Consider the following 55,352-nt stretch of genomic DNA (forward strand, 5'->3'; position numbering starts at 1 on the left):
GACGCTGGAATATGAAAAAACGGCCAATATCGTGCTGATCCCGATGTTGAGCGGGTACCGGGACGAGAAGACGATGAACCTGCGCATCGAGAATAATTACAGCCGGTGGTATGCGGAGCATGACATTACGCTCGACTCGGAACCCCGCAGCGCCATGTCATTTCGCAAAGTGATTTTACTCAATCAGATTGAGAGCATCTCGCTGTTCGATCCCGCCAGCGCCAGCGCGCTGTCGCTGGCACAGCATGACTCGCTTTCTAAAGAGGCATCCCCATAATCCTGAGTATGCTCTGCTGTGAGGCGGTTTCGAAAAGGACGCTCTTAACGCAGAGCATGCCCTGCTTCTGGTAGAACCGGTACGCTCCCGCGTTCTGCTCAAGCACCTCCAGCCAGAGATAGTCTTTCCCCCTGCTCCGGGCCATGTCTGTGATGTTGTTGAACATCACCTGACCATAGTTCTTGCCGGTTGCGGCGGGATCAAGGTAGAGCTTATTGAGGAGAACACCCTTCTTGTCCGTTTCTGGAAGAATGGCTTCCCAGGTCACTTTCATGAATCCCACTGGCCGATCGGTCTCTGCAACATACCAGGAAACAGCGTTATCTTTCAGGCTCTGTTCAACTACAGAACGCGCGTACTCTCCGTGCAGAAAATCCTTCATCTCTGCCTCTGACACCCACAGATGCTGAAAATGGGCGGGATAGATGCGATATCCCAGCTCGCTTAACAGCGTTGAATCGGCCCCGGTGGCCTGTCGAATTCGAAGAGACATGGAGGGTATCCTTACTAACCGCTTTAGGTGTGATGCCGTGCGAAACGAGAAAGACAAAAACAGTTACATTCTTGCCGCATATATTATTGCGGTGAACGACGTTAAGTACAGCCCGCGTGTTATGGATCTCGCCCGACACACCAAAACGGGTGGGTGAAAACCCTCACCAGATCGCGCTAGTCTGCCAGTGTTGAATGGATGACCAGGACTAGCGATTAGAACGTATGGAAATTATTTTGATGCGGCATGGAGAACCCCATTATAGGGGGGCGCCAAGGGTCTCGTGCAGGGAAATGACCGAATGGATCGACAGCTATAACCTCTCTTCGACGGGCAGCGACAGGCCGCCTGAAAGGGCTCAAATTCAGGCGTACCGCGCGCTCACGTTTCTCAGCAGCCCTCTCCCGCGAGCCCTTTCATCGTTGAAAACGCTGGGGTGTGAACCGGGCTTAATTGATGAGGTTTTTCGGGAAGCAGAGCTGCCGGTGTTCCGTATTCCAGGGTTACGACTATCGCCTTTTTACTGGGCAGCGCTGTTTCGCGTTCTTTGGCTCTGCGGCCTGTCTGGCGAGGCAGAGTGCGTGAGCGTCGCAAAAGAACGTGCCGTTAAGGCGGCAGAAATCCTGGTGAATGTCGCGAAGGACTCTGACGGCCCCGTCTTGCTCATGGGGCACGGAATGATCAATCGGTTTATTGCGAAGGAACTGATCGCATCAGGCTGGAAAGAACAGACTTCCCCGGGTACCGGTTACTGGGGAGCGGGGGTTTACAGCCTTGCGTAAGGGCACATACTGACACCGAGGATTTTTTCATCCTCGGTGCCTGGGTCATAGCGTCTGGCCAAGAATAACGCGATCGAACAGACGGTCTCCCAGCCAGAGACGCATGCGGATGAGCATCTTTGCATACTTGCCGGCTGCATAGCGTGTATGCGGATGAGGGCTTTTAACGGCGCGGGCAACCACGTCCGCAATCACCTTCGGGTCGCTGCCTCTGCCATTCCCATATGCATTTTTGACCGATTTAGCCACCTTCTCCACGAGGCGAGCGTAAGGGCCATTTGCTGAACGTTTAACTATATTGCCGCTGACCACATCACCAAAGCCTGTCTCGATTAAACCCGGTTCAACAATCACAACCTTAATGCCAAATTCAGCCACTTCAAGACGCAGACAGTCAGACCATCCCTCAAGCGCATGTTTCGTTGCGTGATACCAGGCTCCCAGAAGGGTGTAAATCTTACCCCCCATAGAGGTGATATTAATAATGTAACCGCTGCGTCTGGCACGCATGGCCGGGATCAGCAGTTGCGTAAGGCGGGCCGCACCAAACACGTTAACCTCAAACTGATAGCGAGCTTCTTCAATACCGATCTCTTCTACCGGTCCATAGAGCCCAAAACCCGCGTTGTTGACCAGTACGTCAACCCCACCTGTCTGCGACATGATGGTATTCACTGCAGCCAAAATGTCTTCATCACGTGAGATATCCATCCGCAGAGGGTACGCGCCAAGCTGGGCGAGATCGTGCATTTTCTCAACGCTACGGGCAGCAGCGTAAACCTGATAGCCATCCTGAATGAGACGACGGGCGATGGCTTTGCCCATACCTGACGATGCACCGGTGACCAGCGCAGTTTTTTTGTCCTGAGTAAACATAGATACCTCGGTGAGTAGACTGTGGCTAGTTTGCTCTCCTTCGACCTCATGTTAACTAGCGTATCGCGCCATGTGACTCGCAAACTGCGCCATCAGAGCGATACATACGCACGTGTTTACTCAAGACGCATGGCTGTCCTGGCCGCTTCAGGAGTCTGGCCCGTCCAGGTCATAAATGCGCGATAGAATGAGTTAGGATCTTCGAAACCCAGCAAAAACGCGATCTCATACCCGGAAAGACGCGTATTGCGAAGATAATGGCGGGCCAGGTGTTCACGACACGCGTTGACAAGGTTGCGAAAGTTTTCCCCTTCCTGCTCAAGCCTGCGCTGCAGCGTGCGTTTGCTCATTCCCAGACGCTCCGCCGCTTTTTCAATAGTCGCTTCGTTACCGGGAATAAGCTCCAGGAGTACCGCTCGTACACGATCGGCGGTTGAAGCCCGTTCATTTAACTGACCGAGACGACGCTGCAGTTCCGGTTCAAACACCTGCCACATCCCCTCATTGACCGTTAAAAAGGGTCGAAGCGCATCGGCTGCGGAAAAGCTGATGGCGGGCTGTTCTCCGTATTGCACGTCAGTACCAAAGAAACGCGAAAAGTGGCTGTTCTGAACCGATGACGGTAGCGCAGAAACGCAGATCCGTAAGGGGTTAACCGGCTCGCGAGTTCCCAGACGCAGAAGCTTGAGCAGGAAGCCCAGCTCTGCCACCTGGAGAAACGGCGGAATAGTTGTCGCAAAAAGCCAACACGGTGAGACGGTAAGGTTGCCGTTTTGGTCGACCGTTGTCTCCAGAACCATGGGAGCAATAAGCTGTTTATATCTGGCCAGACGCTGGACAGCCTGCATCATATTGCTGCTACACAGTGCGGCAAAAAGGGGCGGATCAAACACATCCGCAGAGATCAACTCAATGAGCGGGACGGGAAAGGCAGGATCGTTCGTTTCAGCCTCCAGCGCGTTCCAGAAGCGAATGTATTCACTCGTATCGAGTCCGCGCGCTTTTTGCAAAAAGAGATCGTCAGGTAATCCTGCCCTGCGGAGAATGCGTTCTGGCTCAAGCCCCGCGTCTTTCAGCAGCGTTTTCCAGCTTATATCGAGAGCGAAAGTACGGTTAGAAGCCATTTACTCATTCCCAGTTGAAGGTTATGCAACGCTTAGCGTTATTGTTCATCGACGGATGAACGGGCGCTATGCAGTATGGTTGGCTGGCAGGTCACCGGGAAATTCAGTGAGTTAGCAATAAAGCAGAGCTCATGCGCGCGGTGATGAAGTGCCACAGCGCGATCGATATCATCCCCTGGGCGAAGCGTGATTTGAGGCTTCAGGACAATAGAGGTGAAACACCCCTTTTCTCCTTCGCGCATCGTTCCTTCCGCCCGGTCAATATAGGTATAAACGCTTATCCCCGCTTCCGCGCAAAGATGCAAATACCATAATTTGTGACAGGCAGAGGCTGACGCGACAAGAAGATCTTCAGGATTCCAGCATGATGCATCCCCCAGAAATGCAGGGTCTGATGAACCTGAAATCGGAGATTTATCACCCGCCGTGATGTCATAAAGACGATCGTAGGCTTTATAGGATTCCGTCCCCCGACCTTTGTTCCCTTTCCACTCGACCTTAACCTGATAATGATGCTCACGATGGCTCATCTTGATGCTCCCGATAATGATATCCGATGGATTTTGCTGGCGATATTTGTTCGCAATCACCTGTCTCGACGTAAGCTATCAGATGGTATACCATTATTCCATCTTTTCAGGAGAAACAGTATGCAACTTAACGCCCTTTCGACCCCGGACGTGCTCGCCAGTGAATTAAGAAAGATGATAAACAGCGGTCGTCTGCGTGATGGAGAGAGGCTTGTTGAAAGGGATCTTGCCAGTCATTTTTCTGTCAGCCGAATCCCAATGAGAGAAGCAATCAGGCAGCTTGAACGCGATGGGCTGGTGGAAATTTTCAGGAACCGCGGCGCTGTTGTCAGAACGCTTTCTGTTGATGATCTGGATGAGATTTACTCCCTGCGTGCCTTACTGGAAGGGGAAGCCGTCTTTCAAAGCGTGAAAAACCTGAGCTCTGATACGCTGGCGAGGGCCGAACTGACGCATACGCTTCTCGCCAGAACGACTGAATTTGACATGCAGGGCACACTTAACCGGGAGTTCCACGATCTTGTCTACAGTGGGTGCAAAAACCAACGCCTGCTGAGGCTGATTAATGATACCCGCAATCAGATAGAGCGGTATGAATACCTTCAGCGAAAGCTCCTTTCAGCAACACCGGTTTTTCAGGATGACCATGCAGGTATCCTTACAGCCTGCAGGGAACGGGATGCCGGGAATGCACGAGCTGAAGTCGTGCGACATATTCTTAGTGCCGGAGAAATGCTTAAAACGTTTATCAGCCATCGCGACGAGGGTTAAGGGGAAATCCCGTTAACCCGGCTAATGCCCGCTTCAACGGAGTGATGACATCATCCGTCTCCATGCCCATTTGCGCATGAATAATGGCACCGTCAATGAGCAGCATGATTTCATTGACGACGCGCTCATCCGCGATCTTCGTCAGCGACGCAATAATATTCTTTGTTTCGATTTTATGATCGCGGCATATCTCTTTTATTTCGCTTTCAATATCTTCCGATTTTGCCTCAGCGCTGGCATTAATAAATGCGCAGCCGTGGAACTCAGGCGAAATAAACCATTCGTAAAGCGTTGCCGATATAGCATCAGAAGGTATTTCACCTTCATCAAGATGTCGACGCAGCGTGGATTCAAACCAGCCAATCCATATTTCGTGCCGATAGTGCAAATAGGCGAGAATAAGTAAACTTTTACTCGGAAAATGACGATAAAACGTCACCTTCGTCACTTTAGCCTCTTTAATAAGCGTATCCACGCCTGTCGCCCTGAAGCCTGTGGAATAAAACAGATCGTGCGCCGTAAGTAATATCTTATTTCTGACGCTGATTTTGGTATCGTTGCCTGCAGATTCTGTTTTCACTTTTTGGTAGCCTCAAAACGGATGTTGACAGCGTTATTTTACAGGCATAGATTACCGCATGTAGACAGACCTGTCTACATAATATAACACTGAGGTAATCGCCATGAACACACGTCCTCCTTTACCGCCCTTCACGCGTGAAAGCGCCATCGAAAAAGTCAGGCTGGCAGAAGATGGCTGGAACAGCCGCGACCCGGCGAAGGTCGCGCTGGCCTATACGCTGGATACCCAATGGCGCAACCGCGCGGAGTTCGCCACTAACCGTGAAGAAGCCCGGGCGTTTCTGGAGCGGAAATGGAAAAAAGAGCTGGACTATCGTCTGATTAAAGAGCTCTGGGCATTTACGGATAACCGCATCGCGGTGCGCTATGCCTATGAATGGCATGATGATTCCGGCAACTGGTTCCGCTCGTATGGCAATGAAAACTGGGAGTTTGAGCCGGAAGGGTTGATGAAGCGACGCTTTGCCTGCGTAAACGATATGCCGATAAAAGAATCCGAGCGGCTGTTCCACTGGCCGCTGGGCAGACGCCCGGACGATCACCCTTCGCTGAGCGATCTTGGCTTATAGGATTTTCGCATCACTCCGGGCCGTCCCGGAGTGGTGAATTTACAATGCGCCCAGCTGTTTCATCAGCGTCAGGTTGTCCTCAATATGCCAGTTAGCCGCAATCTTGCCGTCAGCGATCTCATAAATATCCGTGGCGATAAAATCTATTTTCTGCCCCTTTCCCTTCAGCTTGCCAAATGTCCCGGTGAAGGTGCCGTGAAAATGTAAATGCGAGACCACGCGATTGCCTGAAATAATCATTTGCTCAACGTCGCAGCGTAAATCAGGCACGGCTGTACGAAACGCACGGGAGGCTAAAATAGCGCCTTCGGGACCTTGCTTACGACCTTCCGGAGGCGTTTTATCGATGAAATTCACCGCCAGCGCATCACGCGCCAGGGACTCTTCTCCCGTATTCCAGAACGTTGCATATTCTCTGGCAACGGCTTCATTCGCCCTTAATTGCGCCTGGGGCAGGCTCTTATCAACAATAAGCTGTTTCGGTGGAAGCCATTCCAGCTGCGCCGAAAATGCGGTGCCGGACAGACCGGCAAGAATAAGCATCGCCACAGCTGGACGAAAACACGTCGTATATTTCATGATATTTCTCAATAGAGTATTACATTACCCGCAGTCGATTTCCTGCGGTTCAAATCCGCGAGGGTCAGTTAATTAACGCCCCGCCCTCAATATCAATGATCGACCCCGTGACAAAGGGATTATCAATGGCGAAAAGATACCCTTGCGCGATGTCCTCCGCCCTTCCCCAGGCTTTGGCTGGCAGGGTTTCCGCCGCACCGGCGAGCATTTTTTCCCGCGCGGCGGAGTCCATGCCCGCGTACGCTTCCGTGTCGGTCAGCCCCGGACTCACGACGTTGACGCGCAGCGGTGAAAGCTCTTTCGCCAGCGCTTTTGTCGCGGCCTCAATCGCGGCATTCATCGTCGTTTTAACAATGGCGCCCGCCACGGTGCGACGCGCCACGAACCCGCTGGTGAACGTCAGCGTACCGCGGGGAGCAATGTTCCCGCTGAGATAGCGGGCGACATTGATGCTTCCCCAGAATTTTGTATCAAAGGCCAGCCTTGCAGCGCGGAGATCAAGCCCGGAAAGAAGCCCTCCCGGAGCCTGTGAACCTGCGGTAACGACGATATTATTGACCTCACCCAGCGTTTCACCGAGCGCGACAAGCTCTGCCTCACGGCTGATATCCAGCACGAGGGTGTGAACAGAGGCGGCGTGGGTGCTCAGCCGTTGCCGCGCAGCGTTCAGCTTCGCGCCGTCGCGGCCCGCAAGAATAATTTCCTCGCCTCGCCCGGCAAGCAGGCTGCCCACGGCGAAACCGATGCCGGACGCGCCGCCGATAATTAAGGTTTTACGGGTCATAACGTTTCCTCCTGCAGGATGTAAATGGGGTAATCGGTATAGCCCGTCGCGGTGCCGCCAAACAGCGTGGCGGGGTCGCGCACCTGGGCCAGAGGCAGCTGGTGCGCCAGCCGGTGCGGTAAATCCGGGTTGGCAATAAACGGTCGTCCGAAGGCAATCAAATCGGCATAGCCGGCAGCAAGGATCTTTTCCGCTTTTTCAAGGTCATAGTTACCCGCAACGATAAGGGTTCCGCTAAACGTCTCGCGAAGCGATCGACGGAACTGTTCAGGTACCTGCGGCGCATCGTCCCAATCGGCTTCCGCCAGGTGGATGAAAGCAATGCCTTTTTGCTCACACCAGGCCGCGAGCGCGAGTATGGCTTCCGTCACCTGCGGATCGTTCATCCCGCGCTGGGTAATAAACGGGGAAAGGCGAATGCCCGTACGCTCGCGGCCAATGGCCTCAGCAATGGCGCTTAACACCTCCTGAGCAAAGCGGATCCGGTTCGCCAGCGTGCCGCCGTACTCATCCGTGCGTTTATTGGATGTCTGACGCAGAAACTGGTCGATCAGATAGCCGTTTCCGCCGTGGATCTCCACGCCATCAAACCCGGCCTGGACGGCATTCAGTGCCGCCTGACGATAGTCCGCAACGATGCTGTGAATCTCCTTGCGCGAGAGCGTTCTCGGCTGCGGGCAGTCAACCATCTGGCCTTCCCCCTGTTCATTCACCACCCACACCTGCGCGTCCGGCGCCAGTGCTGACGGCGCAACGGGCTGACCATCCTGATGAAAACGGGCGTGCGACATTCGCCCCACGTGCCAGAGCTGAGAGAAAATAACCCCGCCCGCCTGATGCACGGCACCCGTCGTGAGCTGCCATCCTGAAACCTGCTCCGGCGAATGGATGCCGGGTGTCCATGAGTATCCCTGGCCCTGAGGCGAGATCTGCGTGGCTTCCGTGATGATTAATCCGGCGCCGGCCCGCTGCCGGTAATACTCTTCCATCAGCGGGGAGGGAATATTGCCCGGTTGAAGGGAGCGTGCGCGGGTCATCGGCGCCATGACGATACGGTTTTTCAGGTCTTGCTGCCCCAGCCTGTAGCGTTCAAAAAGTGAGGTACGTTGCATGTTTTCATCCCTTATGGTTTGGACGAAATCACTTTACAGACGGCATCTTGTTTTGATAATTACGCTAAAAGCAGATGCACTTTTCGGAAAACATGAATAATGGGCAAACTCGAAGACATGGCATTACTGGTTGAAGTGGCCGAGGCTGGCGGTCTTTCTGCCGCAGGACGACGCCTGTCGCTTTCCCCCGCCACCATGACGGCCAGGCTGAAGGCGATTGAGGAGCGTTACCAGACCCGTCTGTTTCACCGCTCAACGCGGTCCATCACGCTGACCCGCGCCGGGGAAGAGTTTTACCATGCCGCGCTTCGCGTGCTGGAGGAGATGCATCACGCCGAGTCGTTACTGACGCAAAAAGAAGGCGTGCTCAGCGGCAACATTCGCCTTTCTGCCCCCTCGGACTTTGGCAGACAGTATCTTAGCCCCGCCGTCGTGGAATTCTCCCGACGCCATCCTGACGTTAAATTTTTCATCTCGTTAAAAGAACACGTTGAGGACCTGGTCGCTAACCGGCTGGATATGAGCGTGCGTTTCGGCAACCTGCCGGACAGCAGCCTTGTCGTCAGAAACATCCGCCCGAACCATCGGGTACTGGTCGCCTCCGGGGGGTACCTTAACGAACGCGGCATCCCCGCCACGTTTGCAGATTTGGCTCAGCATCGGTGCCTGGCACTTGAGTCTCAGGGTGTGGTGATGAACGAATGGCGCTTTGAAACCAATGGCGAAGAAAGCATTGTACGCGTAGAGCCTGCCATGGTGTGCGACGACGGAGCATTGCTTCGCCAGTGGGCGCTCAGCGGGGCTGGCATCGCGGGGAAATCGTGGTGGGATGTAAAAGACGATGTTGATACAGGCAGACTCACGGTACTGTTTGCCGACAGCTTCACCGGTTTTAGTCGGTACGATCGCAAAGATGTCGGGCTGCAGTTTGTTTACCCGCAGCGCAAGCTGCAGCCGCTTCAGGTCACTGCGTTTAGCCAGTTTTTTCTCGACTGGCTAAAAAAACAATAACGCAATAAACAGTGATACACTCGCCCGATACAACTCATTATCCCGTCTTAACGGCTTATGACTACAAATATTGCTTTTTTCGACTTCGATGGAACGATAACGTTTTCCGACACCTTCACCCCGTTTATTTATCGCTCTGTTGATGAAAAAACGCTACGGCGTGGAAAGCTGCGCCTTCTTCCCTACATCCTCGCCTATAAAATCGGTGCGTTGTCGGGGTCGGTTTTACGAAAAAAAGTGGTAAGAATAGCGTTAGCTGGCAAATCAGAAGCTGAATTAAAAAAGGCCGGGCTTTTCTACAGTAAAACCGAAATTCCTGCCCTGTTGCGGGAGGATGCCATGAAGAAAATCAGCTGGCATAAGTCTCAAGGGGATACGGTGGTAGTGGTCTCAGCCTCGCTTGATTTATACCTTAAACCGTGGTGCGAGCAGAATGGTCTGGAACTCTTATGCAGTGAAGTGGCATTTTCAGGTGGAAAAGCAACCGGAAAATACAAAAAGGGTGATTGCAGCGCCCGTTTAAAAAAAACGAAGATAATTGATCATTATGATTTATCTTCCTACAACGTCATCTATGCCTATGGCGATACGAAGGAAGATTTAGACATGCTCTCGCTTGCCTCGAAAAAATTTTATCAGTGGAAAGAGATGGCCTGACCCCGCCATGACATATTAATAAAACATCAAAATAAGAGATAGCGCGCATTTCGGTGACAACCTCAGGACTACTCTGGGAGCGGTTTTCAGGAGGTACAAAACATGAAAAAGCTTCTGATATGTTGTTTGTTTGGTAATACCGCAAACTCTCTCGCCAAAAAGATGCAGTCTCTGGCAGAACGTGAAGGCTATCCGCTGATGATTAGCGCTGTTGGGCTGGATAACTTCGCCAGTGTTGCTCCCGCTTTCGATGGTTTTCTCGTCGCACCGCACATTCAGTACAAACTCGATGAGATAAAAGAGACGGTGGGTAATACGCATTCAATCGCCATTATTGAGAGCCTGCCCTATGCGTCTCTGGACGCGAAGAGGGTGTTGAATTTCGTGAAGGAACAGATGCCTGAACTGGCTGCGTGATAGATAAGGCCGCATCGGTTTTGCGGCCTCCGCTCAAAACTCGTCGATACAAGGTTGACCAACCTTATTAATCGCATTGATTATCCTGGCTCTGAGTTCAATTAGCGCCGCGTCTTTCTCTTCCAGCTGCTGCAGCTTGCGGCGCAGGGACGCTTGTTTTTGCTCAGCGGTAAATTTGTCGTCAATCCAGACAGCTAAAACCTCTGAGATTTCGGCTAAGGTAAAACCCAGCATTTTGGCATGCTTGATCATGTTTAAACGCTGTAAATCAACGGCGGAATAGACTTTGTAGTTATTGCTGCGATTAGGTTGCGGGATATTCTCTAATAGCCCTTGCCGCTCATAGTAACGCACCGTCTCTTTCGATAATCCCGTTTTCGCACACAGTTCACCAATTCGCATCGCGCCGCCCTCACCTTGTAAAAATCACGCTTGACCGTGTACCTAAGTGCACGGTTTATCCTGTGCGGCATACATTAGGGAAACGGGATTAAAAATATGAATTCTTTTGATTATACAGGAAAAACAGCGCTGGTTACCGGAGCGTCTTCGGGCATAGGTCGTGATTTTGCCAGGCAGCTCGCGGCCCGCGGCGTGGCCTTGATCCTGATCGCCCGCTCCGAACCAAAGCTGCAGGCGCTTGCCGCAGAGTTAGTCAGAAAGCATGGCGTATCCATCACGATTATTGTGCAGGATTTAGTGAAACCGGAAGCCATTCCCCACATTGTGGAACGGCTTGAAACCTTAAGGCGTTTCCCCGACATTCTGATCAACTGCGCCGGGTTCGCCACCTATGGGCCATTCGAAAAGCTCTCTATCGACAGGCAGCGTGATGAGATAAACGTGAACTGCCTGGCCCCTGTGGAGCTGACGCACGCCATGCTGCCGGGAATGCTCCAGAAAGGCTCGGGGATGATTATTAACGTGGCCTCAACGGCCGCGATGCAGCCGGATCCCTATATGGCGATTTATGGCGCAACCAAAGCCTTCCTGCTCTCGTTTTCGAATGCGCTGTGGGGTGAGTATCGCTCAAAGGGCATCCGCGTTCTGGCGCTTTGCCCCGGCGCAACGGATACGGCCTTTTTTGATGTGGTGAATGCGGAGGAAGCCTCGGTAGGTAAAAGAATGCCCGCAGACAAGGTGGTCGCCCTGGCGCTAAAGGCCGTGGAGAGTAACCGTAGCACCCTGATTACCGGATGCGGTAACTGGCTTCTGGGGCAGCTACACCGGTTCGTGACGCGAAAGCATCTGGTGCTCATCGTTGAAAAAATATTGCGTCCACGCTCGGCTTAAGCAAAAACGGCTCTGTTCAGTGCAAGGGAGTTGCGCTGAAATCCTCGCTTATCGCAGACAGATAGATGCCATAGTGCACGAAAAACAGTGATACACTTACCCCACCTGGTTGATCGTCCCGTCTGAAGGGCGCATCATGAATGACGGTAACCAAAGTACGAAATGGTCACTCGTTGTTAATCGTAGCCTGTCACGCTAAGCTTAAATAATGACTAAAAATATGAACCCCCCATCAGCACGTGGTCCACTTGACCACGCTGTCAGAGAGCAAATCGTCGAAGCCGCTTTTGAGCACTTCGGTCACTACGGCTATGAAAAAACCACCGTCGCCGAGCTGGCTAAATCCATCGGTTTTTCTAAGTCCTACATTTATAAGTTTTTCGATTCCAAACAGGCTATCGGCGAGGTGATCTGCGCTAACCGCCTGGAGTTGATCATGGCGGCGGTGCTTTCCGCCATCAAGGATGCGCCGTCAGCAAGCGAAAAATTACGCCGTCTTTTCAAAGCGCTCACCGAAGCGGGAAGCGAGCTGTTTTTCCACGACCGTAAGCTGTACGACATTGCCGCCGTCGCCGCACGCGAGCAGTGGCCGTCGACAGAACGGTATGCAGAAAGCCTGATGAAGCTAATTGAGAGCATCATTATCGAAGGCAGGCAGGCCGGAGAGTTTGAGAGAAAAACGCCGCTGGATGAGGTCACACAGGCTATCCACATGGTGATGTGTCCTTTTATCAATCCCATCCAGCTACAGTACAACCTCGAAATGGCCCCCACCGCGGCGGTGCTTCTCTCTTCACTGATTTTAAGAAGCCTGGCCCCCTAAATTGTGACCATTGACATTTTTGGTCACTAGTCAGAGAATGCGGATACCGTCCTGTTACGTCAAAAAGGTTTCCCATGCTCAGGCTCACTTCAGCCCGCGTTGCCGTTTGTCTCCTGCCGTTTGCCCTGGTGGCATGCGGCGATATTTCCGCGAGTGACGATCCGCGCACAAAGCCACCGCTCGTCAGATCCGCTTCCGTTGAGCTTGCGAACAATACCGCCCGCGCCTTCACGGGCGTTGTGGTCGCAAGAACGCAAAGCGATTTGGGTTTCAGGGTTCAGGGAAAAATCCTTGAGCGACTGGTTGATACGGGGCAGACCGTCAAACAGGGCCAGCCCTTACTGCGCCTGGATCCCGTTGACCTGAAATTACAGGCTCAGGCGCAGCAGCGCGCGGTAGATGCTGCCCAGGCGCGCGCGCGAAAAGCCTCCAGCGATGAAGCGCGCTATCGCGGCCTTGTGGCATCCGGCGCCGTATCTGCCTCGGAGTATGACCAGATCAAGGCGGCGGCCGATACGGCCAGAGCCGATCTCAGCGCCGCCCGGGCACAGGCCAACGTGGCGCAAAACGCCACGGGCTATGCCGTACTGCTGGCGGATTCAGACGGCGTGGTCATGGAGACGCTCGCCGAGCCGGGTCAGGTCGTCAGTGCCGGACAGGTGGTGATCAGGCTCGCCAGAGCGGGACAACGCGAAGCGCTCGTGCAGCTTCCGGAAACGCTGCGCCCTGCCGTCGGCAGCGAGGCGCAGGCCACCCTTTATGGCAAAGAAGAAAACCCGGTCACCGCAACGCTGCGCCTGCTGTCTGACTCTGCCGATGCCGCGACCCGCACTTATGAAGCCCGCTACGTGCTGGATGGCCTGCTGGCAAACGCGCCGCTGGGGGCGACCGTCACGCTGAACATTCAGGACAATAAAGCGGAAGGTCAGGTCATGCAGGTTCCGCTGGCTTCACTCTATGATGCAGGAAAAGGTCCCGGCGTCTGGCGTATTTCCGCCCAGCCGGCAAAAGTCGCATGGACGCCCGTCAAGGTACTGAGCGTGGGTGAAGATGCGGTGCAGGTCACGGGCGGCGTGAAGCCCGGTGAGAAAATTGTTGCGTTAGGCGCCCATCTTCTGCACGAAGGTGAGGTCGTCAGGCTTGCCAAACAACGCAACGCCGCCCTGGCGGAGAACACACCATGAGCGGAAGCCGCTTCAACCTGTCAGCGCTGGCCGTCCGCGAACGTTCCATCACGCTGTTTCTGATCGTTCTGGTCACCATTGCCGGAATTTACGCCTTCTTTGGGCTCGGTCGCGCGGAAGATCCACCCTTCACGGTAAAGCAAATGACGGTGATAACCGTCTGGCCTGGCGCCACCGCGCAGGAGATCCAGGATCAGGTCGCCGAACCGCTGGAAAAGCGCCTGCAGGAGCTCAAATGGTACGACCGTACCGAAACCTATACCCGTCCCGGCATGGCGTTTATCACGTTGTCATTGCAGGACAAGACCCCGCCTGCCGAAGTGCAGGAGGAGTTCTATCAGGCGCGTAAGAAGCTTGGAGATGAATCTCAACGTCTTCCGGCGGGCGTCATCGGCCCGATGATCAATGACGAATTCTCGGATGTCACCTTTGCCCTCTTTGCCCTGAAAGCGAAAGGCGAACCGCAGCGGCAGCTGGTACGTGATGCCGAAGGCCTGCGCCAGCAGCTTCTGCACGTTCCCGGCGTGAAAAAAGTGAACATTATCGGCGAACAGGCCGAGCGGATTTATATCTCCTTCTCCCATGACCGTCTGGCGACGATAGGGCTCTCACCCCAGGATATTTTCAATGCGCTCAACAGCCAGAACGCGTTGACCGCGGCGGGTTCCATTGAGACCCGAGGCGCGCAAATTTTTATCCGCCTGGACGGCGCGTTCGATGAACTGCAGAAAATCCGCGATACGCCTTTTGTTGCTCAGGGCAAAACGCTCAAGCTGTCCGACGTGGCAACGGTTGAGCGAGGCTACGAAGATCCCCCGACGATGCTGATACGTAATCAGCATGAACCCGCCCTTCTGCTGGGCATCGTGATGCGCGAAGGCTGGAACGGTCTGGCGCTGGGTAAAGCGCTGGATACGGAAACGGCAAAAATCAATGATAGCCTGCCGCTTGGCATGTCCCTGACCAAAGTCACCGACCAGTCCGTGAATATTCGCTCGTCGGTCGATGAGTTTATGATCAAATTCTTCGTCGCCCTGCTTGTGGTCATGGTGGTGTGTTTTGTCAGCATGGGCTGGCGCGTGGGGGTGGTGGTTGCGGCGGCGGTCCCGCTGACGCTGGCGGTCGTCTTCGTGGTGATGGAAGCCGCGGGAATAAACTTTGACCGCGTGACATTGGGCTCCCTGATCCTCGCCCTCGGCCTGCTGGTTGACGATGCGATTATCGCTATCGAAATGATGGTGGTAAAAATGGAGGAAGGTTACGACAGAATCAAAGCCTCGGCCTTCGCCTGGAGCCATACCGCCGCGCCCATGCTGGCCGGAACCCTGGTGACGGCCATTGGCTTTATGCCGAATGGTTTTGCCCAGTCGACCGCCGGGGAATACACCAGCAATATGTTCTGGATTGTCGGCCTCGCCCTGATTGCATCGTGGTTTGTCGCGGTGGTGTTCACGCCCTATCTTGGGGTGAAGATCCTGCCGGCGATCCCCAAAGTAGAAGGCGGTCATGCCGCCATCTATAACACGCCTCGCTATAACCGTTTTCGCCAGCTGCTTGGCCGCGTTATCGCCAGGAAATGGCGGGTGGCCGGCGCTGTGGTCGCCATATTCATCCTGGCCGTGCTCGGCATGGGGCTGGTAAAAAAACAATTTTTCCCGACCTCCGATCGCCCGGAAGTGCTGGTTGAAGTGCAGATGCCCTACGGCACCTCGATAGCGCAAACCAGCTCCGCAACGGCAAAAATAGAAGCGTGGCTGGGCCAGCAGCCTGAAGCCAGAATTGTTACCGCCTATATTGGTCAGGGTTCGCCCCGCTTTTATCTGGCGATGGCGCCTGAACTGCCCGATCCGTCTTTTGCGAAAATCGTGATCCTGACGGACAGCGAGACGTCACGCGAGGCGCTCAAGCTCCGGCTGAGAGAAGCGGTCGCCAACGGCCTTGCGCCTGAAGCGCGCGTGCGGGTGACCCAGCTGGTGTTTGGCCCTTACTCGCCCTTCCCGGTTGCCTGGCGCGTGACGGGTCCGGATGTCGAACAGGTGCATGACATCGCTGATAAGGTGAAAGCCGTGCTCCAGGCAAGCCCGATGATGAGAACCGTCAACACCGACTGGGGGTCACGCGTTCCCGTATTGCATTTCACCCTCGATCAAAACCGCCTGCAGGCGACCGGCTTAACCTCCAGTGCCGTTGCCGAGCAGCTTCAGTTCCTGCTGTCAGGTGTGCCCGTCACCTCCGTGCGGGAAGATATTCGCTCGGTAGAGGTGATTGGCCGCGCGGCGGGAGATATCCGTCTTGACCCGGCAAAAATCGAGGGCTTTACCCTTGTCGGCAATGCGGGACAGCGCGTTCCGCTGTCTCAAATCGGCAAGATTGAGATTGGTATGGAAGATCCGATCCTGCGTCGTCGCGATCGCACCCCGACGATAACCGTGCGGGGAGATATCGCTAACAATCTTCAACCACCGGATGTGTCGGTCGCCATCATGAAGCAGCTCCAGCCGATTGTTAATGCGCTGCCGGCCGGATACCGTATCGACATGGCGGGTTCGATTGAGGAATCGGGCAAAGCCACGCAGGCCATGTTGCCGCTGTTCCCGATCATGATTGCCCTGACGCTGCTGATCATCATTTTGCAGGTGCGCTCAATCTCAGCGATGGTGATGGTGTTCTTAACCGCTCCGCTGGGGCTGATTGGCGTGGTGCCTGTACTGTTGATTTTCAATCAGCCGTTTGGCATCAACGCGCTGGTCGGTTTGATCGCCCTTTCCGGCATTCTAATGCGCAATACGCTGATCCTGATCGGTCAAATCGATCATAACAAGAAGGACGGTCTCGAGCCGTTCCAGGCTGTGGTTGAAGCGACGGTCCAGCGCGCGCGCCCGGTCCTGCTGACCGCCATGGCGGCCGTGCTGGCGTTCATTCCCCTGACGCATTCGGTGTTCTGGGGCACGCTGGCCTGGACGCTGATCGGCGGGACGCTGGGCGGGACGATCATCACGCTCGTCTTCCTGCCCGCGATGTATGCGATATGGTTCCGGATCCGCCCTGTGGAACAACGCGTGCAGCGCCCCGCAGAAAGCGTGTAAACTACCATGAGTAGATAACAGTTTTGAGGAAAGTATGGTTGTTAAGCGCTTAAGAAAAGAGGACCGCCGCGTGCAGTTGCTGGAAGTTGCGCGCGGAATCGTTCGCCAGCAAGGCACGGAGGCATTGACGCTTGGCTACCTGGCCGAGCGGGCCAACGTCACCAAGCCTATCCCCTATGACCACTTTGGCGATCGTGAAGGGTTGCTGATGGCGCTGTACCAGGATTACAGCGATCGGCAGCTGGCGAAATTCCGTGAGACGCTGGCGGTCGACAGCAAAACGCTGGAAAAGACGATCCGCTTTTTCAGTGCCGCCTATATCGACTGCGCCATTACTGCCGGGCCCGAAACCGGGCCAATCGCGGCTGCGCTGTCCGGTTCCCACGCGTTGCAGACGTTTCGTGAGGCATGCGTGGCCGAATGTGCCGACTGCCTGCGTACCGCGCTTTCCCCTTTTATCGTCTTAAAAGGCGTTCAGGGGGAAGCGGTACTGACGGCCATCATTGGCGCGGCGGACGCGCTCAGCACCGCGGCGGGCAACGGTGTACTCGCCCGAAATATTGCGGAAGATATGCTCAGCGGCGCCATGACCGGCGTGCTGGAGACCTACGCGAATAGCACAAAATGATCGTCGGGGGCGGATTGACTCCTAAGTTACCAATAGTAATATAGGTATCACTTCTCCCCCATTCTGAGGTCGCTATGTCTGCTATATCAGCCATTAATAACGCACTGATCGTGACGGCTCACCCTGTCGACAATTCATTATCCCATTCGCTGGCAACCCATATTGCCGGAAAATTACGCGAGCAAGGTACGCAGGTTGAAATCACCGATCTGCATGCTGAAGGGTTTAATCCGGCCATGTCTCGCGCCGACCTTGATTTGTATCATGGCGATCCGAGCGCCCTTCCCGACGATATTCTGCGCGAGCAGCAGCGCGTCGAGCGAGCGGATATGTTGGTGTTTGTCTTCCCCGTGTACTGGTGGTCGGTCCCCGCGCTGTTGAAAGGCTGGTTCGATCGCGTATTAACCCTGAACTGGGCGTATAAGGTGGCCGACGACGGACGGATTGTGGGCAACTTACGGGATGTTCCCGTCCGCCTGATTGCCACTGGCGGCAGCGATCTCACCGGATTTGATAAACACGGCTATTCGACGGCGATTCAGACGCAGATTGTCGAAGGCGTATTTGGCTTCTGCGGGTTGAAGAACGTTAAGCTCGATATCCTTTACCAGGCAGATACGGCGACGCCTGAGCAGGTTGAGGAATTCCTGCAAGGGCTCGGCAGTATTCAATAATATCATCCCGGCGCAATGCTAACGTTGCACCTACTGATGTTGGTGTATTGAAGAGAATCTCTCACCAGCGCTATAACTGTACGCGATAGTTACGCTAACAGCGAAATAAACAAAGGTCATTGCATGTATCAGTCAGTTCAGCCAACAACCACGCTCACCACCACCGGAACCTTCGGCGGCGTGAGTGTATCTGTAGCAAACGACTGACAAACAGAACCTCAATCCCCGCCACTCTGGACGGGGAAATATCTCTCCGTTCACCACCCTCTGAATGGAGAAATAAAATGGTTTCGTCTGACAATGCACTCCTGGTTATCGACATGCAGCAGGGCCTCTTCCGGGGCCCGGTTTCCCCCTGTTCCGCCGATGCCGTTCTGGAAAATATCCGTTTGTTAATCACCCACGCGCGACGCGCGCAGGTGCCCATCTTTTTTGCCCGCCATATTGGACCAGACGACTCCCCGCTCTCAGAGAAGGGTCCGTTAACACAGCTGATACCCGAGCTGGACGTGAAGGAGCAGGATGTTGTTTTCACCAAGCGCTATCCCAGCTGTTTTAGGGATACGGTATTGCTACGAGAACTTAATCAGCGAGGTGTCAAACAGCTGGTCATTGCCGGGATGAAAACTGAGTTTTGCGTTGATACGACCTGTCGGGCCGCACCGGAGCTGGGTTTCAGGACGGTATTGATTTCTGATGCGCATACCACAATGGATAATGACTATTTATCCGCCAGCGACATTATTGCCCATCACAACAGCACCCTGGCAGGTCCGTTCGTGACGCTGTCGACTGCCCGCGACTGGCATTTTAGTAGGGCGAGTTGAGTTGGCGGGTTCGTCTCTCTCTCTTCCCCGGTGCGCCTTTGCGCGCCGGGGACATGAGTGCACAATTACAGGGTAAAACCACCGTCACCCACCTGCGCCTGAGCGTACCATTTCATCAGCTCCGCGCTACCGGGTGCGTTCTCAGCCGGTGACCATGGGGCGGTATCGTGCTCAGGAACGGGCTGGTAGCCACCGTGTTTTACCTCAAAAATAACGCCGCCCTTATCCAGCGACAGCACGGCATGCCAGGTACCGGCATCCATCTCCAGCACTTTGCAGTCTTCACCTAACACCACGCGCTGGGTCACGTTACCGCTGTCATCAAAATTCAACACCAGAAAGCGACCGCTCAGCGCCGTCAGCAGTTCAAACGTGTGCGGGTGGCGATGGGGACGAACATAGGTACCGGGTTCCATCGCGATGGCCAGGCGCTGCACCGGGTCGCTCAGCTCAGGGTGTAAATTGCGATGGGCGCGTAAGCGAGGAGAATTTGCAGCCTGCTCGCTTTGTTGCTGCAGGTCACTGAAAGTAATTTGTTTCATATACACCTTTGTGAATGGGGTCATCTTACGGCAACCCGATTGCCGCAAGACGTTATACCATCCTGAACGGTTGATGGGCGATGGCATTTGTGAAACAAATCGCTGCATGGATAAGCTTTCATATCTCCCGGCAGGAGGATCATCAGTAGAACTGACATGAAAATCGCCATTCCCCTTCTGATGACCGGTGAAAGTAACCGATACCATTATCCGCCCACATCCAGTTTACTTTTTCTTCCGACCCAACCTGAAAAACAAAATCGTCGATTCCCACACCGTGTTGTATCTCAGCCGGAAATCCCCCGACCTTGGTTCCCCTGTAGCGATTAAAGTCCTCAAAAAAACTATCACAGGCCTGCTCATCATCATTTACGCAAGAGAGATCAATAATGTCCCAGGCATCTTCCCATCCAGGTGCATCGTCAATGACACTCAGCCATTGAACAGGAAACGCGCGATACGGAGTGTCCAATTCAGGCAATAACTGAAGCCCTTCAAGGGTGGCATACTCGCGGATTAACCATCCTTCACCGTGCGGTTCGTCAAAGGGATGTTGTTCCAAATTGTGGAATAACACCAGAAGGGCTATCCCCTTTAACTGGTCGGGAATAACAGGAAGCTCGTCGACCCGAATCTGAAGAAGCGGAAACATCGGCTTGCCCTTCCAGGTGGGTAATCCTTCATCTGCAAGAGAAACGCCCTTTAGAAACCAGGATGTCATGGGATCTTCAGACGGCCGGAACCCACCTACCTGCACGACCGATGCGGGTCTTAGTTTGGTCCGGAGTTCTTCTAAAACTGATGCACTCTCGAATTTCATGTTTGCTCGCTTTGTAGACTCTTTCTGCGTAGAAGTTTTACCACTCATTGTAAGGTAATCATCAGGCTCTAAGAAACGCATAGGATATTAAACCCTATGTTGAGTAAAACTCACATTGATTCCCACTATTTATCGTTTTTCAAAAGTGACGCCCCTGAAATACCATCCATTCATCCCTGAGATAGAAAAAATAAATAATACCAAGCCTGTATGGAGTACCTATGACACTCGATGTTTTATTCCATGTAATGAACATTATCTCGCCTCATAAATTTAGCGCCCAAGCAAATGTGCATGAGTTGATAACGTTACTTTCAACAGAAAAAGAAAGCTCAGAAGCGCTTTCACCTTTCATCCACCGACTGCACCTCCTCTCTTTCGCCCAAAGCAATCCGGGCAACGCCGAAGAGTTGCTCTCAGCGCATTTACCAAAAGAGGATGGGATCCTTCCGCTGCTTGACTTTGCGCAGTGGCCAAAGGTGCATTACGCCGCGTCAGGCGAAGCTCAGACGCGTGAATCCGAGGAGTATTTCCGTGCCATGACCTCGGCTGCCAATCTGTTACGCACTGCGCTGATCGATGCTGAACGTGCAAAAGGGACGCCTGCGCTTTATATTCTCGATAAATTACTTAACCTGAACAGCGCCCTGCCGGAAAGATATAAAAAGATGGCGAATATTCCCTACGCATAAATACGTTCAATATGCGGGATACCCCATAATAAATATTCCGCTATTTATTAAACCCGCTTTTCATTGTAATCAAGACAGACGATATCCAAAGAAGGCACCACCGGCGCGTTAAGGTTAAGCCACGCCAGCAGCCGTTCAATACTCTGTCCTCTGAGCGAATTTTTGGGCCAGACAAGGTAGTAACCGTCCCCTGTTGCTATCGCCTCCCTGAAAGGCAGCGCGAGCAGGCCGCTTTTCAGCGCGTCGAGCGTGAGCCGGAGGTCGGCCATCGCCACGCCGTGTCCGTGCATGGCCGCAAGGCTTCCCTGCTCCAGGGTATCGAACACGATTCCGCCGCTCATGTCGAGGCCGGGGAATAAGCCCGTCCTTTTCAGCCAGCGCTTCCAGTCCCGTCTGTCCGGTGACGGATGAATAAGATCGCAATCTGGAAGCGTATGCCGGGCAGACTCCAGCAAAGACGGAGTACAAACGGGAATAAGCCATTCGCTGAAGAGCAGCCTGCTTTCTGTTGACTCGCCGAAATAGCCGTTACCGAGGAGGATCGCACAATCGTAAGGCTCACGACTGAAATCAACGGTATCGAAGTCCATCCAGACGCTGGCAATTTCGATTTTGGGCTTGGCGTGCTTCTCGCGGAAGGATTTAAGCACATCCAGAAGCCATCGCATCGTCAGCGAGCTGGGTGCTTTAAGGCGCAGAAGGTGGTTTTCACTTTTGAATGCACGACAGGCCCACTCAATATTCGAGAAACTTTCGCTAAGCTGCCCGGCCAGAATACGTCCGGCATCGCTGACCTCCACTCTCGGCCCCTGTCGTTTAAACAATTCGCAATCGAACCACATTTCCAGCGTCTGGACATGCCTGCTGACCGCCCCCGGCGTGATATGGAGTGTTTCAGCCGCTTTGCTGAAGGAGTTCAGCCTTGCGGCAACTTCGAACGCGCGCAGCGCATACAGTGGCGGTAAAGACATACATTCCCTTTCTGTGAGGTTTAACTATGCAGTTTTTGTATTATCGGCACTCGGTGACTTGTCGCCCAGGTCCTCGGACGGAAACGTCAGCAGCAGCTCCCTCAGCAGGGACTCAAGCTGCGCGCGCTGCGCGTCAGACAAGTTGCTCAGCAGCGCATTTTGCGTCTGTGTGTGCACGATCAGCGCCTGTTCGATACGCTCCTGCCCGTGTGCCGTCAGGCTTACGAGGGTACTGCGCTTGTCATCCGGATCGGCAATTCGCCTGATAAGCCCTTGCTTTTCGAGATGGCTGAGCCGGTTCGTCATCGCCCCTGAGGTGATCAACAGCGATTTATACAGCTGTGTGGGGGAAAGGCAGTACGGCTCACCGGCGCGGCGCAGCGTGGCGAGCACGTCAAACTCGCCCTCGCGAAAACCAAACTGCGCCATCGCCTCCGCCCATTCTTTTCCCAAATGCTTCATCAGCCGGAGCATTCGGCCAAAAATTTTCATCGATGAGGCGTCCAGTTCCGGCATGGCACGGTTCCACTGGCCGACAACGAAGTCTACATGGTCTTTCATTTTCACCCCTGATGGCGTGGGTATTTATCCTGTTGTGCGGTACATCTTACGCAAAAACACATTTTATCTTAACGTTAAGATAAATGCTTGTGGCAATTTGCCCGGCCATTCACAACCGAAAAGGATCTCCTGTTGAAACGCACATCGCCTTTACTCTTCGCCGTTATCGCTTTTATCGTCGGGCTGAACCTGCGCCCCATTCTGGCCTCTGTCGGACCGTTGTTTTCCGTGCTGCAGCGCGAAGCGGGGCTAACGGCTACGCAATTTAGCCTGCTGACCACCCTGCCGGTCGCGATGATGGGACTGGCTGCCCTGTGTGGCCCCTGGCTTTTAGCCAGAGTCGGTGCCGTACGGGGAATTATGCTCGGGCTCTTCATCCTGCTTATGGCCTGTTTATTACGCGGTTTTAGCGCCTCACCGGAGAGTCTTATGGGCACCGCGTTACTGGGCGGGGCAAGTATCGGCACGATCCAGGCCTTAATGCCTGCCCTGATAAAAAAGGAGTATACGCAAACGGCCAGCACGATAATGTCGCTATTCAGCACGGGCATTATGGCCGGTGCGGCAGTCGCCGCCGCCAGCGCCGAGCCGTTGTTTTCATGGCTGACGCTGAAGCCCGCGCTGGCAATGGCCGGGCTGTTAGCTCTGCTGGCGCTGATACTGTGGTTAACCCTGGTTAAGCATCCTCAGGGGGAAAAAACAGCCCCCGAAACCGTTACGCTCTCCTCCTCCCGTACGGCACTGCTGTTGCTCTTTTTCGGCGTGGGAACGGGAGCCTATACGCTGGTATTGGCCTGGCTGCCCCCACTCTATATTCAGGCGGGATGGTCCGCACGCAGCAGCGGCTACATGCTGGCCTGGCTGACGTTAACCGAGGTTGTCGCAGGGTTTGCCATCTCCGCGCTGATCGGTAAATTCCCCGACCGTCGCGTGCCGCTGATCGCCGTATTGTTGCTGCTGCTGGCGGGACTCCTGTGTCTGGTCTTTTCGCCGGGTACAACGCCGGTATTATCCACGCTACTGCTTGGCATCGGGATCGGCGCCCTCTTCCCGCTGTCGCTCATCGTTACGTTCGATCATGCGCGAACGCCCGCGCAGGCCGGGAAATTACTGTCAAAAGTTCAGGGAGGTGGATACATGATCGCCGCGCTTATGCCGTTAATTGCGGGGATCGTTCGCGACAGTTCGGTCTCGCTGACCAGCGCATGGCTGATCATGAGTGCGGGAGTCATGCTGCTGATCGTCATCGCGTTGAATTTTAAACCCGTCGTGGGCGTGCAGGCACGATGAATGCGATACCAGAATTGAGAGTCGTATTTCAACCAGTCGTAATATAAATTCAGGGTGAATTTCACCTCACGCAGGAGTAGATATGTCGCAGACGTTAGCGGGAATGGATGTCTTGTTTGTCGCCGGGTTCGGGCCCATTTCTCGGGATACGGAGTCCAGCACCGCGTTTTATGTCCATACACTCGGCCTCCCGCTGAAGCCGATGGAGGGGAATACCGATTATCTGCTCACTGAAGAGGGCCAGCTGGCAGGCGTGAAGCATTTTGCCGTCTGGCCGCTCGCACAGGCGGCTATGTCATGTTTTGGCGAAGAACAGTGGCCCGCTGAGCACCCGATACCGCAGGGATGGGTTGAATACGAAGTACAGGATCTCGATTCTGCTACCCGTATTCTGAGTGAAAAAGGCTATCGGTTACTGGTGGCTAACCGTATGGAACCGTGGGGGCAAACCGTCACTCGCCTGCTCAGCCCGGAAGGCTTGCTTACCGGGCTGACGATTACGCCGTGGCTGCGGGGGTAATGTCTTATAGCGCGAAGCAGACTTGCATAAGGGCAATGTCTGCTTTGAGCGCGCGTGGACCAGGCAATGAACCGCTAAATATAGCGGTTTTTTCTTAATATTAAATAAGCTCTCACCTGTTTTTGAACCATCCGGATTATCTATAAAAATTTAGGAATTGACTCTTATTGTTCAATCCGCGCGGGGATCGTTCGGGTTTAATATTGTATTGCTGATGTTAAATCTATCGTAACTACATTTGTTAGTTATAACGCTAACTCACCCTCTGCTTATAAAAAGTTTGCACCTCGCAATGGCTAAAGCCTGTTAAAAAGTTAACATCTGGTTTTGCAATCATTTCCGACAAATTGTATTTATAACTCATTCAACCGGCAGGTTTCTGCACTCTTTCAACAAGTTGTTAAAGCTAAATATAACACAGTAAGATGTGTGATGAATTACATTACTAACTAACTATTTAATAGCGGAAGTTTTTCTTAATTGAGCACGAGCAGGAAATCTGTCGCCACATATAATTAACAATTCCTTTTCATTTCATTATATAAGTTTCACAATGGAATATTTAGTTAGCTAAATATAAATTTTTTTAATGCTTTACATTTTTTTTAATCAAGAGTATTACTTTTTAACGCCATATATAGATGAGGAATGGATGATGCATATATCGTATATTGATACGTACTTACCAGGATGTAATATCAACAATGAAGAGCTTGGGAGTAGATTAAACTTCAAACCTCAGTTAATAGAAAAATTATTTGGGAACTATGGGCGTCACTTCTCAACCAATCTAAAAACGGGAGAGAACACAGCATCGTGCACCGATTTAATACACTTAATGATGCAAAAGCTTATTTCGTTAAATGATAATGGAATGAGGGACATTGATTTTGTTCTGGTATCAACAGCTACTCCTGACTTGCTTTTACCCACCAGCATCAATGAAGCGTGTAGCATGATAGGGTTCAAAAATATTGAGACTTACCAAATCATTGGTGGTTGCTCTGGTGCCGTACAAGCATTAAAGATGGCTGATTATATGCTCAAAAGTGGCCTGCACCATAAAGGGTTAGTAATTGGCGTCGAATGTTCAAACAAGTTCCTCAATCTATTTGATGAAACCAAGACTAAAGTTGAACCGAAAGAAATGGTTAACTACTGTCTGTTTGGTGATGGCGTTGGTGGTTGTATTGTTAGCTCTGAAAGAACTTCGGGTTCTGTCTATGTGAAAGGTATTGATTACAAATACAATGGATTGCAGGAAAAAATTGGCCAACTGGCTAACTGGAGCGGCTCAAGGAAAGATTTTGATGATGGGCAACCTATGCTTAAAGAGGAATATAAATTAATTGAATGCTTAGTCCCTAAATTAACAAAAGAGACATATACTGAGTTAAAAAACAAATACTCATCCAAACGAGACATCAGATGGTTTATGCCTCCTCAGCTGTCGGGACGTATGGTTAATAATATTTGTAATGGCATGAACATTCATGAGAGTAAAATCCTTTCGCTTGTTCATGAGATCGGTAATTGCGCAAATGCAGCTTTGTATTTTCAACTGAAAGAGTTTTTTGATCTATCAGATGAAGGCGATGAAGGGGTTGCCATATCAATCGAATCATCACGGTGGTTATCTTCTGGTTTATATTTAAAAAAGGAATATTAAAATGAACCTCGACTTATTGAAAAAAATAAGAGAAGAGAAAACAAAAAACTATAATGGAATGAAAAAAATAAATAGTCTTTTCTTATGTAACCTCAGTCACAAAGCTGGGCTTTCTCTCATGAAGCATGGCGCTTCAGCGCTTGGTGTATTTCTTGATTTTATAGATATTGAATACAGTGATTTCTTTACCCTTCTAAATTTCAAAAAGGAAGTTCTAAAGAGTTACAACCTTCAGAATATATATATTCTTTTGGATGAAAACTACTATCTTGATGAGTTTGGTCATTGCGAGGACATTGCATTAGCCAGACAGAACCTTTCAAAGTTAAAAGATGAAATTAACGCCTCTCTGAAGATACTAGAGGAGTTGACTTGCAATAAAATAGACATTGTAATTTCAACTCTTTATTTAAACAGTGAGTGCATAAATGAATATATAAGTTTAGATGAAAGGAACGCACTGTCCGATTTGGTTTTTGACTTCAATATGTTTCTTGCTAAAAAGAGGGATGAAAGCAAGCACAGCATACACCTCGTAAGCATGGCAGGGTTTAGAGGTAAAAGCATTGAGAATATTTATTCTGAACACAACACAGTAGCCAGTTTAGATTACCTCAATTTCTTTAGTGAAAAATCAATAAGTTACCTTCGTTTAAGCGAAGGTAAATCATTAAAGTGCATAATCACAGACCTGGATAACACTGTTTGGGGAGGTGTAGCTGCTGAGGGAGAGTATGAGAATAATGACTTGTATAACCAGGGAGCTTACAGGAAATATCAAAAGTGGTTGAAATGCATGCACAGACAAGGTGTTATCCTCTCAATATCCAGTAAAAATGATTTTCATGTAATAAAAGACTTTTTCTCAGAAAAGACACACGCGCTGGAAATTCAGTGGTCGGACTTTTCGTTCCCTGAGATAAACTGGGATAATAAAAGTGATAATATTTTAAAAATATGCAAAAACCTTAACTTAAGCCCTGAGCATGTTCTTTTTGTAGATGATAGTGATTTTGAGTTAGAGGAAGTAACCAACGCCATACCTAACATTAATACATTCCACTTTTCTAAAAATATTGATGAAAACATATCCAAGTTAGTTAATAGCGATTTTTTTATTAAAGGTTCAATCACTTTAGAAGACCGCCTCAGGAATGAAAGCTTTGCCAATAACATTAAAAGAGATGAGTTTTATAAGAGCAATAATTCCAAAGGCGATTTTTTAAAAAACATATCCATGGAATTATCTGTCAGTAATTGTACCCCAGAGAATCACCCCAGAACCTCTGATCTAACTATGCGTACCAATCAGTTTAACCTGACAACTATGCGAATGGATACCACAGATGTTCAAAATTACGTTTCGGAAAATTCAGGACAAATATTGCTTTTCAGATTCAGTGATAGATTTGGTAGTTATGGGATCATTGGCGCCTCATTTCTAAAAATTGAAGCAGACGCATGCTTGATCGAAAACATTGTCTTGAGTTGCAGAGCATTTGAACGAGGGGTGGAGTTTGCAATCATAAAATCCATAGGTTCTTTTGCTTCAGCAGAAGGTTGTTCTAAACTAATCGGCAGCTTCATTGAAACGATTAAAAATAAAAAATTCAAGAATTTTTATACTGAATGTGGCTTTGGAAAAATTAGCAATAATATATTTAGCATAGACATTGATGATCTTGATGTTTCTGAAAAATGTAAAAATATCACTATACTAAGGAGTTAAAATGGAACCCAATGAATTTATTGATTTTCTTAATCAAAAAACTGGCATGAATTTGAAGCATGACCAGGTTGACACCGATTTGACTCAAATAGCAGAATGGGATTCATTGACCTTTGTATATACAATAATGGAACTGGAATTCAGAAATAGCATCACATTAAATGTTGAAAAAATATTAAAATGCAACACCTTGCGTAAGATATTAAAGGTTGTAAATGATGAAATACAAAAAAATTGATAGCAACAGAAAGCAAACTCTTATTTTTCTGGAGCTGGCTAAAGCCATCAGAGGTGTTGCATTAATCGATGAAATAAAATCCCATCGACAATACACAAAATATGCCACATCACTCCTTATTAAGTCGATTAGTGACGCTCTTGATGAGGAACGACATCTAAATTGCATGATTAAATACGGAAGCGACAATAAACTGATCGAATTACAAGATATATCTGCGAGATTGACCGTATCATACGAAAACGATGGTCTATCGTCTGGAGTCTACTCTTCTGTTATCACCAACACAAATAATTTGTCTACGTTAGAAGTATACAGAGCCATATCTGATTTAAAAAACAAAGGAATAAGCAGTTTTGATGACTCCAAACGAATTAGGATGTTACAGAGATTGCCATATTTTTTTGCAAAATGGGTTTCGAAGTTCATTTTTTACTTTCGCCCTGCCGTTCAACGTGATTTTTTCAGGAGCTTTACTGTCACCTCCTTAGGGAAAAAAAGTTTAAAATTGTGCATCCCTGTATCAGGCTCAACGTTTACATTTCAATTAGGATCCCCCAAAATTTTAGATGCAGATGAGTGCTTGTTTAATATTGTCATGATCTACGATCATCGAGTTATTGATGGCATTCAAGCTTCAAATCTGCTGGACAAGATAAAAACCTTTTATTCTAAACATTTAAATGATTTAGGGCAAACAGATGTATTCGTTGAATGAATGTAAGAAATTTGTCTCTTTGCATGCTAAGACATTAAACCTCGGGAAGGATTTTACTAATTCATTATCCCTAATCACTACGCTATCCGACGACTCACCCCATGGTTGGGCAAGAGTGTTTTCAGAGGAGGCTGACAAACAATTAAAGAAAAATCAAATGGAGAAAGCATTAGGTTACTTAAATATTGCACGATTCCCGTATGCAGATACTCCAGTCCAAAAAGAAGCATATAAACGCTATCTTTCACTATTCCATAAAGAATACGTAGAAACAGGCTTTCTGGAATCGAAGAAGACAGATAATGGAAAATCAAGCTTCTATTACAAAAAGGGAAAGTCAAAAGTCACAGTTATCATTTGCGGAGGAATAATCTCTCTTAAAGAACAATGGATTCGGGCATTAAAAACCTTCAGTAAGTTGGGGTGTTCTGTCGTGCTGTATGAAATGCCCGGCGTAGGTGAAAATCGCGAAGCCTACGATAATAAATCACTTAATCTATTCTCGCACATCATTGATTCGATAGGTTTTGCTGATGATGAAATATGCCATGTTGTAGGAATAAGCTTTAGTGGTTATTTTGCATTAAAAGATACCTGCACTGACGCAAGAATTAAATCAATAACGATGACAGGAACACCGCTTGTTGATTTTTTCCACGACCGTCAGTCTTTTGACAGGTCGCCGGAAATTACTAAAAATATACTTGCATATTTAATTTCCCAAAAACACCCCTTAAAAGATTCGCAAAACTCGCTTTATAACTTCCTGGACGAGCACTTCCCAAGAATTAACATTATTAGAAATGACATAGCCATTTACTACTCGCAAAGTAAATTTGATGAGGTTATTTCCGCCAATGAAGTGCAGGCATTAGTCAAAGGTTTTGATGATATTTATTTACTATTATTACCTGATGAGCATGGCTCACCAAAATTTTACAAAGTTGTCTTTATGTTCGTTTTATGGAGTATATCAAAAACTATCAATGCCAATTGGTTTGTACCTCGAATGCTAAGGGCGGGGATACATTTACTATATGTTATCCTTTTACTAAAAAATGCTTTCCCTTGCAAACATAAAGAGTCTGCGGGCACAGATATACCGTCAGTTCAGGGGGAAAATATATAAAGAGTCAGTGGTATTATGCAACGATCATGAAAGGGAATGCGCTGGCTTCTGCTTACTCTCCCATGGCACGTAGCGGACCGCCTGAAGTGCCGAGCGGTCCGCGATGAGCGAGAAGCAAACATCAGTAATAGTCATACGGTCAGTCACCTGACGCACATAGGCTTAAGGGTGTATGCAAAACGATATGAAAATCATAATAAATATGGCTGAAGAAGACTCTGTTATCTCTTTCTCCAGGCTGGTTTATAATTGACTGCTTGCTCGAAGCCAAAACGAGGGTAATATGACGCGGTAAGATAGTTCCAGGCACCAAACTATCACCTCCTCAGTGCCTCAACAATTGCCCCCTCCATTTTCTCGGGCGTAGTCATCGGTGCAAAACGCTTGAGCGGTTTACCGTCGCGTCCGATTAGAAACTTAGTAAAGTTCCACTTAATCCGCTCGCCCAGCACGCCGGGCAGTTCGTTTTTCAGATAACGAAACAGCGGATGCGCTGCGTTACCGTTAACCTCGACTTTCTCAAACATCGGGAAGCTCACGCCGTAGTTGATGTAACAGGTTTTCGAGATTTCGTCGGCGCCGCCGGGTTCCTGTTTGCCGAACTGGTTGCAGGGGAAGCCCAGCACGACTAATCCTTCATCGGCGTATTTCTTGTATAGCGTTTCAAGGCCACCGTACTGTGGCGTGAAGCCGCACTGGCTGGCGGTATTAACGACCAAAACCACCTTTCCTGCATAGTCGGCCATAGAGATAAGCTGCCCATCCATACGGGTGGCGGTAAGTTGATAAAAGCGAGTCATACTGAAATCCTCAAAGCAGGCCGAAAAGTCACGGTAACCATCAACGAGCCGCCACCGTGTAGAAAGTTTACATTCACGCAGGCTATTTGTGATACATTCCTGGCGCGCCAATGACCACCACACTCGCTACCAGGTATGCAGAACATAACAAAAAAAATTATCTGGCTTCTGCTTACTCTCCCACTCCTCAGCGGTTGTGGCACGCTCTCGCAAATGTCCTCCCCGGAAGGTACTCAGGAACTTCTCACCCATGATTCACTGGATGGCGACGTTGACAGCGTGGTGCGTCACTACATGGCGCAAAAATCCGTTCCCGGGATGACGGTCGCGGTGATCCATAATCACGGCTCACCGCAGTTTTACACCTGGGGCGTAACCGATGCGGTCAATCGCTATCCGGTCAGGCCCGATACCCTGTTTGCGCTTGGCTCGCTCAGCAAAGGGATCACGGCGGAAGTGGTGGCTTGTCTGGTGAATGAAGGGCAACTGAACTGGAACGATAACCTGGCGACATTGCTTCCGCCGGGGACGCCGCTTAGCTCGGATGCACAAAAAATCACCCTGCTTGAACTGGTAACCCACACCTCCGGCCTGCCGCGTCAGAATATGGATGTTCCGATGCTTGGTAAATTCATCAGCTACTTAAGCACGGGCGATAATTTCTACGGTGAGCTGGATAGCGATAACGTGCTGCGCTACCTCGCCGACTGGCGAGCGCCAAAGAATAAAGTGCCGCAATACTCCAATACCGGCTACGCCCTGATCGGCTATATCCTGAAACACAAAACCGGCGAAGATATCCAGAGTTTAGCCTCGCGCTATATTTTCCATCCGCTGCAAATGGCTAACAGCAGCTTTACGCCCCGGCAGCTAAAAGGGTATCCACAGCGGGCGCTTGGCCACGCGGGCGATCAGCCGAAGTTTATCCCGCGCGGGCAGCTCACCCCGGACTGGCATTTTTCCAACAACATGGTGGCGGCAGCGAGCTTATACAGTAACGCCGAAGATCTGGCGACCTATGCCCGCTATCACGTCTCAACAACCCACAATCCCCTGCTGGACAGCGTCTTTGCCGAAGTGAGAAATACCGATATTCAACGTCCCGACGGGGTACAGGGTATTGCCTGGACCACCGACTTTATCGGTCTGGAAAAAATCACCTATCAGGTCGGCTATATCGGCGGCTACTCCAGCTTTATCGGCTATGACAAAGAAAAAGGCAATGCGGTGGTGGTGCTGCAAAATACCTTTAACTGGAGTAATTACATTGGCATCGCGCTATTGATGGATATGGCGAAAAAAGACGGCCTTACCCCTACACCGACGACTTCGGCCGTAAATTCTCGTCAAACGTCAGCCTCTTGCGTTCAGGCTCAACCACGCGCAGCGGCTCGACCTGATGCATCGTCAGCTTGCAGCGCTCCACCAGTACCTGGTATTCCCGCGTGCCCTGCTGCTTCCAGGCCAGCTCCTGCTCGCTCAGCTCACGGATCGCCTTGGCCGGGCTGCCGATAATCAAATGGTTGGCAGGCATCTCCGCTTTAGCCTTCACGAACGCCGCCGCGCCGACGATGCTGTTTTCGCCGATGACCGCCCCGTCCATCACCACCGCGTTCATGCCCACCAGCGCATTGCGGCGGATCACGCAGCCGTGAAGAATGGCGCTGTGGCCGATATGCCCATCCTCTTCCACCACCGTGTCCTGCTCTGGGAAACCGTGCATCACGCAGTTATCCTGAATGTTGGCACCGTCTTTCACCACGATACGGCCAAAATCACCGCGCAGGCTGGCGTTAGGACCAACATAGACGCCTTTGCCCAGAATCACGTCGCCAATCAGCACTGCCGTTGGGTGAACGTAGCTCTCGTCAGGTACCACCGGCGTCAGACCATCAATTTGATAAACAGGCATCTTCACTCCTTATGCGCTTGTAAGACCACCAAAGCGTTGATAGTAGAGCGTGCCGGGCACGGGCAGTTCGCCCACGGAGGTTTCGCCCTTCTCGCTGACAAACGCCAGCGCCCCCGGCGCGACACGTTGATAGATATTAATGCAGAGCTGTCGGGCGCTTTGCCCCGCCCAGTGCGCGGGCAGCAACTCTTCCGGCAGCAGCGGGTCTTTCAGCACCACGCGACGATAAAAATGAATCAGCAGCAGCTGGATCTGGAAGCAGCGTTCCGGCGTCAGATCCTCCGGCGCGGCCTCTTTCAGCAGCGGGAGCAGCGGCCGGAACGAGCTGATAAACGACTCGTACATCGCGTTTTGCTCGGTTAACTGCCAGCACTCTTCTACGCGTGAACGCAGCGCGGCGCGGGAGAGCGCCAGCGGCGAGTGGGCTTCAAAGAAAATCACGTTTTCCGCCACCCCGGCATCGTGAAGCAGAGACTGCACGTCCGCCAGATGCTGCGACGGCGAGGCCATCAGGCTCGGTGCCAGCGTGCCAAACCCCTGCCAGATCAGCTGTTTTTTGACGTCGGCGAGGGTGGTTTTGTCCAGCCCTTCTGAGAGCAGCAATAGCCATTTTCCGTCCCAGGCGGGCAGTTCCGCACGGTAGATCTTATTCTCCGCACGGCGCGTCAGGCGCAGCCCCTTATCGCTCAGGCGGTAAAAGCTGCGACGCCCGATGCGGGAAACATCCAGCCAGCCCTCTTTGTTAAGGCGAAACAGCGCGGTGCGTACAAAGCGCTCTCCAAATCCCATCCCTTCCAGTAACGCGGCCAGGCTGCCGAGCCAAATCTCTCCGCCGCGATGGGAAAGCGCGTCACCGTATAACGAGGAGATAAGCGAGGTCCCGCTGACGGGAACGGAACTGACAGCGTGCTGGATAAAGGCGTCGAGTTTATTCATGTGATTCATTCTGTTGTTATTTTTGTCCTGGATGAATCATAGCACAGGACCCTCACCCTAACCCTCTCCCAAAGGGAGAGGGCCGGGGTGAGGGAAAACTTAACCGTTGGCCGCCGCTTTACGCAGGTCAAACACCCGGCAGGCTTTCCCCTCTGAGCGCGGGATGCTGCCGCAGTTCACGATCGTCACGTCGGTGGAAATCCCCACCATCGACTTAATGCGGTGCCGCAGCTGGTGACACACCTGGCAACGCTGCTCGTGCGTCAGCGTGAGGCTGCTCTCTTTCAGCTCCACCTTCACGGAAAGTGAATCAAGATGCCCGCGACGGTTCACCTCCAGCTGGTAGTGCGGCGAAAGATGTTCGAACTTCACAATCTCCTCTTCCAGCTGCGACGGGAAGACGTTGACGCCGCGAATGATCAGCATATCGTCGCTGCGGCCGCTGATGCGGTCCATACGGCGCATGCTGCGCGCGGTTGCCGGGAGCAGACGCGTCAGGTCGCGGGTGCGGTAGCGGATCACCGGCAGCGCCTCTTTGGTCAGCGTGGTGAACAGCAGTTCGCCCTGCTGGCCGTCATCCAGCGGCGTGCCGTCGTTCGGGTTGACGATCTCCGGGTAAAAGTGGTCTTCCCAGATGGTCGGGCCGTCGACGGTTTCGATACATTCCATCGCCACGCCCGGCCCCATCACTTCGGAGAGGCCATAGATGTCCAGGGCGGTAATACCTAAGCGTTTTTCAATTTCACGGCGCATGGCCTGCGTCCACGGCTCGGCACCGAAGACGCCCACGCGCAGGGAACAGGTGCTGGCATCGCCGCCCATCTGACGCTCCAGCTCTTCAATCAGGTTGAGGCAGTAGGATGGCGTCACCATGATCATGTCCGGCTGGAAATCGCGGATCAGCTGCGCCTGCTTCTCCGTCTGGCCGCCGGACATCGGGATCACCGTCGCGCCTAAACGCTCGGCGCCGTAGTGTGCCCCCAGCCCGCCGGTAAACAGGCCATAGCCATACGCCACGTGAATTTTGTCCTTCGCGCTGCCGCCCGCGGCGCGCAGGGAGCGCGCCACCAGGTTGGCCCAGTTGTCGATGTCACCCTGGGTGTAGCCGACAACCGTCGGTTTGCCGGTGGTGCCGGATGAGGCGTGAATGCGCACCACCTGCTCCATCGGCACGGCGAAGGTATCGAACGGATAATTATCCCGCAGGTCCTGCTTGGTGGTGCACGGGAACTTACGGATATCCGCCAGCTCTTTGAAATCGTCAGGATGAACGCCCGCGGCGTCAAACTTGCGTTTGTACATCGGCACGTTGCTGTAGGCGTGATGCAGCGTCCACTTCAGACGTTCGGTCTGCAGCGCCTGTAACTCGTCAAGGGAGGCCGTTTCAATCGGATCAAGCTTTGTTGTATTTGTCATTGTAGGGTACTCACATTGTTTTTATGCTCAAACACGCTCAAGGATCATGGCAATGCCCTGACCCACACCGATGCACATCGTACACAGCGCGTAGCGCCCGCCGCGTCGGTGCAGTTCGTTACTCGCGGCCAGCGCCAGCCTGGCGCCGCTCATGCCCAGCGGGTGGCCCAGCGCAATCGCGCCACCGTTCGGGTTGACGTGCGCGGCATCATCCGGCAGGCCCAGCTGACGCAGCACGCCCAGCGCCTGCGCGGCGAAAGCTTCGTTAAGCTCGATCACGTCCATATCGTTAATACTGAGTCCGGCGCGCTCCAGCACCCTGCGAGTGGCCGGTACCGGGCCGAGCCCCATCAGACGTGGCTCCACGCCCGCCGTCGCCATCGCCACGATCCGCGTGCGCGGGATTAACCCCTGAGCCAGCGCCATCTTCTCGCTGGCGACGATCAGCGCCGCAGCGCCGTCGTTGACGCCGGAGGCATTTCCCGCCGTAACCACTCCGTTCTTACGGAACGGCGTTTTCAGACCGGCAAGCTGCTCGAGCGTGGTGTCCGCGCGCGGATGTTCATCCACGCTGAACGCTGTGACTGCCCCTTTTTTACCCGGCACCAGCACCGGCACAATCTCCTGCGCCAGAATGCCGTTCTGCTGCGCCTGCGCGGTACGCTGCTGGCTGCGCAGCGCGAACGCGTCCTGATCGGCACGGCTGATATTTAACAATTCAGCTACATTCTCTGCCGTTTCCGGCATACTGTCAGTTCCGAATTGCTGATGCATGAGCGGATTCACAAATCGCCAGCCGATGGTGGTATCGAAGATCTCCGCCTGACGCTGAAACGCGGCGGTGGCTTTGCCCATCACAAACGGCGCGCGGGACATCGACTCCACGCCGCCCGCGATCAGCAGGTCGCCGTCGCCCGCCTTAATGGTGCGCGCGGCAAAACCAATCGCGTCCAGCCCGGACCCGCACAGGCGGTTAAGGGTGGTCCCGGACACCGTCTGCGGCAGCCCGGCCAGCAGGGACGACATGCGCGCCACGTTGCGGTTATCTTCCCCCGCCTGGTTGGCGCAGCCGAAAATCACGTCGTCAATCCGCTCGAGGTCGAGCTGGGGATAGCGGGCCAGCAGCGCGCGCAGCGGCACGGCGCCGAGATCGTCGGTTCGGACTGCGGCAAGCGCGCCGCCGTAGCGCCCCACCGGGGTTCGAACGCCATCACAAATAAATGCGTCACGCATCTGCCTCTCCTGTCACGCTGCCGCCGATGCGGTGAGATTTTCCGCGAAAAAGGGCGACGGTTTTCTGTTGTTGGTTCTGGATTTCAATGTCGTACACGCCGGTCAGCTTGCCCTGGTGCTTCACCCGCGCGGTGGCGGTGAGCGTGTCCCCGGCAAAGCCCGGACGCAGAAAATCAATCGAGCAGCCGGAGGCTACCGCCGCCAGCCCCTGGCTGTTGCAGGCGTAGGCAAAAGCGGTGTCCGCCAGCGAAAAAAGCTGGCCGCCGTGGCAGGTTTTATGGCCGTTCAGCATCTGCGGGGTGATGGTCATGGTCACCACCGCGTAGCCCTCATCCATCTCGACAATGTCCATCCCCATCGCCTGCGCGCAGGCGTCCCGTTCGTACATCGCGCGGGCGTTATGCCAGGCGTTATGACTCATAGCTACTCTCCAGAAGCGCGCGCTGGCGCAGCAGTGAACAGGGGCGATAACGCTCTTCGCCGTAATGACGCTGCAGGTTCTCGAGCAGCGTCAGCAGGCGCTGCCAGCCCAGGCGCTCGCCCCAGGCGATCGGCCCGCTCGGGTAGTTCACGCCGAGGCGCATAGCGGTATCGATGTCCTTCTCGCTGGCGACCCCTTTTTGCAGGGCATCCAGCGCCTCGTTGGCAATCATCGCCAGCGTCCGCCAGATCAGCAGGCCGGGATAATCGGCAATTTGCACCACCCGATGCCCCTGCTGCTGCAGGTAGCGGATGGCTTTTTGCGTCGCGGTGTGCGGGTTGCTGGCCGCGGCGGCAATGACCGCCACGTCACGCTCAATGCGGTCCACCACCACCACCGGGCCGTTGAGCCGTAGCGCCAGCGCCTGCGCGGTCTCTCCCTGCGTTTCAACCAGATAGACATCATCTATTTCCGTGACACCGTCACGTCTTTTTTCCACGCGCATCGGGCTATAGCTGTCGTTCACCGACTCAACCCACTGCACGTCAGGTTTGTCACCCTGCCAGTCATAAACGCCTTTCCCGCTCTTTTTGCCCAGCCTTCCTGCCAGCACCAGCTCCTGCTGCACCAGCGAAGGCAGAAAACGACGCTCCTGCCAGAAGGCGTTAAATACCGAGCAGGTCACCGCAAAGTTCACGTCCTGACCAATCATGTCGGTCAGCTCCAGCGGCCCCATCGGGAAACCGCCGCCTTCCCGCAGGGCGGCATCAATCACCGCCGGCGGAGCGACCTGTTCCTCCAGCGCGCGCCAGGCTTCAGAATAGAACGGACGGGCGACGCGGTTGACGATGAACCCCGGCGTTGACTGGCAGCGAACGGGCTGTTTGCCCCAGTTCAGCGCCAGCTCGCACAGCGCGTCGGCCACTTCCGCAGAGGTCGCCAGCCCGCTGACCACCTCCACCAGCTTCATCACCGGCGCCGGGTTAAAGAAGTGCAGCCCTGCGACCCGCTCCGGGTGGTGGACATCCGCCGCAATCGCCGTGACGGAGATGGAAGAGGTATTGCTGGTCAGCACCGTCTGCGGCGGGCAGATCTCAGCCAGTTGAGCAAACAGCGCCTTTTTCACCTCCAGACGCTCTGAGGCCGCTTCTATGACCAGATCGGCCGCGCAGAGCGCGTCGATATCCGTGACGGGAACCAGCCGGGCCAGGATCTGGCTCCCGGCATCGGCGGAGAGTTTTCCGCGCGTTACCCGGGAGGCCAGACGCTGGCGGATCCCGTCGATGGCGCGCGATATCGCATCGCTGGAAATGTCGTAGATCAGCACCTGATGACCGTGGCTGGCGGCGACTTCGGCAATCCCTGCGCCCATCGTGCCGCTGCCGATCACGGCGACAGTCCGTATATTGAGCATCTTATTTCCCCGTAAAGTTCGGCGCGCGCTTCGCCAGGAAGGCGCTGACGCCCTCGCGGTAATCGTCGCTGCGTCCGGCCAGACGCTGATAGTCGCGCTCCAGATCGAGCTGGTCGTCCAGGGTGTTGGTTTCTGCAGCGTTGATGGCCTGCTTGATCAGCCCCAGCCCGAAGGTCGGCTGCGACGCGAAATGCAGCGCCATCTGCTGGGCCGTGGTGGAGAGCTGCTCGTCATCCACCACCTGCCAGATCATCCCCCACGCCTGCGCCTGTTCGGCGCTGAGTTTGTCCCCGAGCAGCGCCAGCCCCATGGCGCGGGCGCGTCCCGCCACGCGCGGCAGTAGCCAGGTGCCGCCGCAGTCCGGCACCAGGCCGAGCTTGCTGAAGGCCATCACGAAGTTGGCGGAACGGGCCGCAATCACCATGTCACACCCCAGCGCCAGCGTGGCCCCCGCACCTGCCGCCACGCCGTTAACGGCACAGATGACCGGTTTCGGCAGCTTTGCCAGGCGGCGAACCAGCGGGTTATAGAAGGTTTCAACGGACATCCCCAGATCCGGCGCCGGGCCGTTGGGGTCGACGTTGCGGTCATTCAGATCCTGACCGGCACAGAAGCCGCGTCCTGCCCCGGTGATCAGCAGACAGCGCACGGTGTCATCACGCTCGGCCTGTTTCAGGCACTCGGCCAGCTGCTGGTGCATCACGTCGTTGAAGCTGTTCAGACGCTCCGGACGGTTCAGCGTAATGGTCATCACGCCCTGTTCTACATGACTGAGAATAAATTCCACAATTAGCGTCCTTTAAAGTCGGGGGTGCGTTTTTGTAAGAAGGCGTCGATGCCCTCCCGGCGGTCTTCGGTGGCGGAAAGCAGCGTAAACAGCTGGCGCTCCTGCGCGAGCCCGGCCTGGAGCGGTACCTCCTGAGACTGGCGCAGCGCCTGTTTCGCCGCCTGCAGCGCCAGCGGCGAGTGGCGCGCCATCAGGGCCGCCTGCTTCAGGGCATACTCCAGCGTCAGCGCTGCCGGGAAAACATCGCTCACCAGCCCGGCGCTCAGCGCCTGCTGTGCAGTTATGCTCTCGCCCGTCAGCACCATTTTGCTGGCCAGGGATTTCCCGACGCTGCGAATCAGACGCTGGGTGCCGCCCGCGCCGGGCATAATGCCGAGCGTGATTTCCGGCAGGCCGAAACGGGCGTTGTCACCGGCAATCACCACGTCGCACAGCAGCGCCAGCTCGCAGCCCGCGCCCAGCGCGAAGCCGTTCACGGCGGCGATCAGCGGTTTGCTGAACGCGTTAATGCGTGCCCACAGCTGTGGGCGAATATCGTTCAGGGTGGCAGACAGGTCTTTCTCCGCCATTTCGTTGAGATCGGCCCCGGCGGCAAAGCAGCGCTCGCTGCCGTAAATCACGCAGACGGCAATGTCGGCATCCACGGCGGCGGCCTCAAGCTGTTCCGCAAGCTGGGTTAACAGCGCGTTGTTGAGGGCGTTGCGCGCCGCCGGACGGTTGAGCGTCAGCTGCAGCACGCGTTCATGACGAGTAACAATAAGTTCGCTCATGCCATCCCCTTCGCGTCGAAGTCGACAATCACGTCGGCGGTTAACGGCAGCGACTGGCAGCTCAGCACATACCCGGCGGCCAGCTCGTCCGGCTCCAGGCTGTAGTTGGTCGCCATGTCCACTTTCCCGCGCAGCACTTTGCATTTGCAGGTGGCGCAGACGCCGCCCTTGCAGGCATACGGCAGATCTGCCCCCTGACGCAGGGCGGCATCAAGAATGCTTTCGTCGTCCGCCGTCAGGGTAATTTCACGGTCGCGCCCGTCCTGGCGAACGGTCACTTTCTGTCCGCCCGCCTGCACGTGCACCGCGCGCTTAACGGTGATTCCGGAGGTGTTAAAGCGCTCAAGGTGAATGGATTTGTCCGGCATCCCCAGCGCCTTCAGCGTGGCTTCCGCGTCGTCCATCATCGCCGACGGGCCGCAGATAAAGGCCTCGTCATACTGGCGGAAGTTGATCAGGGTTTTCGCCAGCGCCTGCAGCTTTTCCCCGTCGATGCGGCCATAGAGCAGATCGCTGTCCAGCCGCTCCTGGCTGAAGATGGAGACCAGCTGCAGCCGCTGCGGGTATTTGTCCTTCAGGTCCGCCAGCGCCTGGCGGAACATCATGCTCTGGCTGCTGCGGTTGCCGTAGATCAGGGTGAAATGGCTGTTGGGCTCGGTCGTTAGCGTAGCGGAGATAATCGCCAGCATCGGGGTGATCCCCGAGCCTGCCGCAATCGCCAGGTAGTGGCCTTCGCGTTCGGCCTGTGGCTGGTAGCCAAACTGCCCCTGAGGAACCATCACCTCCAGGGCCATGCCCGCTTTGATCTCATCCCGGGCATAGCGGGAGAAGCGCCCGCCGTCGATGGCTTTGACCGCCACGCTGATCTCGCCCGGGGCGGTACTCCGGCAGATGGAGTAGCAGCGGCGCAGCTCGTCTCCGCCAAGCGTCGTTTTTAACGTCAGGTGCTGGCCGGGACGAAAGCGGTAGGCCTCCTGCAGCGCCTGCGGCACCGCAAAGGTAATGGTCACCGCGTCGCGGGTTTCGGGTTCCACTTTTGCCACTGTTAATGAATGAAACGTTGTCATGGCAGCCTCAAATACATTTGAAATAGTCGAAGGGCTCACGGCAGGTATTGCAGCGGTAGAGCGCTTTGCAGGCCGTTGAGCCAAATTCGCTGATAAGCGAGGTGTCGGTGCTGGCGCAGCGCGGGCAGCTCACCTCCACCGGCGCGTGCGCGTGACAGCTATGCCCCACCGGTGGACTGATGCCGTACGCCCGCAGGCGCTCGCGCGCGTCGGGGGTCATCCAGTCGGTGGTCCAGGCGGGTTCAAGCTGGAGCACAATGTGCACCGGGGTAAAGCCGTGCTCGGTCATCGCCTCGCGGATCGCCCCCAGCAGGTGTTCCGTCGCCGGACAGCCCGAGTAGGTCGGCGTAAAGCCGATAACCCAACCTTCCCCCTGCGCCTTCACGCTGCGCACCATGCCTAAATCGGTGATGGTTAACACCGGCACTTCCGGGTCCGGGATCTGGCTTAACAGCGCCCAGATCTGCGGGATTTGCGGGGGCGCGATGTCGACGAGGCGTTGCATAGCGTTCTCCTTTACCACTGCTGACCGGGATACGCGCGCTGGAGATACTGCATTTCCGCCAGCATCGGGCCCAGATGTTCGGTATGCAGCCCCTGCTTGCCCCCGGTGCGGTATGCCACCTCTGCAGGCACCTGCAGGCAGGCTTCATTCAGACCGGCATACACTTCGCTTTCCCACGGCTGGCGCAGCGTGCGCGGGTCAACCGCCACGCCGGACTGAATCAATTCCAGCTCAACGTCATCGGCCTCAAACAGCTCGGCCGTAAAACGCCACAGGCTGTCGATGGCCTGCTGCATTTTTTGCGCGGACGTTTCGGTCCCGTCGCCCAGACGCACCAGCCAGCCGCGGCTGAAGCGCAGGTGGTAGCGCGCCTCTTTAATCGCTTTGGCGGCAATGGCGGCAAGCTGGCCGTCGCGGCTTTGGGTCAGGCGTTCGTACAGCGCCACGTTCCAGGCATCCATCAGGTACTGGCGGGCAATGGTGTCGGCGAAGCTGCCGTTCGGCTGCTCCACCAGCAGGACGTTGCGGAACTGGCGCTCGTCGCGGCCAAACGCCAGCGTGTCTTCATCGCCCTGGCCTTCCAGCTCCGCGGCATAGGTCAGGAAATTGCGCGCCTGGCCCAGCAGGTCGAGACCGATATTGGCGAGCGCGAGGTCGATCTCCAGCTCCGGCGCGTGGCCGCACCAGGCGCCGAGACGCTGGGAGAGGACCAGACCGTTATCGCCCAGACGCAGGGCATAGGCAGTGACTGAATTCATTCTTTGCCTCACATGTGCTCGATGCCGTCAGGGATGGTGTAGAACGTCGGATGGCGGTAAACCTTGCTTTCCGCCGGGTCGAAGAACTCGCCGCGCTCTTCCGGCTGGGAGGCGACAATCTCGCTCGCTTTAACCACCCAGATAGAACACCCTTCGCTGCGGCGGGTGTAGGCATCACGCGCATTTTCCAGCGCCATGCGATCGTCGGCGGCATGCAGACTACCCACGTGACGGTGGGATAACCCTTGTTTGCTGCGTACGAACACTTCGTACAGCGGCCAGTAGACATTGCTCATCGTGATTCCTCTTAAGCCACTTTGCGGGCGTGTTGTTTTTCCGCGTGCGCCAGTGCGGCTTCCCGCACCCACGCCCCCTCTTCCCAGGCTTTACGTTTGGCGGCCAGGCGTTCGTGGTTGCAGATGCCGCGCCCGTTAATGACCTCGTCAAACTCGTGCCAGTCAATCTCGCCGAAGCGGTAGTGGCCGCTCTCTTCATCAAAACGCAGGTCGGGATCGGGCACCGTCATGCCCAGCATCTCCACCTGCGGCACCGTGTTGTCGACAAAGCGCTGGCGCAGCTCGTCGTTGCCGAAGCGTTTGATTTTCCACGCCAGGCTGCGGGCGCTGTTCGGCGAGTTGTCGTCGTTCGGACCGAACATCATCAGCGCCGGCCACCAGAAGCGGTTGATGGCGTCCTGCAGCATCTGGCGCTGGCCCTCGCTCCCCTGCGCCAGCGCCATGCAGGCTTCAAAGCCCTGACGCTGGTGGAAGCTCTCTTCTTTACAGATTTTCACCATCGCGCGGGCATAGGGACCGTAGGAGGTTCGGCACAGCGCCACCTGGTTGACGATGGCCGCGCCGTCCACCAGCCAGCCGATCACGCCGATATCGGCCCAGCTCAGGGTCGGATAGTTGAAGATGGAGGAGTATTTCATCTTGCCGTCGAGCATCTTCTGGTAGATATCTTCCCGCGCGCAGCCCAGCGTTTCCGCCGCGCTGTAGAGGTAGAGCCCGTGTCCGGCTTCGTCCTGCACCTTCGCCAGCAGGATCGCCTTGCGGCGTAGCGTCGGGGCGCGGGTGATCCAGTTCCCTTCCGGCAGCATGCCGACAATTTCGGAGTGCGCATGCTGACCAATCTGGCGGATCAACGTCTTACGGTAGGCGTCAGGCATCCAGTCCTGAGGCTCAATCGCCGTCTCCTGCGCTATGCGCTGCTCAAACCGTTGTTCTTGCGTCACGTCATCACCTTTATGATTCGTTAGTTTGCAAATTAAAGCGTAATTTTGAATCACTTTGTTTTTTAAAAGTTACACAAAGGTTAAATATAACCCCAAGAATTGTTTCCTTGTTTTGTGATATCGCTCGCAAGGCTTTTACTGCAGGCTTACTGAAGAGCGTCCTCGCGCGCCACGTTTCATCAGAGCGGATCACAATGTTAACAATTCATTAAAACTCAGCTTGATTTTTATGATTCATGATCAAACTATTAATGGGTAAATTACGTAACATTTGGAGATAAGCGATGCAGCAGTTAGCCAGCTTCTTATCCGGTACCTGGCAGTCTGGCCGGGGCCGCGAACGCACTATTCATCACGCCATCAGTGGCGAAGCGCTGTGGAGCGTGACCAGCGAAGGGCTGGACATGGCGGCCGCCCGTCGCTATGCGATTGAGCGTGGCGGCGAAGCGCTTCACGCGATGACCTTTATCGAACGCGCGGCCATGCTGAAGGCGGTGGCAAAGCACCTGCTTAGCGAGAAAGAGACGTTTTATGCCCTGTCCGCCCAGACCGGAGCGACGAAGGCGGACAGCTGGGTCGATATCGAAGGCGGGATCGGCACCCTCTTCACTTACGCCAGCCTTGGCAGCCGCGAGCTGCCGGATGACACCGTGTGGCCGGAAGACGAGCTGATCCCGCTGTCAAAAGAAGGCGGCTTTGCGGCGCGCCACGTGCTGACCTCCAAATCCGGCGTGGCGGTGCACATCAACGCCTTTAACTTCCCCTGCTGGGGGATGCTGGAAAAGCTGGCCCCGACCTGGCTTGCCGGCATGCCCGCCATCATCAAACCCGCTACCGCTACCGCGCAGGTGACGCAGGCGATGGTGAAATCCATCGTCGACAGCGGGCTGGTGCCGGACGGCGCCATCAGCCTGATCTGCGGCGGCGCCGGGGATCTGCTCGACCAGCTCGACAGCCAGGACGTGGTGACCTTTACCGGCTCCGCCAGCACCGGGCAAAGCCTGCGCGTGCACCCGAATATTGTGGCGAATTCCATTCCGTTCACCATGGAAGCCGACTCCCTGAACTGCTGCGTGCTGGGGGAAGACGTCACGCCGGAGCAGCCGGAGTTTGCCCTGTTCATTCGGGAAGTGGTGCGCGAGATGACCGCCAAAGCCGGGCAGAAATGTACGGCCATTCGCCGCATTATCGTCCCGCAAAACCAGATTGACGCCGTGAGCCAGGCGCTGGTTGCCCGGCTGGAAAAGGTGGTGGTGGGCGACCCGGCGCAGGAAGGGGTAAAGATGGGCGCGCTGGTCAACGCCGAACAGCGTGCGGACGTGCAGGAGAAAGTGGAGCAACTGATCGCCGCAGGCTGCCAGGTCCGCCTGGGTGGCAAAGCGGATCTGCAGGCCGCGGGCGCGTTCTACCCGCCGACCCTGCTGTTCTGCCCGCAGCCGGATGAAACTCCGGCAGTGCACTCCACCGAAGCTTTTGGCCCGGTTGCGACGCTGATGCCGTATCGCAACGCCCGCCACGCGATGCAGCTTGCCCGCGCGGGCGGCGGCAGCCTGGCGGGCACGCTGGTCACCGCTGACCAGGACACTGCCCGCCAGTTTATTCTCGGCGCGGCGCGCGCCCACGGGCGTATTCAGATCCTCAACGAGGAAGCCTCGAAAGAGTCCACCGGCCACGGCTCCCCGCTGCCTCAGCTGGTGCACGGCGGCCCGGGCCGCGCGGGCGGTGGCGAAGAGCTGGGCGGCCTGCGCGCGGTGAAGCACTACCTGCAGCGCACCGCGATTCAGGGCAGTCCGACCATGCTGGCCGCCATCGGCAAACAGTGGGTGCGTGGCGCAACGGTGCAGGAAGATCGCGTGCATCCGTTCCGCAAATACTTTGAGGAACTGCAGCCGGGCGACAGCCTGCTGACGCCGCGTCGCACCCTGACGGAAGCGGACATCGTGAACTTTGCCTGCCTGAGCGGCGACCACTTCTACGCCCATATGGACAAGATCGGCGCGGCAGAGTCGATCTTTGGCGAGCGCGTGGTGCACGGCTACTTCCTGATTTCCGCCGCGGCGGGACTGTTCGTTGATGCGGGCGTCGGGCCGGTGATTGCCAACTACGGCATGGAAAACCTGCGCTTTATCGAGCCGGTTAAACCGGGCGATACCATTCAGGTGCGTCTGACCTGCAAACGTAAAACGCTGAAGAAACAGCGTACCGCGGAGGAAAAACCGACGGGCGTGGTGGAGTGGGCGGTTGAGATCTTCAACCAGCACCAGCAGGCCGTGGCGCTCTACTCCATTCTGACACTGGTGGCGCGCCAGCAGGGTGATTTCAGCTAAGTTCCCTGCTCCTCATCCTCTCCACAATGGCTGAGCGCTCTCAAGTAATGTGCAAGCAGAAGCAATAACGCTGCTTTTAGAATGGCTGAGGGCCTTCAGCGATGCCCTGGTCCGGCTGTAAATCGCTGAGGCGTTTGCCTTCCGGCCGGGGCGAGGCGCAGGGATGCGCCGAGAGGGCGGGCTTTACAGGGATGTTACCTCCGCCCGTACTCGATAAGCCGGAAGGAATAAGCCGAAGGTACCGCGCAGCGGCGATTTACCGCCGGGAGCCCGGGTCGCCAGGGTGGTGGCGACTGAGCCACCCTGGCACGTTCACAGGCCATGTCGTTACAGAGTAGCAAGGAACATAAAGTGAACGGAATGACCACCAGTGCCGTATGTTCCCCCTCACCCCAGCCCTCTCCCTCAAGGGAGAGGGGGCCGTCTGTGCTGACATCATTTGTGGGGTTCCCTCAGCCTCAATGGGGAGGGGAAATGGCCCGGCATGTGATTTACCCCCGCTCTTTTTTTAACCTGGCAAGGCTGACAAATAATCTGGCAGATGCAGGCAAACGCTTTTCTCAGGCGCCTGTCAGGATAAGGCTGTCACAACACAATAAACACAACAAGATGAGGTCTACGATGGGAAGCAATTCTTCTTTTTCTGCCCGTAGAACGGCGCTGGCTATGGCCGTTGCGCTGTGTTGCGCCTGGCAATCCCCTGCTTTCGCCCACGGCAGTGAGGCGCATATGGTCCCGATGGACAAAACGCTGCAGGACTTTGGCGCCGACGTTCAGTGGGATGATTACGCACAGATGTTCACCATTGCGAAAGACGGCGCCTTTGTGAAGGTCAAACCGGGCGCTAAAACCGCCATCGTCAACGGTAAAACCCTCAAGCTCGAGGTGCCGGTGGTAATGAAAGGCAAGAAAGCCTTTATTTCCGATACCTTTATCAACGATGTTTTCCAGTCAGGCCTCGATCAGACCTTCCAGGTTGAGAAACGCCCTCACCCGTTAAACGCGCTGACGGCGGACGAAATTAAGCAAGCCGTTGAGATTGTGAAAGCCTCGGCGGATTTTAAACCGAATACCCGCTTTACCCAGATTGCCCTTGCTGAGCCAGAGAAAGCCAAAGTGTGGGACTTTGTGCTTAACGGCACGGCGGTGGATGCCCCGCGTCAGGCGAAGATCGTGATGCTCGACGGAAAGCACGTTATCGAAAGCGTGGTGGATTTGAAGGATAAAAAAATCCTGCGCTGGGAGCCGGTGAAAGACGCGCACGGCATGGTGCTGCTGGATGATTTCACCGCGGTTCAGCAAATCATCAACGACAGCACGGAGTTTGCCGAGGTGCTTAAAAAACACGGCATCACCGACCCGAAAAAAGTGATTACCACGCCGCTGACCGTCGGCTATTTCGACGGTAAAGATGGCCTGAAGCAGGAAGATCGCCTGCTGAAAGTGGTGAGCTATCTGGACGTTGGCGACGGCAACTACTGGGCGCACCCGATTGAAAACCTGGTGGCCGTGGTCGATCTTGAGCAGAAGAAAATCCAGAAGATTGAGGAAGGCGCCGTTGTTCCGGTTCCGATGACACCGCGCCCCTACGATGGCCGCGACCGTATAGAGACGCCGAAAAAACCGCTCGACATCATTGAGCCGGAAGGCAAGAACTACACCATCACCGGCGATATGGTGCACTGGCAGAACTGGGATTTCCACCTGAGCCTGGACTCCCGCGTCGGCCCGATGATCTCAACCGTCACCTATAACGACAACGGCAAAAAACGCCAGATTATGTATCAGGGGTCGCTCGGCGGCATGATCGTCCCTTACGGCGATCCGGACGTGGGCTGGTACTTTAAAGCCTATCTCGACTCCGGCGACTACGGCATGGGCACCCTGACCTCACCGCTGGTACGCGGTAAAGACGTGCCGTCCAACGCCGTGATGCTCAATGAAACCATCCCGGATTACACCGGCGCGCCGATGGAGATCCCGCGCGCGATGGCCATTTTCGAACGCTACGCGGGACCGGAATACAAGCATCAGGAGATGGGCCAGCCTAACGTCAGCACCGAGCGCCGCGAACTGGTGGTGCGCTGGGTGAGTACCGTGGGCAATTACGATTACATCTTCGACTGGGTGTTCCATGAAAATGGCACCATCGGCATTGACGCCGGTGCGACGGGTATCGAAGCGGTGAAAGGCGTACAGGCGAAAACCATGCACGACGCCACAGCCAAAGACGACACAAAATACGGCACGCTGATCGACCATAACATCGTGGGCACCACGCACCAGCACATCTACAACTTCCGTCTTGATATGGACGTGGACGGCATCAACAACAAGCTGGTGGCCATGGATCCGGAAGTGAAGCCGAATACCGCCGGTGGCCCGCGCACCAGCACCATGCAGATCAATCAGTACGATATTGATACCGAACAGCAGGCGGCGCAGAAGTTCGACCCGGGCACGATTCGCCTGCTGAGCAACACCCGTAAAGAGAACCGCATGGGCAACCCGGTTTCGTACCAGATTATCCCTTACGCGGGCGGTACGCACCCGGTGGCGACCGGCGCGAAATTTGCCCCGGACGAGTGGATCTACCATCGCCTGAGCTTTATGGACAAACAGCTGTGGGTGACCCGCTACCACCCGGATGAACTTTACCCGGAAGGAAAATTCCCGAACCGCTCCGTGCACGACACCGGCCTGGGTCAGTACAGCAAAGATAACGAGTCTCTCAACGATCAGGACGATGTCGTCTGGATGACCACCGGCACCACCCACGTGGCACGCGCGGAGGAGTGGCCGATCATGCCGACGGAATGGGTGCATACCCTCCTTAAACCGTGGAACTTCTTCGACGAGACACCAACGCTCGGAAAGAAAAAAGACGATAAATAACCATCCGCCGGGCAAATGCCCGGTTTTTTTTGCCCTGGCGTTTGAGGATCGCCCTGGCTTGCTTATAGTTACTGATATCTCACCTGCATGATTTATCCCCCGGACGGGAAAGGGCTTTATGGAAAAAAGAAAAAAACCGACACTTGAACGGGCAACATGGCCCACGCGCCATGCCATGGTCATGCACGGGCTGGCGATGAACCTGCCGTGGCTGGCCTTCGTCAATATCAGCTTCGCGGTGATGATCCTGCTGCGACACGTTCTGCTTAACGCCAGCGATCCCCTTTATCCCCACTCGCCGCAGCTGACGAGAATGGTCGATGCCTCCATGCTCGGCATTATCATCCTCTCAGCAGCGCTGATCCTGATGGCCTGGCGGCGTATCGCCGGTATTAGCGTGGTGTTGTTTATCTGTAGCGCCATCTGGTCGGTCTCCTGCTTCTGGTTTATCACCCAGCTGCTGCTGCCTCATGTCTGGCCGCTGTGCGTCATTTTATTACTCGCCGGCTTAACGGCGCTCTATTTTTACCCCGAGGGGCTGCTCGCCTTTGTGCTCCCGCTCTGGATCACCCTGCCGATAGCAAGCTGGATACGGAACGATGGCCTCAACCTTCACTTCGTCGTCATCTGGAGCGTCTTTACGCTGATCCTGATCTGCGGGCGTTTCATTCTGTTGAGCTGGTTTGACGAGGCCTGGCGGCGTAATCAGCAAAATCAGCTGCTGATCTCCAGACTGGATGCGCTGGCGCATCAGGATCCGTTAACCAAAACCGCCAATCGCCGGAAAATGGAGGTGGTGCTGGAGAACGCGGTTGAGCAGAAGAAAACCTTCTCGGTGATTATGCTGGATATCGACTACTTCAAGCTCTACAACGACACCTACGGGCACCAGGCAGGCGACGACTGTCTGACCCGCGTGGCGCGGGTGCTGAAGCAGTCGGTGCGCACACCTGACGATGTGGTGTCGCGTTACGGCGGCGAGGAGTTAGTGGTCATCCTCTTCAATTGCCCGGAAAACATCGCCGAAAAGGTGGCCTTACGCATTCAGGACGGCCTGCGCGCGGAAGCCATACCACACAGCGCGTCAACCGTTAGCGACCATGTCACCGTGAGCATGGGGATTGCGAGCATGGCGGAAGGGTTAGCGGGCACCGAGATCATCGCCCGCGCCGATGCGGCGCTGTATCGGGCGAAGGAGGCCGGGCGGGATCGAGTATGCCGGTGAGAACGGCGGCTATTCCGCATGACGCTCGGCGATCCATTTGCGGTATTGACCGGGCGACATGCCCGTCACCCCCGTGAATGCGCGCCTGAATGCCGTGTCGTCAGCGTAACCGCAAGCGCTGGCAATCTCCGCTATTACGTACCCCGGTTGCTCCAGGAGACGCATTGCCTTTTCAATGCGCATGCGCGTCAAAAAGTTTTTAGGGCTTTCATTCATCTCCTCCGCCATTTTTCGGTGAAGGGTACGAGTGGTCATATTCAGCGCCCGGGCAAGCTGTTCTACGGTGATCTCCGGATTTTCATACCGGACGATATGTTCCGCTTTCATTATCATCGGATGGACTGAATTTAAAAAACCTGCTGGCGCGTAAACCTGCTGAGATAACGGCTGGCTGTCAGCCACGGCCATATCGGCCGTCAGACGCGCCAGCTTCTGCCCCGCGTGCAGACGGATGATATGCAGCGCCAGGTCAACCCACGAGAGCGGGCCACCGGATGTGATAACCCGTGCGTCCTGCACCAGCGCTTTACCCCAGACAGGTTTGCTCAGCGGATAACGCTGGCGGAAAGTATGGTAAAGCCACCAGGTCGTCGTGCATGCCCGGCCATTGAGGATCCCTGCCTCGGCGAGAACCAACCCACCGGCACAGGCTCCCGCAAGCATCGCGCCTTTATCATACTGGCCGCGCAGCCATGCGCCAGCCTCGAGGACGGCCGCTGACGAGACCGGGCGTTTCTGCTCGTCAAGCTTCATCCCGCAGGCAATCACGAGATCGAAGGTTCCTCCGGTAACAAAGCTCGCTTCGGCCTCGATCGGCCGCCCCTGCGCGTCCGGGACCGGCTTTCCTTCCGCCGTGATGATGACCGCCTCAAAAGGCGAAATGCCCTCGCCGTCCGGCTGCTGGGCAATCACCTCGTTAGCCAGCCAGAACATGTCGCAGAGCCCAGCCACGGCGGATTTCATGCTTCCGGGTAACGCTAAAATGGCAATTCTCATGATTCAGGCCTGAGTAAAATGTCTGATTTCGTATGTTAACAGTCATTTCAGACACTACAACCCTCTTTGCGTCTCTCGTTACACTGTGATTCAACGTCTCTCAGGAAATTACGTCACGCTTATGAAACCGACACGCTTGCCCGTTCTTCTTTCTTTGCTTTGCATGGCTGCATCGCAGTCTGTGCAGGCGCGGATTAATAACATCATCCTCGTGCATGGTGCCTTTACCGATGGTTCCGTCTGGCAGGAAGTGATAGGCCGTTTGCAGACCCGGGGCTACCACGTCACGGCAGTACAAAACCCTCTGACTTCGCTTGAAGAGGACGTCGCCGCCACAGAGCGTGTCATCGACCGTCAGCAAGGGGACGTAGTGCTTGTTGGCCACTCCTGGGCCGGCGCGGTCATCGCTCAGGCAGGCAATAACCCGAAGGTGAAAAAACTGGTTTTTCTCTCCGCCCTTGCCCCCGACAGCGGTGAATCGGTTACCTCTCTTCTTACCCGCCTCAACGCCCCGATGGCCGACATGCGCCCGGATAAAAAAGGGTTAATCTGGCTGGACGATCCTGCTGCCTATCAGCGCACGATGGCCAACGATCTGCCCCTCAAACGCGTAAAACTGCTGACGGCAACGCAGCAGCCTATCGCGGCAATCGCCTTCAGCGAGAAGGTAGAACATGCAGCATGGCGTGAAAAACCCTCATGGTATCTGATAACCGAAGAGGATCGCGCCCTCTCTCCCGGTATCCAACAGCAGCTCGCCGGCACCATGAACGCCACCGTCCTGCGTATTAAGAGCAGCCATATGTCGATGATTTCCCACCCGCACGCCGTGAGTCAATTTATCGAACAAGCAACCCAAACCGACGCAAAGGAAACAGAGAAATGAATATCCTGCATATAGATTCAAGCATTAACGGCGAGTTCTCACTTTCACGTCAGCTGACGGCAGAGGTGGTTCGCCAGATCGCGTCAGAGAAGGTGGTCTATCGCGACGTCGTTAAAACCCCCATCGCCCATCTCACCGGCACCGTTGCCGCTGGGTTCCGGCCGCTGCGGATAGCCACCGATGCGACGGCTGAAGATGTCCGCGAACACGCGCTGTCCGGGGAACTTGTGAACGAATTTCTCAATAGCGACCTCATCGTGATAGGTGCGCCTATGTATAACTTCTCCGTCTCAACTCAGCTTAAAGCCTGGTTAGATCGACTCGCCCAGCCGGGAAAAACCTTTAGCTATACCCCGACGGGCCCGGTGGGGCATGCGACCGGCAAGAGGGTTATTGTCGTTTCAACCCGCGGCGGGATATATCACGGTACGCCAATCGAAGACATGGATTTTCAGGAGAGGTACCTGCAGCGATTCTTTGGTTTTCTGGGTATCGACAGAGTGGAATTTGTCCGTGCTGAAGGGGCTACTCGCAGTGAAGAAGTCAGGACTAAAGGCGTTGCGCAGGCGTTTGACGCTATTCCATCGGTCATTGCCGCAGCATTGAAATAGCCGCCGGGTTAAAGCCTGCCGGGTAACCGCAGCGTTACCCGGCAATGTTTTTAATACCGCACGCACACCGACTTGGTTTCACACCAGCCGTCCAGCCAGTCCGGACCAAAGTCACGCCCGGTACCGGACTGTTTCATGCCGCCGAACGGCAGATTGGCGTCGATCAGCGTATGGCTGTTTACCCAGACGGTGCCCGCCTGCAGCCGGTCGGTATACTCCAGCGCCTTGCTGATATTTTGCGTCCAGACGCTGGCCGTCAGGCCATAGTCGCTGTCGTTTGCCAGCTGAAGCGCCTCTTCACCGTCGGCGACGCGCACCACGTTGACCACCGGGCCAAACACCTCTTCGCGGGTCAGGCGCAGCGAGGCATCCGGGTTCACCACCAGCGTAGGCGCAACGTAATAGCCTTTGCCTTCCGGCCCCCGGTTACCGACGATCAGCTCCGCGTTGCGCGACTTCGCCTCATCAAGGAAGGTCTGCACCTTGTCACAGTGCGCACGCGACACCAGCGGGTTGATAAACGCCTCCGGCGACATGCCCGGCCCGACGCTCAGGGATTTCACCGCCTGCTCAAACCCGCTGACCAGCGTGTCAAACAGCGGCGCTTCAATGTAGATGCGCGAGCTCGCCGCGCACACCTGCCCCTGGTTCAGGAAGCTGCCGGTCATCAGGCCTTCGATCACCCACGCCGGGTCGGCGTCTTTCAGTACAATAGCCGGGTTTTTCCCACCCAGCTCCAGGGTCACGCCGGTTAACGTGTCCGCCGCCGCACGGGCAATTTGCTTACCCGTCGCCGTTGAGCCGGTGAAGCTCACCTTTGCAATATGCGGATGCGAGGTCAGCGCTGCGCCGCACACCGCGCCGCTCCCGGTCACCACGTTGAACACCCCGTCCGGGATGCCCGCTTCGCTGGCCAGTTCCGCCACGCGCAGCATGGTCAGCGGCGTGGTTTCTGACGGCTTGATGACAATAGAGCAGCCCGCGGCCAGCGCAGGCATCACTTTCCACATCCCGATCATCAGCGGGAAGTTCCAGGGCACAATCCCGGCCACCACGCCAACCGGCTCTTTACGCGTCCACGCCTGATAGCGGGCACCCTGCGGCAGCGGGATGGAAAGGTCGAGGGTCTTACCCGTAATTTTGGTGGTCAGCCCGGCGGTATAGCGCATCCAGTTCAGGGTGCAGTTGACTTCAAACATGCGGGAAATATTAATGGATTTCCCCTGCTCCAGCGTTTCAAGCTGGGCCAGCTCTTCGCTGTGCTGTTCCACCAGATCGGCGAAATGGAGCAGGATCCGCTCGCGCTCCGCCGGGAGTTTTCCGGCCCAGCTGCGGGCGACAAACGCGCGCCAGCCGGACATGACGGCACGGTCAACGTCGTCGACGCTGGCATCGGCAGTCGAGGCAATGACTTCGCCCGTGGCCGGGTTGTAGACGTTCAGCCGCTTTTCACTGTCCGACGCGGCCTGACGCCCTTCAATCCACAGGCCATGCTGTCGGTCTAAAAATTGTTGTACGGCAGGCTGAATGGCCACCTGTGATTCAGACATAGGATACTCCTTCGTTATTCTTCGCAGGGTGTTAATCCAGTCTAAGTGGGGTTTTGCATTCTCGCTTTTGTCTCTGTGACATTCGCTTTGCCACCTGTGACAGGCTCCGCAAATCGCGATAATTGCCGCTTATATGGCTGTTACCGGTGAGTGTTCTTTCCTATAGTCAGCCTCATAGCTCTGACAAAATGCAACACAAATGTAACAATGCGAAAACGTTGACGGTGCAGTGAGAGAAACGATGGCGTGTGCAAGCGAGCAGGAACAGTATCAGCAGTGGCTGGCGCAAATTAACCAGGTTTGCGGGCGTTTTAACGCGCAGCCCACCGAGGGAAAATTCTACGGCGAGCTGGAGACCAGCTATGCGCGCAGCCTGAAGCTCAGTACCGTGACCGCAGGCGGCGTTAATCTGTTCCGCTCCCGTCAGGAGATCACGCAGAGTAACGATGCCTGGTTCTATACCGTGTTCCAGCTAGAAGGCAGCGCGGCAATTGAACAGGATGACCGTCGCGCGCTACTCAGGACCGGTGATATCACGCTGATTGACGCGTCGCGTCCCTGCTCGATCAACTGGCGGGAAAAGTCCCGCCAGATTTCGCTGCTGGTTCCCCGTCAGATAATTGAGCAGCAGTGTCGTTTCCAGGAGATAAGCTGCGCGACCGCCCTTTCCCGCACCTTGCCCACGGTACAACTGAGCCATCGCCTGCTGATGGAGAGCATGAGCAATGCCGACCTGAGTGACCGTGAAAGTGAAGCGGCGCTCGAGGCGATGATCTGTCTGCTGCGTCCCGCTTTCCAGCAGCGTGAAATCATTCAGCCGCGCAAGGAGCGCCAGTTCCAGCATGTGGTGGCGCTGATTGACGACCATATTCAGTCTGAATCGCTGCGCCCGGAATGGATTGCCGCCGAGAGCGGTATGTCCGTGCGCAGCCTCTACCGCATGTTTGCCGAGAAAGGGCTGGTGGTGGCGCAGTACATCAAAAACCGTCGTCTGGATCTGTGCGCGCAGGTACTGCGCGCTGCCGGTGATGATGAAAAGCTGGCGGGCATTGGCTACAGCTGGGGGTTCACCGACCATAGCCATTTTTCAACGGCGTTTAAGCAGCGTTTTGGCGTCTCGCCGGGTGAATACCGCAGGCGCTACCGCTAGCTACTTTTTGAGCCATTTTCCGTTAATGCCCTTCACGTATTCGCCCGGCTGCGCGCGGGCAACCAGTTTCTGCCCTGCCATTTTGGCCACTTCATCGACCGGCAAATTATTGCTGTCAGCCAGCTTCTGGTAGTTTTCCGTGCGCGCCGCGTTGATGCGATTAACCAGCGCCAGCGTTTCCGCGTCCTGTTGAACCGGGGCAAGATAACCGCTGAGGGTTTCCCCCACGCGCCCCTGGGCCCGGGCATCGTTTAAGGTCAGCGCAGCTGCCTGCACGTTCATCCCCAGCGCCAGCAAAATCAGAGCTACTCGTTTCATGGCGTCCTCAGAACAGATCGCTGCGCGATTTCAGCAGGGTTTCAACGTCTTTATCGACCTTGATGTGGATCTCATGTTCGATTTTGACATTCATATTGATGGTAATCGGCTCCTTTGGCGCAGCGACTTCAATTCGCGGCGTACAGCCGGTCAGTAGCGCGGCAACGGCGACGGTGAGCG

59 protein-coding genes and 1 pseudogene (2 of these 60 cut by a window edge) are annotated in these 55,352 nt (G+C 54.8%); 29 read left to right on the top strand and 31 right to left on the bottom strand.

Going from position 1 to position 55,352, the window contains the following annotated elements; translation table 11 throughout:
- Positions 1-277 carry the 3' portion of a hypothetical protein gene (locus BM007_RS02125; RefSeq protein ID WP_090417058.1) on the top strand. The gene continues 506 nt to the left of window position 1, outside the view, so 277 of the gene's 783 nt are visible here — the last part of the coding sequence; its start codon lies beyond the left edge, outside the window; the stop codon is at positions 275-277.
- Here the strand turns inward: BM007_RS02125 and BM007_RS02130 are convergent.
- Positions 258-770 carry a GNAT family N-acetyltransferase gene (locus BM007_RS02130; protein ID WP_090417060.1) on the bottom strand — a complete coding sequence of 171 codons (513 nt, stop codon included), beginning with the start codon at positions 768-770 and terminating at the stop codon, positions 258-260. The two genes, BM007_RS02125 and BM007_RS02130, sit on opposite strands and share 20 nt — an antisense overlap.
- 239 nt (positions 771-1,009) lie before the next feature.
- Between BM007_RS02130 and BM007_RS02135 the strand changes: the two genes are divergently transcribed.
- A complete protein-coding gene (locus BM007_RS02135; protein WP_090418191.1) occupies positions 1,010-1,552 on the top strand; it encodes a histidine phosphatase family protein in 543 nt (180 codons plus the stop codon).
- A gap of 45 nt (positions 1,553-1,597) precedes the next feature.
- On the opposite strand, the gene BM007_RS02140 is transcribed toward BM007_RS02135, so the two are convergent.
- The 3 genes from BM007_RS02140 to BM007_RS02150 all read right to left on the bottom strand — a co-directional run bounded on the left by BM007_RS02140 (position 1,598) and on the right by BM007_RS02150 (position 4,082).
- Entirely contained in the window at positions 1,598-2,428 is an 831-nt protein-coding gene (locus tag BM007_RS02140) for an oxidoreductase (RefSeq protein WP_090417061.1), read from the bottom strand.
- 116 nt (positions 2,429-2,544) lie between these two features.
- Positions 2,545-3,552, bottom strand: a complete 1,008-nt coding sequence (locus BM007_RS02145) for an AraC family transcriptional regulator (protein ID WP_090417063.1) — start codon at positions 3,550-3,552, stop codon at positions 2,545-2,547.
- A 38-nt stretch (positions 3,553-3,590) separates the two neighbouring features.
- Positions 3,591-4,082: an OsmC family protein gene (locus BM007_RS02150; protein WP_048989728.1), complete on the bottom strand. Its 492-nt coding sequence runs from the start codon at positions 4,080-4,082 to the stop codon at positions 3,591-3,593.
- Positions 4,083-4,202: 120 nt separating this feature from the next.
- Between BM007_RS02150 and BM007_RS02155 the strand changes: the two genes are divergently transcribed.
- Positions 4,203-4,853: a GntR family transcriptional regulator gene (locus BM007_RS02155; protein WP_061715227.1), complete on the top strand. Its 651-nt coding sequence runs from the start codon at positions 4,203-4,205 to the stop codon at positions 4,851-4,853.
- On the opposite strand, the gene BM007_RS02160 is transcribed toward BM007_RS02155, so the two are convergent.
- Entirely contained in the window at positions 4,831-5,433 is a 603-nt protein-coding gene (locus tag BM007_RS02160) for a TetR/AcrR family transcriptional regulator (protein ID WP_061715228.1), read from the bottom strand. The two genes, BM007_RS02155 and BM007_RS02160, sit on opposite strands and share 23 nt — an antisense overlap.
- A 103-nt stretch (positions 5,434-5,536) precedes the next feature.
- Here BM007_RS02160 and BM007_RS02165 point away from each other — a divergent pair, with 103 nt between their 5' ends.
- Complete coding sequence (locus tag BM007_RS02165; RefSeq protein WP_090417065.1) at positions 5,537-6,004, top strand: nuclear transport factor 2 family protein; 468 nt, start codon at positions 5,537-5,539, stop codon at positions 6,002-6,004.
- A gap of 39 nt (positions 6,005-6,043) precedes the next feature.
- Here the strand turns inward: BM007_RS02165 and BM007_RS02170 are convergent, their stop codons facing one another.
- From BM007_RS02170 to BM007_RS02180, 3 genes are all read right to left on the bottom strand, one after another.
- Positions 6,044-6,583: an ester cyclase gene (locus tag BM007_RS02170; protein ID WP_032647031.1), complete on the bottom strand. Its 540-nt coding sequence runs from the start codon at positions 6,581-6,583 to the stop codon at positions 6,044-6,046.
- 64 nt (positions 6,584-6,647) lie between these two features.
- Complete coding sequence (locus tag BM007_RS02175; protein ID WP_090417067.1) at positions 6,648-7,367, bottom strand: SDR family oxidoreductase; 720 nt, start codon at positions 7,365-7,367, stop codon at positions 6,648-6,650.
- Positions 7,364-8,479, bottom strand: coding sequence for an alkene reductase (locus BM007_RS02180; RefSeq protein WP_090417068.1), 1,116 nt, complete (start codon positions 8,477-8,479; stop codon positions 7,364-7,366). The genes BM007_RS02175 and BM007_RS02180 overlap by 4 nt, the downstream gene beginning before the upstream one ends.
- 99 nt (positions 8,480-8,578) lie before the next feature.
- On the opposite strand from BM007_RS02180, the gene BM007_RS02185 reads away from it, so the two are divergent.
- From BM007_RS02185 to BM007_RS02195, 3 genes are all read left to right on the top strand, one after another.
- On the top strand, positions 8,579-9,490 hold the full coding sequence (locus BM007_RS02185; protein ID WP_090417070.1) for a LysR family transcriptional regulator: 912 nt from the start codon (positions 8,579-8,581) through the stop codon (positions 9,488-9,490).
- 57 nt (positions 9,491-9,547) lie between these two features.
- Positions 9,548-10,147, top strand: a complete 600-nt coding sequence (locus tag BM007_RS02190; RefSeq protein ID WP_032647022.1) for an HAD-IB family phosphatase — start codon at positions 9,548-9,550, stop codon at positions 10,145-10,147.
- Between the two features lie 102 nt (positions 10,148-10,249).
- On the top strand, positions 10,250-10,564 hold the full coding sequence (locus BM007_RS02195; protein WP_090417072.1) for a PTS sugar transporter subunit IIB: 315 nt from the start codon (positions 10,250-10,252) through the stop codon (positions 10,562-10,564).
- 33 nt (positions 10,565-10,597) lie between these two features.
- On the opposite strand, the gene BM007_RS02200 is transcribed toward BM007_RS02195, so the two are convergent.
- Positions 10,598-10,966, bottom strand: a complete 369-nt coding sequence (locus tag BM007_RS02200) for a MerR family transcriptional regulator (protein ID WP_090417074.1) — start codon at positions 10,964-10,966, stop codon at positions 10,598-10,600.
- 96 nt (positions 10,967-11,062) lie between these two features.
- On the opposite strand from BM007_RS02200, the gene BM007_RS02205 reads away from it, so the two are divergent.
- The 7 genes from BM007_RS02205 to BM007_RS02235 all read left to right on the top strand — a co-directional run bounded on the left by BM007_RS02205 (position 11,063) and on the right by BM007_RS02235 (position 19,079).
- Complete coding sequence (locus BM007_RS02205) at positions 11,063-11,857, top strand: SDR family NAD(P)-dependent oxidoreductase (RefSeq protein WP_090417076.1); 795 nt, start codon at positions 11,063-11,065, stop codon at positions 11,855-11,857.
- A 208-nt stretch (positions 11,858-12,065) separates the two neighbouring features.
- Complete coding sequence (locus BM007_RS02210; RefSeq protein WP_024908014.1) at positions 12,066-12,680, top strand: TetR/AcrR family transcriptional regulator; 615 nt, start codon at positions 12,066-12,068, stop codon at positions 12,678-12,680.
- Positions 12,681-12,754: 74 nt separating this feature from the next.
- Positions 12,755-13,864 (top strand): efflux RND transporter periplasmic adaptor subunit, encoded by a 1,110-nt coding sequence (locus tag BM007_RS02215; RefSeq protein ID WP_024908015.1) that lies wholly within the window; start codon positions 12,755-12,757, stop codon positions 13,862-13,864.
- A complete protein-coding gene (locus BM007_RS02220; protein WP_090417078.1) occupies positions 13,861-16,950 on the top strand; it encodes an efflux RND transporter permease subunit in 3,090 nt (1,029 codons plus the stop codon). Before BM007_RS02215 ends, BM007_RS02220 begins: the two co-directional genes overlap by 4 nt.
- A gap of 34 nt (positions 16,951-16,984) precedes the next feature.
- The gene (locus BM007_RS02225) at positions 16,985-17,578 is read left to right on the top strand and encodes a TetR/AcrR family transcriptional regulator (protein ID WP_024908017.1); all 594 of its coding nucleotides are present in this window, start codon (positions 16,985-16,987) and stop codon (positions 17,576-17,578) included.
- A gap of 74 nt (positions 17,579-17,652) precedes the next feature.
- Positions 17,653-18,252: an NAD(P)H-dependent oxidoreductase gene (locus tag BM007_RS02230; RefSeq protein WP_090417080.1), complete on the top strand. Its 600-nt coding sequence runs from the start codon at positions 17,653-17,655 to the stop codon at positions 18,250-18,252.
- A gap of 284 nt (positions 18,253-18,536) precedes the next feature.
- Positions 18,537-19,079 (top strand): cysteine hydrolase family protein, encoded by a 543-nt coding sequence (locus tag BM007_RS02235; RefSeq protein WP_090417081.1) that lies wholly within the window; start codon positions 18,537-18,539, stop codon positions 19,077-19,079.
- A gap of 65 nt (positions 19,080-19,144) precedes the next feature.
- On the opposite strand, the gene BM007_RS02240 is transcribed toward BM007_RS02235, so the two are convergent.
- Both BM007_RS02240 and BM007_RS02245 read right to left on the bottom strand, forming a co-directional pair.
- Entirely contained in the window at positions 19,145-19,621 is a 477-nt protein-coding gene (locus tag BM007_RS02240) for a WbuC family cupin fold metalloprotein (protein ID WP_014883727.1), read from the bottom strand.
- Positions 19,622-19,763: 142 nt separating this feature from the next.
- Complete coding sequence (locus tag BM007_RS02245) at positions 19,764-20,441, bottom strand: DUF1963 domain-containing protein (RefSeq protein ID WP_090417083.1); 678 nt, start codon at positions 20,439-20,441, stop codon at positions 19,764-19,766.
- A gap of 221 nt (positions 20,442-20,662) precedes the next feature.
- Between BM007_RS02245 and BM007_RS02250 the strand changes: the two genes are divergently transcribed.
- A complete protein-coding gene (locus tag BM007_RS02250; RefSeq protein WP_024908022.1) occupies positions 20,663-21,133 on the top strand; it encodes a hypothetical protein in 471 nt (156 codons plus the stop codon).
- Between the two features lie 47 nt (positions 21,134-21,180).
- Here BM007_RS02250 and BM007_RS02255 read toward each other — a convergent pair whose 3' ends face one another.
- Both BM007_RS02255 and BM007_RS02260 read right to left on the bottom strand, forming a co-directional pair.
- Positions 21,181-22,104: a LysR substrate-binding domain-containing protein gene (locus BM007_RS02255; RefSeq protein ID WP_090417085.1), complete on the bottom strand. Its 924-nt coding sequence runs from the start codon at positions 22,102-22,104 to the stop codon at positions 21,181-21,183.
- Positions 22,105-22,128: 24 nt separating this feature from the next.
- Positions 22,129-22,665: a MarR family winged helix-turn-helix transcriptional regulator gene (locus tag BM007_RS02260; RefSeq protein WP_048993110.1), complete on the bottom strand. Its 537-nt coding sequence runs from the start codon at positions 22,663-22,665 to the stop codon at positions 22,129-22,131.
- 132 nt (positions 22,666-22,797) lie between these two features.
- On the opposite strand from BM007_RS02260, the gene BM007_RS02265 reads away from it, so the two are divergent.
- The 7 genes from BM007_RS02265 (at position 22,798) to BM007_RS02295 (ending at position 29,958) form a co-directional block, all read left to right on the top strand.
- Positions 22,798-23,955 (top strand): MFS transporter, encoded by a 1,158-nt coding sequence (locus BM007_RS02265; protein WP_090417087.1) that lies wholly within the window; start codon positions 22,798-22,800, stop codon positions 23,953-23,955.
- An 82-nt stretch (positions 23,956-24,037) separates the two neighbouring features.
- On the top strand, positions 24,038-24,475 hold the full coding sequence (locus BM007_RS02270) for a VOC family protein (protein WP_090417088.1): 438 nt from the start codon (positions 24,038-24,040) through the stop codon (positions 24,473-24,475).
- A 652-nt stretch (positions 24,476-25,127) separates the two neighbouring features.
- The gene (locus BM007_RS02275; RefSeq protein WP_090418194.1) at positions 25,128-26,144 is read left to right on the top strand and encodes a 3-oxoacyl-[acyl-carrier-protein] synthase III C-terminal domain-containing protein; all 1,017 of its coding nucleotides are present in this window, start codon (positions 25,128-25,130) and stop codon (positions 26,142-26,144) included.
- Position 26,145: 1 nt separating this feature from the next.
- Positions 26,146-27,873 carry an HAD-IIIC family phosphatase gene (locus BM007_RS02280; RefSeq protein WP_090417090.1) on the top strand — a complete coding sequence of 576 codons (1,728 nt, stop codon included), beginning with the start codon at positions 26,146-26,148 and terminating at the stop codon, positions 27,871-27,873.
- Position 27,874: 1 nt separating this feature from the next.
- Positions 27,875-28,111 carry a hypothetical protein gene (locus BM007_RS02285; RefSeq protein ID WP_090417092.1) on the top strand — a complete coding sequence of 79 codons (237 nt, stop codon included), beginning with the start codon at positions 27,875-27,877 and terminating at the stop codon, positions 28,109-28,111.
- Positions 28,089-28,829 carry a hypothetical protein gene (locus BM007_RS02290; protein ID WP_139210875.1) on the top strand — a complete coding sequence of 247 codons (741 nt, stop codon included), beginning with the start codon at positions 28,089-28,091 and terminating at the stop codon, positions 28,827-28,829. The genes BM007_RS02285 and BM007_RS02290 overlap by 23 nt, the downstream gene beginning before the upstream one ends.
- The gene (locus tag BM007_RS02295) at positions 28,813-29,958 is read left to right on the top strand and encodes an alpha/beta hydrolase family protein (RefSeq protein WP_139210877.1); all 1,146 of its coding nucleotides are present in this window, start codon (positions 28,813-28,815) and stop codon (positions 29,956-29,958) included. The genes BM007_RS02290 and BM007_RS02295 overlap by 17 nt, the downstream gene beginning before the upstream one ends.
- A gap of 317 nt (positions 29,959-30,275) precedes the next feature.
- Here the strand turns inward: BM007_RS02295 and BM007_RS02300 are convergent, their stop codons facing one another.
- Complete coding sequence (locus tag BM007_RS02300) at positions 30,276-30,758, bottom strand: glutathione peroxidase (protein ID WP_090417098.1); 483 nt, start codon at positions 30,756-30,758, stop codon at positions 30,276-30,278.
- Positions 30,759-30,893: 135 nt separating this feature from the next.
- Between BM007_RS02300 and BM007_RS02305 the strand changes: the two are divergent.
- A pseudogene (locus BM007_RS02305) lies at positions 30,894-32,057 on the top strand (serine hydrolase domain-containing protein); the annotation flags it as partial.
- Between the two features lie 16 nt (positions 32,058-32,073).
- Here the strand turns inward: BM007_RS02305 and paaY are convergent.
- The 13 genes from paaY to paaA form a co-directional block, all read right to left on the bottom strand.
- Positions 32,074-32,670, bottom strand: coding sequence for a phenylacetic acid degradation protein PaaY (paaY, locus tag BM007_RS02310; RefSeq protein WP_090417099.1), 597 nt, complete (start codon positions 32,668-32,670; stop codon positions 32,074-32,076).
- Positions 32,671-32,679: 9 nt separating this feature from the next.
- The gene (paaX, locus tag BM007_RS02315) at positions 32,680-33,615 is read right to left on the bottom strand and encodes a phenylacetic acid degradation operon negative regulatory protein PaaX (protein WP_024908033.1); all 936 of its coding nucleotides are present in this window, start codon (positions 33,613-33,615) and stop codon (positions 32,680-32,682) included.
- Between the two features lie 90 nt (positions 33,616-33,705).
- On the bottom strand, positions 33,706-35,022 hold the full coding sequence (gene paaK / locus BM007_RS02320) for a phenylacetate--CoA ligase PaaK (protein WP_024908034.1): 1,317 nt from the start codon (positions 35,020-35,022) through the stop codon (positions 33,706-33,708).
- Between the two features lie 27 nt (positions 35,023-35,049).
- Positions 35,050-36,255 (bottom strand): 3-oxoadipyl-CoA thiolase, encoded by a 1,206-nt coding sequence (gene pcaF / locus BM007_RS02325; protein WP_024908035.1) that lies wholly within the window; start codon positions 36,253-36,255, stop codon positions 35,050-35,052.
- On the bottom strand, positions 36,248-36,676 hold the full coding sequence (paaI, locus tag BM007_RS02330) for a hydroxyphenylacetyl-CoA thioesterase PaaI (RefSeq protein ID WP_032651181.1): 429 nt from the start codon (positions 36,674-36,676) through the stop codon (positions 36,248-36,250). The genes pcaF and paaI overlap by 8 nt, the downstream gene beginning before the upstream one ends.
- Positions 36,666-38,090, bottom strand: coding sequence for a 3-hydroxyacyl-CoA dehydrogenase PaaH (paaH, locus tag BM007_RS02335; protein WP_024908037.1), 1,425 nt, complete (start codon positions 38,088-38,090; stop codon positions 36,666-36,668). Before paaH ends, paaI begins: the two co-directional genes overlap by 11 nt.
- A 1-nt stretch (position 38,091) precedes the next feature.
- The gene (gene paaG, locus BM007_RS02340; protein ID WP_090417101.1) at positions 38,092-38,880 is read right to left on the bottom strand and encodes a 2-(1,2-epoxy-1,2-dihydrophenyl)acetyl-CoA isomerase PaaG; all 789 of its coding nucleotides are present in this window, start codon (positions 38,878-38,880) and stop codon (positions 38,092-38,094) included.
- Positions 38,880-39,647 (bottom strand): 2,3-dehydroadipyl-CoA hydratase PaaF, encoded by a 768-nt coding sequence (gene paaF, locus BM007_RS02345; protein ID WP_090417103.1) that lies wholly within the window; start codon positions 39,645-39,647, stop codon positions 38,880-38,882. Before paaF ends, paaG begins: the two co-directional genes overlap by 1 nt.
- Positions 39,644-40,714, bottom strand: coding sequence for a 1,2-phenylacetyl-CoA epoxidase subunit PaaE (gene paaE / locus BM007_RS02350; RefSeq protein ID WP_090417105.1), 1,071 nt, complete (start codon positions 40,712-40,714; stop codon positions 39,644-39,646). The genes paaF and paaE overlap by 4 nt, the downstream gene beginning before the upstream one ends.
- Before the next feature lie 7 nt (positions 40,715-40,721).
- Positions 40,722-41,219: a 1,2-phenylacetyl-CoA epoxidase subunit PaaD gene (gene paaD / locus BM007_RS02355; RefSeq protein ID WP_090417107.1), complete on the bottom strand. Its 498-nt coding sequence runs from the start codon at positions 41,217-41,219 to the stop codon at positions 40,722-40,724.
- A gap of 11 nt (positions 41,220-41,230) precedes the next feature.
- Complete coding sequence (paaC, locus tag BM007_RS02360; protein WP_090417109.1) at positions 41,231-41,977, bottom strand: 1,2-phenylacetyl-CoA epoxidase subunit PaaC; 747 nt, start codon at positions 41,975-41,977, stop codon at positions 41,231-41,233.
- A gap of 8 nt (positions 41,978-41,985) precedes the next feature.
- Entirely contained in the window at positions 41,986-42,273 is a 288-nt protein-coding gene (gene paaB / locus BM007_RS02365; protein WP_008502380.1) for a 1,2-phenylacetyl-CoA epoxidase subunit PaaB, read from the bottom strand.
- 11 nt (positions 42,274-42,284) lie between these two features.
- A complete protein-coding gene (gene paaA, locus BM007_RS02370; protein ID WP_254780638.1) occupies positions 42,285-43,214 on the bottom strand; it encodes a 1,2-phenylacetyl-CoA epoxidase subunit PaaA in 930 nt (309 codons plus the stop codon).
- A gap of 284 nt (positions 43,215-43,498) precedes the next feature.
- On the opposite strand from paaA, the gene paaZ reads away from it, so the two are divergent.
- The 3 genes from paaZ (at position 43,499) to BM007_RS02385 (ending at position 49,661) form a co-directional block, all read left to right on the top strand.
- Positions 43,499-45,541, top strand: a complete 2,043-nt coding sequence (gene paaZ / locus BM007_RS02375) for a phenylacetic acid degradation bifunctional protein PaaZ (protein WP_090417111.1) — start codon at positions 43,499-43,501, stop codon at positions 45,539-45,541.
- Between the two features lie 621 nt (positions 45,542-46,162).
- The gene (tynA, locus tag BM007_RS02380; protein WP_090417113.1) at positions 46,163-48,436 is read left to right on the top strand and encodes a primary-amine oxidase; all 2,274 of its coding nucleotides are present in this window, start codon (positions 46,163-46,165) and stop codon (positions 48,434-48,436) included.
- 118 nt (positions 48,437-48,554) lie between these two features.
- The gene (locus BM007_RS02385; protein WP_090417115.1) at positions 48,555-49,661 is read left to right on the top strand and encodes a GGDEF domain-containing protein; all 1,107 of its coding nucleotides are present in this window, start codon (positions 48,555-48,557) and stop codon (positions 49,659-49,661) included.
- A gap of 9 nt (positions 49,662-49,670) precedes the next feature.
- On the opposite strand, the gene BM007_RS02390 is transcribed toward BM007_RS02385, so the two are convergent.
- Positions 49,671-50,657 (bottom strand): GlxA family transcriptional regulator, encoded by a 987-nt coding sequence (locus BM007_RS02390; RefSeq protein WP_090417116.1) that lies wholly within the window; start codon positions 50,655-50,657, stop codon positions 49,671-49,673.
- A 163-nt stretch (positions 50,658-50,820) separates the two neighbouring features.
- Here BM007_RS02390 and BM007_RS02395 point away from each other — a divergent pair, with 163 nt between their 5' ends.
- Together BM007_RS02395 and BM007_RS02400 are read left to right on the top strand one after the other, a co-directional pair.
- Complete coding sequence (locus BM007_RS02395) at positions 50,821-51,543, top strand: alpha/beta fold hydrolase (RefSeq protein ID WP_254780644.1); 723 nt, start codon at positions 50,821-50,823, stop codon at positions 51,541-51,543.
- Positions 51,540-52,154, top strand: coding sequence for an FMN-dependent NADH-azoreductase (locus BM007_RS02400; protein ID WP_090417119.1), 615 nt, complete (start codon positions 51,540-51,542; stop codon positions 52,152-52,154). The genes BM007_RS02395 and BM007_RS02400 overlap by 4 nt, the downstream gene beginning before the upstream one ends.
- Before the next feature lie 50 nt (positions 52,155-52,204).
- Here BM007_RS02400 and BM007_RS02405 read toward each other — a convergent pair whose 3' ends face one another.
- A complete protein-coding gene (locus BM007_RS02405) occupies positions 52,205-53,704 on the bottom strand; it encodes an aldehyde dehydrogenase family protein (protein ID WP_090417121.1) in 1,500 nt (499 codons plus the stop codon).
- Positions 53,705-53,945: 241 nt separating this feature from the next.
- Between BM007_RS02405 and feaR the strand changes: the two genes are divergently transcribed.
- Positions 53,946-54,854, top strand: a complete 909-nt coding sequence (feaR, locus tag BM007_RS02410; protein WP_090417123.1) for a transcriptional regulator FeaR — start codon at positions 53,946-53,948, stop codon at positions 54,852-54,854.
- Here feaR and BM007_RS02415 read toward each other — a convergent pair whose 3' ends face one another.
- Positions 54,855-55,172: a YdbL family probable chaperone protein gene (locus BM007_RS02415; protein ID WP_024909488.1), complete on the bottom strand. Its 318-nt coding sequence runs from the start codon at positions 55,170-55,172 to the stop codon at positions 54,855-54,857. It abuts the gene before it with no gap.
- A gap of 7 nt (positions 55,173-55,179) precedes the next feature.
- Positions 55,180-55,352: the 3' portion of a YnbE family lipoprotein gene (locus tag BM007_RS02420; RefSeq protein WP_032651162.1), read on the bottom strand. The gene runs 19 nt beyond the window's last position; the window shows 173 of its 192 coding nt (coding positions 20-192); its start codon lies beyond the right edge, outside the window — the gene reads right to left on this strand; it ends in the stop codon at positions 55,180-55,182.

The sequence above is a fragment of the Enterobacter sp. NFIX59 genome (assembly GCF_900113755.1).
Lineage (GTDB): Bacteria > Pseudomonadota > Gammaproteobacteria > Enterobacterales > Enterobacteriaceae > Enterobacter > Enterobacter pseudoroggenkampii.

Excerpts from the sequence above, each read along its gene's own strand:
- BM007_RS02295 (WP_139210877.1), top strand. The coding sequence starts at position 28,813 with ATGTATTCGTTGAATGAATGTAAGAAATTTGTCTCTTTGCATGCTAAG.
- BM007_RS02400 (WP_090417119.1), top strand. The coding sequence starts at position 51,540 with ATGAATATCCTGCATATAGATTCAAGCATTAACGGCGAGTTCTCACTT.
- BM007_RS02275 (WP_090418194.1), top strand. The coding sequence starts at position 25,128 with ATGATGCATATATCGTATATTGATACGTACTTACCAGGATGTAATATC.
- BM007_RS02220 (WP_090417078.1), top strand. The coding sequence starts at position 13,861 with ATGAGCGGAAGCCGCTTCAACCTGTCAGCGCTGGCCGTCCGCGAACGT.
- BM007_RS02385 (WP_090417115.1), top strand. The coding sequence starts at position 48,555 with ATGGAAAAAAGAAAAAAACCGACACTTGAACGGGCAACATGGCCCACG.
- BM007_RS02255 (WP_090417085.1), bottom strand. The coding sequence starts at position 22,104 with ATGTCTTTACCGCCACTGTATGCGCTGCGCGCGTTCGAAGTTGCCGCA.
- paaE (WP_090417105.1), bottom strand. The coding sequence starts at position 40,714 with ATGACAACGTTTCATTCATTAACAGTGGCAAAAGTGGAACCCGAAACC.
- BM007_RS02235 (WP_090417081.1), top strand. The coding sequence starts at position 18,537 with ATGGTTTCGTCTGACAATGCACTCCTGGTTATCGACATGCAGCAGGGC.
- BM007_RS02230 (WP_090417080.1), top strand. The coding sequence starts at position 17,653 with ATGTCTGCTATATCAGCCATTAATAACGCACTGATCGTGACGGCTCAC.
- feaR (WP_090417123.1), top strand. The coding sequence starts at position 53,946 with ATGGCGTGTGCAAGCGAGCAGGAACAGTATCAGCAGTGGCTGGCGCAA.
- BM007_RS02185 (WP_090417070.1), top strand. The coding sequence starts at position 8,579 with ATGGGCAAACTCGAAGACATGGCATTACTGGTTGAAGTGGCCGAGGCT.
- paaH (WP_024908037.1), bottom strand. The coding sequence starts at position 38,090 with ATGCTCAATATACGGACTGTCGCCGTGATCGGCAGCGGCACGATGGGC.
- BM007_RS02290 (WP_139210875.1), top strand. The coding sequence starts at position 28,089 with ATGATGAAATACAAAAAAATTGATAGCAACAGAAAGCAAACTCTTATT.
- BM007_RS02405 (WP_090417121.1), bottom strand. The coding sequence starts at position 53,704 with ATGTCTGAATCACAGGTGGCCATTCAGCCTGCCGTACAACAATTTTTA.
- paaI (WP_032651181.1), bottom strand. The coding sequence starts at position 36,676 with ATGAGTCATAACGCCTGGCATAACGCCCGCGCGATGTACGAACGGGAC.
- BM007_RS02150 (WP_048989728.1), bottom strand. The coding sequence starts at position 4,082 with ATGAGCCATCGTGAGCATCATTATCAGGTTAAGGTCGAGTGGAAAGGG.
- BM007_RS02180 (WP_090417068.1), bottom strand. The coding sequence starts at position 8,479 with ATGCAACGTACCTCACTTTTTGAACGCTACAGGCTGGGGCAGCAAGAC.
- BM007_RS02130 (WP_090417060.1), bottom strand. The coding sequence starts at position 770 with ATGTCTCTTCGAATTCGACAGGCCACCGGGGCCGATTCAACGCTGTTA.
- BM007_RS02205 (WP_090417076.1), top strand. The coding sequence starts at position 11,063 with ATGAATTCTTTTGATTATACAGGAAAAACAGCGCTGGTTACCGGAGCG.
- BM007_RS02390 (WP_090417116.1), bottom strand. The coding sequence starts at position 50,657 with ATGAGAATTGCCATTTTAGCGTTACCCGGAAGCATGAAATCCGCCGTG.
- pcaF (WP_024908035.1), bottom strand. The coding sequence starts at position 36,255 with ATGCGTGACGCATTTATTTGTGATGGCGTTCGAACCCCGGTGGGGCGC.
- paaD (WP_090417107.1), bottom strand. The coding sequence starts at position 41,219 with ATGCAACGCCTCGTCGACATCGCGCCCCCGCAAATCCCGCAGATCTGG.
- BM007_RS02280 (WP_090417090.1), top strand. The coding sequence starts at position 26,146 with ATGAACCTCGACTTATTGAAAAAAATAAGAGAAGAGAAAACAAAAAAC.
- BM007_RS02250 (WP_024908022.1), top strand. The coding sequence starts at position 20,663 with ATGACACTCGATGTTTTATTCCATGTAATGAACATTATCTCGCCTCAT.
- paaF (WP_090417103.1), bottom strand. The coding sequence starts at position 39,647 with ATGAGCGAACTTATTGTTACTCGTCATGAACGCGTGCTGCAGCTGACG.
- paaC (WP_090417109.1), bottom strand. The coding sequence starts at position 41,977 with ATGAATTCAGTCACTGCCTATGCCCTGCGTCTGGGCGATAACGGTCTG.
- BM007_RS02245 (WP_090417083.1), bottom strand. The coding sequence starts at position 20,441 with ATGAAATTCGAGAGTGCATCAGTTTTAGAAGAACTCCGGACCAAACTA.
- paaZ (WP_090417111.1), top strand. The coding sequence starts at position 43,499 with ATGCAGCAGTTAGCCAGCTTCTTATCCGGTACCTGGCAGTCTGGCCGG.
- BM007_RS02415 (WP_024909488.1), bottom strand. The coding sequence starts at position 55,172 with ATGAAACGAGTAGCTCTGATTTTGCTGGCGCTGGGGATGAACGTGCAG.
- BM007_RS02195 (WP_090417072.1), top strand. The coding sequence starts at position 10,250 with ATGAAAAAGCTTCTGATATGTTGTTTGTTTGGTAATACCGCAAACTCT.
- paaY (WP_090417099.1), bottom strand. The coding sequence starts at position 32,670 with ATGCCTGTTTATCAAATTGATGGTCTGACGCCGGTGGTACCTGACGAG.
- BM007_RS02165 (WP_090417065.1), top strand. The coding sequence starts at position 5,537 with ATGAACACACGTCCTCCTTTACCGCCCTTCACGCGTGAAAGCGCCATC.
- BM007_RS02240 (WP_014883727.1), bottom strand. The coding sequence starts at position 19,621 with ATGAAACAAATTACTTTCAGTGACCTGCAGCAACAAAGCGAGCAGGCT.
- BM007_RS02140 (WP_090417061.1), bottom strand. The coding sequence starts at position 2,428 with ATGTTTACTCAGGACAAAAAAACTGCGCTGGTCACCGGTGCATCGTCA.
- BM007_RS02175 (WP_090417067.1), bottom strand. The coding sequence starts at position 7,367 with ATGACCCGTAAAACCTTAATTATCGGCGGCGCGTCCGGCATCGGTTTC.
- BM007_RS02145 (WP_090417063.1), bottom strand. The coding sequence starts at position 3,552 with ATGGCTTCTAACCGTACTTTCGCTCTCGATATAAGCTGGAAAACGCTG.
- paaK (WP_024908034.1), bottom strand. The coding sequence starts at position 35,022 with ATGACAAATACAACAAAGCTTGATCCGATTGAAACGGCCTCCCTTGAC.
- BM007_RS02135 (WP_090418191.1), top strand. The coding sequence starts at position 1,010 with ATGCGGCATGGAGAACCCCATTATAGGGGGGCGCCAAGGGTCTCGTGC.
- BM007_RS02300 (WP_090417098.1), bottom strand. The coding sequence starts at position 30,758 with ATGACTCGCTTTTATCAACTTACCGCCACCCGTATGGATGGGCAGCTT.
- BM007_RS02285 (WP_090417092.1), top strand. The coding sequence starts at position 27,875 with ATGGAACCCAATGAATTTATTGATTTTCTTAATCAAAAAACTGGCATG.
- BM007_RS02395 (WP_254780644.1), top strand. The coding sequence starts at position 50,821 with ATGGCTGCATCGCAGTCTGTGCAGGCGCGGATTAATAACATCATCCTC.
- BM007_RS02215 (WP_024908015.1), top strand. The coding sequence starts at position 12,755 with ATGCTCAGGCTCACTTCAGCCCGCGTTGCCGTTTGTCTCCTGCCGTTT.
- BM007_RS02190 (WP_032647022.1), top strand. The coding sequence starts at position 9,548 with ATGACTACAAATATTGCTTTTTTCGACTTCGATGGAACGATAACGTTT.
- BM007_RS02270 (WP_090417088.1), top strand. The coding sequence starts at position 24,038 with ATGTCGCAGACGTTAGCGGGAATGGATGTCTTGTTTGTCGCCGGGTTC.
- BM007_RS02210 (WP_024908014.1), top strand. The coding sequence starts at position 12,066 with ATGACTAAAAATATGAACCCCCCATCAGCACGTGGTCCACTTGACCAC.
- BM007_RS02155 (WP_061715227.1), top strand. The coding sequence starts at position 4,203 with ATGCAACTTAACGCCCTTTCGACCCCGGACGTGCTCGCCAGTGAATTA.
- BM007_RS02260 (WP_048993110.1), bottom strand. The coding sequence starts at position 22,665 with ATGAAAGACCATGTAGACTTCGTTGTCGGCCAGTGGAACCGTGCCATG.
- BM007_RS02200 (WP_090417074.1), bottom strand. The coding sequence starts at position 10,966 with ATGCGAATTGGTGAACTGTGTGCGAAAACGGGATTATCGAAAGAGACG.
- tynA (WP_090417113.1), top strand. The coding sequence starts at position 46,163 with ATGGGAAGCAATTCTTCTTTTTCTGCCCGTAGAACGGCGCTGGCTATG.
- paaB (WP_008502380.1), bottom strand. The coding sequence starts at position 42,273 with ATGAGCAATGTCTACTGGCCGCTGTACGAAGTGTTCGTACGCAGCAAA.
- paaX (WP_024908033.1), bottom strand. The coding sequence starts at position 33,615 with ATGAATCACATGAATAAACTCGACGCCTTTATCCAGCACGCTGTCAGT.
- BM007_RS02170 (WP_032647031.1), bottom strand. The coding sequence starts at position 6,583 with ATGAAATATACGACGTGTTTTCGTCCAGCTGTGGCGATGCTTATTCTT.
- BM007_RS02225 (WP_024908017.1), top strand. The coding sequence starts at position 16,985 with ATGGTTGTTAAGCGCTTAAGAAAAGAGGACCGCCGCGTGCAGTTGCTG.